At 65.7% G+C, this 56,114-nt stretch carries 55 protein-coding genes (2 of these 55 cut by a window edge); 32 read left to right on the top strand and 23 right to left on the bottom strand.

The features are described from left to right. The 3 genes in view from ACFWCF_RS03990 to ACFWCF_RS03980 are tightly spaced (at most 37 nt apart) and all read left to right on the top strand, a layout consistent with a single transcriptional unit that may run on beyond the window. Positions 1-62, top strand: the 3' end of a protein-coding gene (locus ACFWCF_RS03990) for a nuclear transport factor 2 family protein (protein WP_378557439.1). Its footprint begins 322 nt before the window's first position; the window shows 62 of its 384 coding nt (coding positions 323-384); its start codon lies beyond the left edge, outside the window; the stop codon is at positions 60-62. After that, positions 62-1,039, top strand: a complete 978-nt coding sequence (locus tag ACFWCF_RS03985; RefSeq protein ID WP_378557436.1) for an alpha/beta fold hydrolase — start codon at positions 62-64, stop codon at positions 1,037-1,039. Before ACFWCF_RS03990 ends, ACFWCF_RS03985 begins: the two co-directional genes overlap by 1 nt. Before the next feature lie 37 nt (positions 1,040-1,076). Beyond that, positions 1,077-2,123, top strand: coding sequence for a DUF6777 domain-containing protein (locus tag ACFWCF_RS03980; RefSeq protein WP_378557433.1), 1,047 nt, complete (start codon positions 1,077-1,079; stop codon positions 2,121-2,123). 17 nt (positions 2,124-2,140) lie between these two features. On the opposite strand, the gene ACFWCF_RS03975 is transcribed toward ACFWCF_RS03980, so the two are convergent. Beyond that, positions 2,141-2,821 carry an SDR family oxidoreductase gene (locus ACFWCF_RS03975; RefSeq protein WP_378557430.1) on the bottom strand — a complete coding sequence of 227 codons (681 nt, stop codon included), beginning with the start codon at positions 2,819-2,821 and terminating at the stop codon, positions 2,141-2,143. 32 nt (positions 2,822-2,853) lie between these two features. Next, positions 2,854-3,504 (bottom strand): vancomycin high temperature exclusion protein, encoded by a 651-nt coding sequence (locus tag ACFWCF_RS03970; RefSeq protein WP_378557427.1) that lies wholly within the window; start codon positions 3,502-3,504, stop codon positions 2,854-2,856. A 51-nt stretch (positions 3,505-3,555) separates the two neighbouring features. Between ACFWCF_RS03970 and ACFWCF_RS03965 the strand changes: the two genes are divergently transcribed. Beyond that, positions 3,556-4,566, top strand: coding sequence for a PHP domain-containing protein (locus ACFWCF_RS03965; RefSeq protein WP_378557424.1), 1,011 nt, complete (start codon positions 3,556-3,558; stop codon positions 4,564-4,566). A 44-nt stretch (positions 4,567-4,610) separates the two neighbouring features. Further along, a complete protein-coding gene (locus tag ACFWCF_RS03960; protein WP_378557421.1) occupies positions 4,611-6,050 on the top strand; it encodes a flavin-containing monooxygenase in 1,440 nt (479 codons plus the stop codon). A 17-nt stretch (positions 6,051-6,067) separates the two neighbouring features. Here ACFWCF_RS03960 and ACFWCF_RS03955 read toward each other — a convergent pair whose 3' ends face one another. Together ACFWCF_RS03955 and ACFWCF_RS03950 are read right to left on the bottom strand one after the other, a co-directional pair. Next, on the bottom strand, positions 6,068-7,093 hold the full coding sequence (locus tag ACFWCF_RS03955) for a pirin family protein (RefSeq protein ID WP_378557418.1): 1,026 nt from the start codon (positions 7,091-7,093) through the stop codon (positions 6,068-6,070). Between the two features lie 14 nt (positions 7,094-7,107). Beyond that, positions 7,108-8,004 (bottom strand): spermidine synthase, encoded by an 897-nt coding sequence (locus ACFWCF_RS03950; protein ID WP_378557415.1) that lies wholly within the window; start codon positions 8,002-8,004, stop codon positions 7,108-7,110. 127 nt (positions 8,005-8,131) lie between these two features. Between ACFWCF_RS03950 and ACFWCF_RS03945 the strand changes: the two genes are divergently transcribed. Continuing rightward, positions 8,132-9,469 (top strand): glycogen debranching protein, encoded by a 1,338-nt coding sequence (locus tag ACFWCF_RS03945; RefSeq protein ID WP_378557412.1) that lies wholly within the window; start codon positions 8,132-8,134, stop codon positions 9,467-9,469. A 71-nt stretch (positions 9,470-9,540) separates the two neighbouring features. Here the strand turns inward: ACFWCF_RS03945 and ACFWCF_RS03940 are convergent, their stop codons facing one another. From ACFWCF_RS03940 to ACFWCF_RS03920, 5 genes are all read right to left on the bottom strand, one after another. Beyond that, entirely contained in the window at positions 9,541-11,625 is a 2,085-nt protein-coding gene (locus ACFWCF_RS03940; protein ID WP_378557409.1) for a PhoX family protein, read from the bottom strand. Positions 11,626-11,726: 101 nt separating this feature from the next. Continuing rightward, positions 11,727-12,926, bottom strand: a complete 1,200-nt coding sequence (locus tag ACFWCF_RS03935; RefSeq protein ID WP_378557406.1) for an alpha/beta fold hydrolase — start codon at positions 12,924-12,926, stop codon at positions 11,727-11,729. A 70-nt stretch (positions 12,927-12,996) separates the two neighbouring features. Continuing rightward, positions 12,997-13,152: a hypothetical protein gene (locus tag ACFWCF_RS03930; RefSeq protein WP_378557403.1), complete on the bottom strand. Its 156-nt coding sequence runs from the start codon at positions 13,150-13,152 to the stop codon at positions 12,997-12,999. A gap of 90 nt (positions 13,153-13,242) precedes the next feature. Then, entirely contained in the window at positions 13,243-14,037 is a 795-nt protein-coding gene (locus tag ACFWCF_RS03925; RefSeq protein ID WP_378557400.1) for an LLM class F420-dependent oxidoreductase, read from the bottom strand. After that, a complete protein-coding gene (locus tag ACFWCF_RS03920; RefSeq protein WP_378557397.1) occupies positions 14,034-15,290 on the bottom strand; it encodes a glycosyltransferase 87 family protein in 1,257 nt (418 codons plus the stop codon). Before ACFWCF_RS03920 ends, ACFWCF_RS03925 begins: the two co-directional genes overlap by 4 nt. A 93-nt stretch (positions 15,291-15,383) precedes the next feature. Here ACFWCF_RS03920 and ACFWCF_RS03915 point away from each other — a divergent pair, with 93 nt between their 5' ends. Further along, entirely contained in the window at positions 15,384-15,860 is a 477-nt protein-coding gene (locus ACFWCF_RS03915; RefSeq protein ID WP_378557394.1) for a nitroreductase family deazaflavin-dependent oxidoreductase, read from the top strand. Here the strand turns inward: ACFWCF_RS03915 and ACFWCF_RS03910 are convergent, their stop codons facing one another. Further along, entirely contained in the window at positions 15,861-16,493 is a 633-nt protein-coding gene (locus tag ACFWCF_RS03910) for a TetR/AcrR family transcriptional regulator (protein WP_378557391.1), read from the bottom strand. Between the two features lie 121 nt (positions 16,494-16,614). Here ACFWCF_RS03910 and ACFWCF_RS03905 point away from each other — a divergent pair, with 121 nt between their 5' ends. Further along, the gene (locus tag ACFWCF_RS03905; protein WP_378557388.1) at positions 16,615-17,784 is read left to right on the top strand and encodes an acyl-CoA dehydrogenase family protein; all 1,170 of its coding nucleotides are present in this window, start codon (positions 16,615-16,617) and stop codon (positions 17,782-17,784) included. 10 nt (positions 17,785-17,794) lie between these two features. Then, the gene (locus ACFWCF_RS03900) at positions 17,795-18,931 is read left to right on the top strand and encodes an acyl-CoA dehydrogenase family protein (protein WP_378557385.1); all 1,137 of its coding nucleotides are present in this window, start codon (positions 17,795-17,797) and stop codon (positions 18,929-18,931) included. Positions 18,932-18,938: 7 nt separating this feature from the next. Here the strand turns inward: ACFWCF_RS03900 and ACFWCF_RS03895 are convergent, their stop codons facing one another. Then, positions 18,939-19,454, bottom strand: coding sequence for a TIGR04338 family metallohydrolase (locus tag ACFWCF_RS03895; RefSeq protein WP_378557382.1), 516 nt, complete (start codon positions 19,452-19,454; stop codon positions 18,939-18,941). Then, positions 19,451-20,257, bottom strand: a complete 807-nt coding sequence (locus ACFWCF_RS03890) for a DUF2786 domain-containing protein (protein WP_378557379.1) — start codon at positions 20,255-20,257, stop codon at positions 19,451-19,453. Before ACFWCF_RS03890 ends, ACFWCF_RS03895 begins: the two co-directional genes overlap by 4 nt. Before the next feature lie 95 nt (positions 20,258-20,352). On the opposite strand from ACFWCF_RS03890, the gene ACFWCF_RS03885 reads away from it, so the two are divergent. From ACFWCF_RS03885 to ACFWCF_RS03845, 9 genes are all read left to right on the top strand, one after another. Next, positions 20,353-20,907: a PadR family transcriptional regulator gene (locus ACFWCF_RS03885; protein WP_378557376.1), complete on the top strand. Its 555-nt coding sequence runs from the start codon at positions 20,353-20,355 to the stop codon at positions 20,905-20,907. Continuing rightward, a complete protein-coding gene (locus ACFWCF_RS03880) occupies positions 20,904-22,937 on the top strand; it encodes an FAD-dependent oxidoreductase (protein WP_378557373.1) in 2,034 nt (677 codons plus the stop codon). The genes ACFWCF_RS03885 and ACFWCF_RS03880 overlap by 4 nt, the downstream gene beginning before the upstream one ends. A gap of 57 nt (positions 22,938-22,994) precedes the next feature. Then, on the top strand, positions 22,995-24,455 hold the full coding sequence (locus ACFWCF_RS03875) for an alanine/glycine:cation symporter family protein (protein ID WP_378557370.1): 1,461 nt from the start codon (positions 22,995-22,997) through the stop codon (positions 24,453-24,455). Between the two features lie 44 nt (positions 24,456-24,499). Then, positions 24,500-25,573: an ABC transporter ATP-binding protein gene (locus tag ACFWCF_RS03870; RefSeq protein ID WP_378557367.1), complete on the top strand. Its 1,074-nt coding sequence runs from the start codon at positions 24,500-24,502 to the stop codon at positions 25,571-25,573. 157 nt (positions 25,574-25,730) lie between these two features. Further along, the gene (locus ACFWCF_RS03865; protein ID WP_378557364.1) at positions 25,731-27,011 is read left to right on the top strand and encodes an extracellular solute-binding protein; all 1,281 of its coding nucleotides are present in this window, start codon (positions 25,731-25,733) and stop codon (positions 27,009-27,011) included. 17 nt (positions 27,012-27,028) lie between these two features. Continuing rightward, positions 27,029-28,105, top strand: a complete 1,077-nt coding sequence (locus tag ACFWCF_RS03860; protein ID WP_378557361.1) for a carbohydrate ABC transporter permease — start codon at positions 27,029-27,031, stop codon at positions 28,103-28,105. Then, positions 28,102-29,004, top strand: a complete 903-nt coding sequence (locus tag ACFWCF_RS03855) for a carbohydrate ABC transporter permease (protein ID WP_378557358.1) — start codon at positions 28,102-28,104, stop codon at positions 29,002-29,004. The genes ACFWCF_RS03860 and ACFWCF_RS03855 overlap by 4 nt, the downstream gene beginning before the upstream one ends. Beyond that, positions 29,001-29,201, top strand: a complete 201-nt coding sequence (locus ACFWCF_RS03850) for a hypothetical protein (protein ID WP_378557355.1) — start codon at positions 29,001-29,003, stop codon at positions 29,199-29,201. The genes ACFWCF_RS03855 and ACFWCF_RS03850 overlap by 4 nt, the downstream gene beginning before the upstream one ends. A 93-nt stretch (positions 29,202-29,294) precedes the next feature. Continuing rightward, positions 29,295-31,439 carry a transglycosylase domain-containing protein gene (locus ACFWCF_RS03845; protein ID WP_378557352.1) on the top strand — a complete coding sequence of 715 codons (2,145 nt, stop codon included), beginning with the start codon at positions 29,295-29,297 and terminating at the stop codon, positions 31,437-31,439. On the opposite strand, the gene ACFWCF_RS03840 is transcribed toward ACFWCF_RS03845, so the two are convergent. Next, positions 31,414-32,049, bottom strand: a complete 636-nt coding sequence (locus ACFWCF_RS03840) for a TetR/AcrR family transcriptional regulator (protein WP_378557349.1) — start codon at positions 32,047-32,049, stop codon at positions 31,414-31,416. The two genes, ACFWCF_RS03845 and ACFWCF_RS03840, sit on opposite strands and share 26 nt — an antisense overlap. Positions 32,050-32,094: 45 nt before the next feature. On the opposite strand from ACFWCF_RS03840, the gene ACFWCF_RS03835 reads away from it, so the two are divergent. Genes ACFWCF_RS03835 through ACFWCF_RS03825 form a run of 3 tightly spaced genes read left to right on the top strand, consistent with a single transcriptional unit; the run spans position 32,095 to position 35,165 of the window. Then, positions 32,095-33,321, top strand: coding sequence for an acyl-CoA dehydrogenase family protein (locus tag ACFWCF_RS03835; protein WP_378557346.1), 1,227 nt, complete (start codon positions 32,095-32,097; stop codon positions 33,319-33,321). Between the two features lie 18 nt (positions 33,322-33,339). Next, positions 33,340-34,410, top strand: coding sequence for a phosphotransferase family protein (locus ACFWCF_RS03830; protein ID WP_378557727.1), 1,071 nt, complete (start codon positions 33,340-33,342; stop codon positions 34,408-34,410). After that, entirely contained in the window at positions 34,407-35,165 is a 759-nt protein-coding gene (locus ACFWCF_RS03825) for an SDR family oxidoreductase (RefSeq protein WP_378557343.1), read from the top strand. Before ACFWCF_RS03830 ends, ACFWCF_RS03825 begins: the two co-directional genes overlap by 4 nt. Positions 35,166-35,289: 124 nt before the next feature. Here ACFWCF_RS03825 and ACFWCF_RS03820 read toward each other — a convergent pair whose 3' ends face one another. From ACFWCF_RS03820 to ACFWCF_RS03810, 3 genes are all read right to left on the bottom strand, one after another. Continuing rightward, entirely contained in the window at positions 35,290-36,387 is a 1,098-nt protein-coding gene (locus ACFWCF_RS03820; RefSeq protein ID WP_378557340.1) for an inositol-3-phosphate synthase, read from the bottom strand. Continuing rightward, positions 36,380-36,940 (bottom strand): PadR family transcriptional regulator, encoded by a 561-nt coding sequence (locus tag ACFWCF_RS03815; protein ID WP_169689005.1) that lies wholly within the window; start codon positions 36,938-36,940, stop codon positions 36,380-36,382. The genes ACFWCF_RS03820 and ACFWCF_RS03815 overlap by 8 nt, the downstream gene beginning before the upstream one ends. 277 nt (positions 36,941-37,217) lie before the next feature. Further along, positions 37,218-37,418 carry a DUF1707 domain-containing protein gene (locus tag ACFWCF_RS03810; protein ID WP_378557337.1) on the bottom strand — a complete coding sequence of 67 codons (201 nt, stop codon included), beginning with the start codon at positions 37,416-37,418 and terminating at the stop codon, positions 37,218-37,220. A gap of 96 nt (positions 37,419-37,514) precedes the next feature. Between ACFWCF_RS03810 and ACFWCF_RS03805 the strand changes: the two genes are divergently transcribed. The 4 genes from ACFWCF_RS03805 to ACFWCF_RS03790 all read left to right on the top strand — a co-directional run bounded on the left by ACFWCF_RS03805 (position 37,515) and on the right by ACFWCF_RS03790 (position 43,182). Beyond that, positions 37,515-37,937 carry a DUF5318 domain-containing protein gene (locus ACFWCF_RS03805; protein ID WP_378557334.1) on the top strand — a complete coding sequence of 141 codons (423 nt, stop codon included), beginning with the start codon at positions 37,515-37,517 and terminating at the stop codon, positions 37,935-37,937. Positions 37,938-38,789: 852 nt separating this feature from the next. Then, positions 38,790-41,036, top strand: coding sequence for a transglycosylase domain-containing protein (locus ACFWCF_RS03800; RefSeq protein ID WP_378557331.1), 2,247 nt, complete (start codon positions 38,790-38,792; stop codon positions 41,034-41,036). Positions 41,037-41,045: 9 nt separating this feature from the next. Further along, positions 41,046-42,665 carry a glycosyltransferase family 87 protein gene (locus tag ACFWCF_RS03795; RefSeq protein ID WP_378557328.1) on the top strand — a complete coding sequence of 540 codons (1,620 nt, stop codon included), beginning with the start codon at positions 41,046-41,048 and terminating at the stop codon, positions 42,663-42,665. A gap of 52 nt (positions 42,666-42,717) precedes the next feature. Then, positions 42,718-43,182, top strand: a complete 465-nt coding sequence (locus tag ACFWCF_RS03790; protein WP_378557325.1) for an RNA polymerase subunit sigma-24 — start codon at positions 42,718-42,720, stop codon at positions 43,180-43,182. A 42-nt stretch (positions 43,183-43,224) separates the two neighbouring features. Here the strand turns inward: ACFWCF_RS03790 and ACFWCF_RS03785 are convergent, their stop codons facing one another. Genes ACFWCF_RS03785 through ACFWCF_RS03775 form a run of 3 tightly spaced genes read right to left on the bottom strand, consistent with a single transcriptional unit; the run spans position 43,225 to position 45,370 of the window. Further along, positions 43,225-43,638 (bottom strand): DUF2752 domain-containing protein, encoded by a 414-nt coding sequence (locus tag ACFWCF_RS03785; protein ID WP_378490697.1) that lies wholly within the window; start codon positions 43,636-43,638, stop codon positions 43,225-43,227. 8 nt (positions 43,639-43,646) lie between these two features. After that, complete coding sequence (locus ACFWCF_RS03780) at positions 43,647-43,985, bottom strand: CD225/dispanin family protein (RefSeq protein ID WP_378557322.1); 339 nt, start codon at positions 43,983-43,985, stop codon at positions 43,647-43,649. Continuing rightward, positions 43,982-45,370, bottom strand: coding sequence for a glycosyltransferase 87 family protein (locus tag ACFWCF_RS03775; protein WP_378557319.1), 1,389 nt, complete (start codon positions 45,368-45,370; stop codon positions 43,982-43,984). The genes ACFWCF_RS03780 and ACFWCF_RS03775 overlap by 4 nt, the downstream gene beginning before the upstream one ends. Positions 45,371-45,499: 129 nt before the next feature. On the opposite strand from ACFWCF_RS03775, the gene rpsF reads away from it, so the two are divergent. From rpsF to dnaB, 5 genes are all read left to right on the top strand, one after another. Next, entirely contained in the window at positions 45,500-45,787 is a 288-nt protein-coding gene (gene rpsF, locus ACFWCF_RS03770) for a 30S ribosomal protein S6 (RefSeq protein ID WP_378490700.1), read from the top strand. Positions 45,788-45,851: 64 nt separating this feature from the next. Further along, positions 45,852-46,379 carry a single-stranded DNA-binding protein gene (locus ACFWCF_RS03765; RefSeq protein WP_378490701.1) on the top strand — a complete coding sequence of 176 codons (528 nt, stop codon included), beginning with the start codon at positions 45,852-45,854 and terminating at the stop codon, positions 46,377-46,379. Between the two features lie 40 nt (positions 46,380-46,419). After that, positions 46,420-46,662, top strand: a complete 243-nt coding sequence (rpsR, locus tag ACFWCF_RS03760) for a 30S ribosomal protein S18 (RefSeq protein ID WP_378490702.1) — start codon at positions 46,420-46,422, stop codon at positions 46,660-46,662. 15 nt (positions 46,663-46,677) lie between these two features. Next, the gene (rplI, locus tag ACFWCF_RS03755) at positions 46,678-47,133 is read left to right on the top strand and encodes a 50S ribosomal protein L9 (RefSeq protein WP_378490703.1); all 456 of its coding nucleotides are present in this window, start codon (positions 46,678-46,680) and stop codon (positions 47,131-47,133) included. Positions 47,134-47,631: 498 nt separating this feature from the next. Then, positions 47,632-50,814: a replicative DNA helicase gene (dnaB, locus tag ACFWCF_RS03750; RefSeq protein ID WP_378557316.1), complete on the top strand. Its 3,183-nt coding sequence runs from the start codon at positions 47,632-47,634 to the stop codon at positions 50,812-50,814. A 96-nt stretch (positions 50,815-50,910) separates the two neighbouring features. Here dnaB and ACFWCF_RS03745 read toward each other — a convergent pair whose 3' ends face one another. Further along, positions 50,911-51,105, bottom strand: coding sequence for a ferredoxin (locus ACFWCF_RS03745; protein WP_378557313.1), 195 nt, complete (start codon positions 51,103-51,105; stop codon positions 50,911-50,913). Positions 51,106-51,183: 78 nt separating this feature from the next. Continuing rightward, positions 51,184-52,452 carry a cytochrome P450 gene (locus ACFWCF_RS03740; RefSeq protein ID WP_378557724.1) on the bottom strand — a complete coding sequence of 423 codons (1,269 nt, stop codon included), beginning with the start codon at positions 52,450-52,452 and terminating at the stop codon, positions 51,184-51,186. A gap of 250 nt (positions 52,453-52,702) precedes the next feature. Here ACFWCF_RS03740 and ACFWCF_RS03735 point away from each other — a divergent pair, with 250 nt between their 5' ends. Then, positions 52,703-53,389: a TetR/AcrR family transcriptional regulator gene (locus tag ACFWCF_RS03735; RefSeq protein ID WP_378557310.1), complete on the top strand. Its 687-nt coding sequence runs from the start codon at positions 52,703-52,705 to the stop codon at positions 53,387-53,389. Between the two features lie 103 nt (positions 53,390-53,492). Here the strand turns inward: ACFWCF_RS03735 and ACFWCF_RS03730 are convergent, their stop codons facing one another. Further along, a complete protein-coding gene (locus ACFWCF_RS03730; RefSeq protein ID WP_378490708.1) occupies positions 53,493-54,410 on the bottom strand; it encodes an alpha/beta hydrolase in 918 nt (305 codons plus the stop codon). A gap of 262 nt (positions 54,411-54,672) precedes the next feature. On the opposite strand from ACFWCF_RS03730, the gene ACFWCF_RS03725 reads away from it, so the two are divergent. Next, a complete protein-coding gene (locus ACFWCF_RS03725) occupies positions 54,673-55,848 on the top strand; it encodes a macrolide family glycosyltransferase (protein WP_378557307.1) in 1,176 nt (391 codons plus the stop codon). A gap of 2 nt (positions 55,849-55,850) precedes the next feature. Here ACFWCF_RS03725 and ACFWCF_RS03720 read toward each other — a convergent pair whose 3' ends face one another. After that, positions 55,851-56,114 carry the 3' portion of an SRPBCC family protein gene (locus ACFWCF_RS03720; protein ID WP_378557304.1) on the bottom strand. 144 nt of this gene lie beyond the right edge of the window, so only the last 264 of its 408 coding nucleotides appear in the window; its start codon lies off the right edge, out of view; its stop codon occupies positions 55,851-55,853.

The following is a 56,114-nucleotide window of genomic DNA, read 5'->3' as shown; positions in this document are numbered from 1 at the left end:
AGATCACGAGCATGAGGGCGTACTGGAGCCAGGACGACATGCAGACGGTCCCCGCGCCCTGATGCCGGTCCGCTCGGTCGAAGTCGATGGTTTCACGTGGAACATTCACGACGAGGGCGTCGGACCCTCGGTTGTGCTGTGCCACGGATTCCCTGGCCTCGGGTACAGCTATCGACATCAGAGTGCGGCGCTCGCATCCGCCGGCTACCGGGTAGTGGCCCCCGACATGCCGGGATACGGCGGGACCGACCGGCCCGAGGCTGTCGAGGAATACACCAACGTCGCGGTCGCGGATCGGTTGGCGCGACTCCTCGACGCACTCGAGATCGACGAAGCTGTGTTCGTCGGACACGACTTCGGTGCGCCCGCCGCATGGACCACGGCGCTGCGGCACACCGAGCGGGTCGCGGGCCTCGTTCTGCTCGCGGTGCCGTATGCGCCGAATCGACTGCCTGCGCGACCCACCGAGTTGTACGCCGCGATGGCGCGCAAGCATTTCCTGCACCTGCACTACTTCCAGCAACCGGGTGTGGCCGAAGCCGAACTCGATCCGCGCGCGGCCGAGTTTCTCTGCCGCCTGTTCTTCGCGCTCTCGGGTTCCTACCGGTACCTCGATATCTGGAACCATCCCTCCGACGGACACGGCTATCTCGATGTCTTGCCGACCGCCCCGGATCTGCCGTGGGATTGGCTCACCGCCACCGAACTCCAGCATTACGCCAGCGAGTTCACCCGCACCGGATTCAGCGGCGGACTGTCGTGGTACCGCGCCTACGACGCGAATTGGGAGGCAGCCGCCCAGTACGAGGGTGCGAGCATCACTGTGCCGACGTTGTTCGTCGCGGGCGCATCGGATCCGGTGATCACCATGTCCGGACCACACGCACTCGAGCGGATGCGACAGACCGTCCCGGATCTGCGAGGAATCCATTTGCTCGACGGTGCCGGACATTTCGTGCAAATGGAACGTCGATACGAGGTCGACGAGTTGCTGCTGTCCTTCGTCGCGGACGTGTATTCCCGCAAAGGATCCGAATAACCGGCGCGGCGGGTCCCGTCGTCCTAGGCTGGCGAACGTGGCCACCGACACCGCAGGACGCGGATTCGGAATGGTGCTCGCACTGACCGCGCTTGTGGCAGGTGCGTGTGCGTCCGGTGGTTCCGGTTCTCCGGACCCCGTGCGACTCGACATCGCGACCGCGCAGAGCGACCACCCCTGGACCGGACTGCTGCTGCCGGCCCAGGTTCCCGTCGCGGTCCCACCACCACCGGACGATGCACTCGCCGATTCCGGAGATCCGGTTTCCCCGGACGGGACACCCGCAGTCGCAGGCGACCGTGTCGCGCTCTACGGGGGGAGCCTCGACCGGGAACTGTGCGATCGAAACGAACTGGTCGGCACGCTCACCAGCGACGCGACCAAGGCGGAGGCATGGAAGGCCGAGGTCGGTGCCGACGACATCCTCGAGTACACGAGCGCTCTCACTCCGGTGCTGCTTCGCGCGGATACCCGCGTGACCCGCTACGACTACATCGACGGCGCGGCCCGTCCCGTCCAGGCGGTTCTCGAGACAGGGACGGTGGTGCTCGTCGACGACCACGGGGTGCCGCGGGTGCGATGTGCCCGCGGTAATCCACTGTCGCCGCCCGTGCTGGCAAAGGACAGCGACATCGAAGGCACCGAATGGACGGGGTTCGATCCGGAACGATTGTTCGTCGTGCAATCGTCCGCCGATGCGGTGAACGAGTTGAAGGTCGTCGACATCACGACCGGTGACCTGCTCGAGGTGCCGATCGGTGCCGGCCCGCTCGCCCCGGTTGCACCGCCGCCGCCGTCACCCGAAGTGGCCGCGGCACCCGAAACGATCGAGCAGAATCCGGCCCCCGCACCGCGACCTCGAGTCCAGGCACCGCCGCCCGCACCGGAGCCTCCTCCGCCGCCTCCGGCACCCGCGCCTCCCCCTCCTCCGCCGCCGGAGCCGATGCCGCAGATACCGCCGCCGCCTCCACCCGCGCCGGCACCCGCGCCAGCGCCTGCACCCGCACCCGCTCCCCCGCCGCCCCCGCAGATCAGGATCAACGTGCCGGGTGCGCCCCCGGTGGTGATTCCCCTACCGTTTTGACCGGTTTCGCCTCGCGATCAGGACGGCGACCACGGCCGCAGGATGATCTCGGCAGGATGAGCGTCGGCGGGTGTCTCGACGGCGTTCCGGACGGCGCGCGCGACCGTCGACGCCTTCAGGAAACGGGAGGGGTCGTAGTCGTTGCCCTCGGTCGCGACGATCGCGCGCTGCATGTCGGTGTCGATGCGACCGGGATGCACCGACGTGACCCGCAACGACGGTTCTTCGAGACGCAGTACATCGCCGAATGCGCGCAGTGCGAACTTGCTCGCGGCATACGCCCCCCATCCCGGATTCGCGCGGATACCGGCTCCCGAATTGATCAGCACCACATGCCCGTTCGCGGACCGCAACGCCGGGAGCAGCAACTGCGTCAGTGCGACGACGGTGAGGAGATTCGCGTCCATCATGTGCCGCCACTGCTCGACGTCGCTGTCGGCGACGGCGCCGAGTTCGGCTGCACCCGCATTGTGGACGAGGACGTCGAGCCGCTCGATTCCCGCCGTTGCAGCGGCCAGCGCCTCGTGATCGAGCAGGTCCACGGGCCACGGGGTGGTGCCAGGAAGTTCGTCGATGATCGCGGTGAGCGAGTCGGACCTCCGGGCGCCGAGGCGAAGGTCGTGGGTGGGGGCGAGTTCGCGGGCGATCGCGGCACCGAGGCCACGGCTCGCTCCGGTGATGAGAGCTGAAGGTCGCATCCGATCACACTAGAACCGAATCGACCCGGTGGTCAGCGGACGGCGAGTATCTCGGCGAGTGTGTCGTCGGGCGGTGTCGACACCGCGGGGTCGCGGGGAAAGCGAAGTTCGAGGAACGCCTTCGGACGTGACAACACCCATTCGCGGAGATGACTGCGGATCTGCGACACGGGACGCGCCTGGCCGGGCGCCACGACACCCGTCGCGTCGATTCCCGCGCGCAGACACAACGCGACCGCCCGGGGCAGATGGAACCGCTGTGTCGCGATGTTCGCCTCCCGCACTCCGAACGTGCGCATGGCCCGCTGGGCGGTGTCGAAAGTGTCGAGGCCGTACGGGTCTGCGACGATGCGGTCGCGGTCCACGCCGTTGTCGACGAGGTAGTCGATCATCGCAGTGATCTCGTTGCCGGAGCGACCCGCGGCGTCGCCGGACACGAGAACTGCGTGGGCGCGGCCGTCCCGGACGAGCGACACCGCGACGTCGAGACGCCCGCGCAGGAATGCGCCGGGCCTGCCGTCTCGCACCCGCGCGCCGGGGACGATCACCACGGGAGCCGATGGTGCGTCGGCGAGGCTGTACATCCGGCCCTGCGCAGACGACGCGACCTGCGAGGACACCCACACGAACGCCGACCCGGTCGCGATGCATCCGGTGAGCAGCACTATTCGACGTCTCGACATGGTGCCCACATTACGGAGCGCAACCTGTGGGCACGCGTCCACAATGGTGAGATGGACCCGATGGCCGCGCTTCGCGAGATCGCGTTCTGGCTCGAGCGTCAGCACGCGTCGACCTATCGTGTGCAGGCGTACCGGAATGCCGCCGACGTGGTCGCGGGTCTCTCCGACATCGCTCGAGCAAAGCACCGTCGCGCCGACGACTGGACCGAACTCGCCGGGATCGGCCCGAAGACCGCAACCGTGATCCGGCAAGCGTTCGACGGTGTCCCCGACTACCTGCAGAGTGTGCGCGACGAAGCCGAGCCGATCGGTCGCGGCGGTCGCGAACTCCTCGAGGCGTTGAGGGGCGATCTGCACACGCATTCCGACTGGTCCGACGGTGGCAGCCCCATCGACGAGATGCAACGGACCGCCACGACGATGATCGGGCACGAGTACATGGCCCTGACCGACCACTCCCCTCGGTTGACGGTGGCGAACGGGCTGAGCGCCGAACGCCTCCGCACGCAGTTGTCCGTCGTGGCGGAGCTGAACGAGCGCGCGCAGGGCTCCAGGATCCTCACGGGCATCGAGGTCGACATCCTCGACGACGGGTCGCTGGACCAGGACGAAGGGATCCTTGCCGACCTCGACATCGTCGTTGCGAGCGTGCACTCGAAGCTGCGCGACGATCGGTCGACGATGACGAAGCGGATGCTGCGGGCCGTCGAGAATCCGAATGTGGACGTCCTCGGGCACTGCACCGGCAGGCTCGTCACCGGTGGTCGCGGGCAGCGCCCCGAGTCGACGTTCGACGCGGAGGCAGTGTTCACGGCGTGTCGCGACTACGACACCGCGGTAGAGATCAATTCGCGTCCCGAACGTCGTGATCCACCGTCGCGACTGATCGATCTCGCGCTGGATATCGGGTGCCTGTTCTCGATCGACACCGACGCGCATGCCCCGGGGCAGCTCGACTGGCTCGGGTTCGGGTGCGAGCGTGCGGCCGAGCGGGGTGTCGAACCCGACCGGGTGATCAACGCGTGGCCGGTGGATGATCTGTTGGCCTGGACGAGTCGGTAGGGACGAGTCGGTAGGGACGAGTCGGTAGGGACGAGGAGTCGGAAGTGGGCGTGGAACATGTCGATGTGCTGGTCGTCGGTGCCGGACTGTCCGGGATCGGTGCCGGATACCGGCTGCAGACACAGTGTCCCGACCGCACCTACGCGATCCTCGAGGCGCGCGACAGTATCGGTGGCACATGGGATCTGTTCCGCTACCCAGGAATTCGGTCGGACAGTGACATGTACACGCTCGGATACCCGTTCCGGCCGTGGCGCGGGGAGAAATCCATCTCCGACGGCGCGAGCATTCTGCAGTACGTGCGCGACACCGCTGCGGAGTACGGTATCGACTCCAAGATCCGATTCGGGCACCGAGTCGTTTCGGCGTCGTGGTCGAGCATTGACGCGACATGGACCGTCCGAGTGCTCGCGCACGGTATGGAGACCGAACTGAGCTGCTCGTTCCTGTACCTGTGCAGTGGGTACTACAGCTACGAATCCGCCTATCTGCCCGATATTGCCGGGCTCGGAGACTTCTCCGGCCCGGTCGTGCATCCCCAGTTCTGGCCCGACGACCTCGACTACGAAGGTAAGAAGGTGGTGGTGATCGGTAGCGGTGCCACCGCGGTGACCCTCGTGCCCTCACTCGCGGAGAAGGCCGAACACGTGACGATGCTGCAACGCTCCCCGTCGTACGTCATGTCGTTGCCGTCCCGCGATCTGATCGCGACACGTATTCGGAAGCACCTGCCCGACAGGATGTCCCATCGCGTGATCCGCGTGAAGAACACGGTGACGAGTCTCGGTTTCTACCAGCTGTGTCAGCGTCTTCCGAGGCTTGCGAAACCTGTACTGCGCCGACTGACGAAACACCATCTGCGTGACGGGTCGACGGTGGATCCGCATTTCACCCCGAGGTACCGGCCCTGGGATCAGCGCATGTGCCTGGTACCCGATGCCGACCTGTTCAAGGCGCTCAACTCGGGTGTCGCCGAGATCGTGACCGACCACATCGACACCGTCACCGAGAAAGGCGTGCAACTGAAGTCGGGCGACCACCTCGATGCCGACATCCTCGTGACCGCGACGGGGTTGCGTCTCGTTCCCGCAGGTGGCGTCGAATTCATGGTCGACGGCGAGACCGTAGACCTCGCTCGTCACTACACCTATCGCGGGATGATGCTCAGCGGCGTACCCAATCTCGCGTTGTGTCTCGGTTACACGAACGCGTCGTGGACGCTGCGCGCCGACCTCGCGTCGCTGTACGTGTGCAGACTGCTCAATCACATGAGGAGGGGTGGCTATCGCGTCGCCAGGCCGCAGGTGCACCATGACGCGTCGCCGCAGCCGTTGCTCGGACTGACATCGGGGTACGTCGCGCGTTCGGAAAGCATTCTCCCGAAACAGGGTTCACGAAGCCCGTGGCTGATGCGACAGAACTACCTGCTCGATCTGCCCACTATGCGGTTCGGCCGGATCGGCGAGGCCATGGAATTCGACTGAGTTGGAAGACTCTCGAGTCACCGCTTCTCGACAGTGCCGTCGGGATACTGTGCGAATCGCCCGGCGTCGGGAGCATGTACCGGATCGTTGCTCTCCCACGGCCAGCCGCCGAAACCTGTGCGACGGTAGTCGTCGAAGGCCTGCCGGATACCGGCCTCGTCATTGAGGACGAACGGGCCGTACGACGCAACGGGTTCACCGATCGGACGCCCCTGCAGCAGCAGGATCTGGGTGGTGTCGTCGCCACCGACGAGCGTGATGGGCGCAGAGGCATCGACGACGGCGCCGTGCCCCGAGCTCACCTGCTGATCGCCGATCTGCACCGGAGAACCGTTGTACACGTAGAGAACACGCTGTGTTCCCGCGCCTGCTGCCGCAGGCAGCATCCACTGCGCGCCTGCGGACAGGTCGATGTTCCAGATTGCCACGTCGGTGTCGGAGCGCGACGCCCACGAGTGCGGCGGCGGCGCGGGCGCTGTCACGTCGTCCAGTTTTCCAGCGAGCACCCGGACGGCGACAGCTCGGTCGGCGTCGTCGGTGAACGTCACCGTCGGTGTGTCCTCGTTCCACAGCATCGAGAAGTGCGGGTCGGCGGTCTTCGACTCGGCAGGCAGGTTCAGCCAGATCTGGAACAGTTCGACGGGGTTGTCGGCGTCCTGGTTCAGTAGCGGAAACATCTCGCTGTGCACGACGCCGTTGCCGGCGGTGAGCCACTGCGTGTCGCCTTCCCCGAATCGGGCGGAGGCGCCGACGGAGTCGGAGTGGTCGATGAACCCCGATCGCACGAACGTCACCGTTTCGAATCCGCGGTGCGGGTGACCAGGGAATCCCGGGACGGTGGTGCCGTGGTACATGTTCCACCCCGCAGGATTGCCGAAGTCCTGACCGAGCGCGCGTCCGTCGAGCGATGCATCCGGCCCGAGATCGGCATTGCCTGCGGGATATGCGTCGACGTGGTGTGCGACGAACAGGAACGGATCGATCGTCTGCCAGGGCGAACCCAGCGTGAATACCTGCAGGACGGGCGAATGTGTCGAGGTCATGCAGGCTTCAACAATCAGGAGGGTTCGGGTGTTCCCCGCTGTGCAGCCGGCATGCTCCGCTGGGGAGCTTCGCTGTCGTCGAGAACCTTCGAACCCGCCGCGAACTTGTGGGTCTCCGCAGTGTGCCTGATCTGCGCGGGAACGGCACCACCGAGTAGGTCGCGGGCCAGGGCATCGGACTCTCCGAGTGGCCGGTCGCTGCCCGCGATGATGAGATTGCCGTAGCGCCTGCCCTTGAGCATGGCCGGATCCGCGATCATCGCGGAGTGTTCGAACACCGAGCCGATGGTTGCGGCCTCACGTCGGGCAGTGGTCAGGTCGCGGGTATCGCCGCAGTTCACGACGTAGAGGCCACCGGGAGCCAGGACTCGCTGCACATGTCGGGTGAACTCGAGCGTCGTCAACGCGACCGGTGTCTTGTTGATCGCGAACACGTCGCGGATGATGACGTCTCGCGTCGCATCGGTGAGCGAGGTGAGGACCGCTCGGCCCTCCCCCACCCGGATCCGCAGCATCGGTGCGCGCGGCAGGTCGAACCATTCGCGCACCAGCTCGGCGAGGCGACCGTCGATCTCGACGACGACCTGGCGGGCGTCGGGATAGGTCGCCGCGAGGTACCGCGCCATGGTGCACGCACCGCCGCCGAGGTGCAGGGCGCGCAGCCGGGTGTCGCGGGAGAACTGGCCGTGCACGAGCATCGTGATCCAGCGCATGTATTCGAACTCGAGCAGCGTCGGGTCGTCCGGATCGATGTGGGAACTGGGCACACCGTTGACCTCGAGAATCCATCCCGAGTCGCGGTACGGGTCTTTGACCAGCTCACATGTGCCTGTGTCCGTGTCGTACAACCCCGCGACCGGTTCATGGCTCGACCCAGTCGGCTTCTCCCGGCCAGTCCTGCGTCTGCCCATGCGACGAGCCTAACGCCTGAGCTTCCGGCGGGTTGCGCGAGCCGCATCCAGAGGTGCTGGTCCTTCTCTCCGATGAGCGATGTGGGCGTGGGCGTGCATCTTCGCCAGGAGGCCTCAGAATGGGACGATGGCGGACCGCGGCTTCACCCCCACCCAGCTCGCAGCGCGCGCAGCGTATCTTCTTCGCGGCAACGACCTGGGCACCATGACCAGCGCCGCACCCAAGCTGTACCCGCACATGTGGAGCTGGGATGCGGCGTTCGTGTCGATCGGATTGGCCCCGCTGAGCGTAGAGCGCGCCATCGTCGAACTCGACACCCTCCTGTCGGCGCAATGGATCAACGGGATGATCCCGCACATCGTGTTCGCGAACGGTGTCGACGGATACTTCCCGGGGCCTTCGCGGTGGGAGGTGAACCGCCTCGCAGCCCATGCCCCGCAGGGGGTGCAGACGTCGGGTATCACCCAGCCACCGGTGCACGCGATCGCGGTCCAGCGCATCCTTGATCACGCACACAGGCACGGTCGCAGCACCCGGGCGGTCGCCGACGAGTTCCTGGACCGACGCTGGACCGATCTGATGCGCTGGCATCGGTGGCTGGCGGAGGCCAGGGACGTGGGCGGCCACGGGCGCATTGCGGTGTATCACGGCTGGGAATCCGGCATGGACAACTCGCCCCGGTGGGATACCGCCTACGCGAACGTCGTCGTCGATGCACTCCCGGATTTCCGTCGTGAAGATCTCGCCCATGTCGCAGATCCGGGTGAGCGACCCAGCGACATCGAGTACGCCCGCTATCTGTGGCTGCTCGAGGAGATGAAGACCGCACGGTACGAAGACGATGTACTCGCCACGACAATGAGTTTCGCGGTCGAGGATGTCTTCGTGAGCGCCGTGTTCGCGTTGTCGTGTGAGGTGCTCGCAGACATCGGTGAGGAGCATTCGCGCCCGAACGCCGACGTACGCGAACTGCACGAGTGGGCCGACAGATTCCGTCGCGGCGTGGTCGACTCGACGGATGCCCGGACGGGTGCGGCGAAGGACTTCGACCTGCGGACCGGAAAGTGGGTGACCACCGATACTCTCGCGATGTTCGCGCCGCTGCTGTGCGGAGGGCTGGATCGGAAGGCGGAACGCGCACTGCTGCGCACCTTCGAAGGTCCGAAGTTCTGCGGGCACCCCGACCTGCGATACGCGGTGCCGCCGTCCACGTCGCCGGTGTCGGTGGACTTCCGGTCACGGGAGTATTGGCGGGGCCCGGTGTGGCCCGTCATGACGTGGTTGTTCTCGTGGGTGTTCGCGCGTCGCGGTTGGGTCGAACGCGCGAACACCCTGCGAGCAGAAGGGTTACGGCAGGCCGCCGGCGGCTCGTTCGCTGAGTATTACGAGCCGTTCACCGGAGAACCCTTGGGCAGCATGCAGCAATCCTGGACCGCCGCCGCGGTGTTGGACTGGCTTGGCTGACGCCCCCCGAATCGGCCGAATGTCACCTTCATCCAATTGAACTGTATAAAGGTGACATTCGGCCATAAGGGTCAGACTCCGATCTGCCCGCCGCCGGTCTTCCATGCCACGATCACGGACGGGCGCGGCTGCGAGGTGCCGCCATCGGGCCAGTGCGACCCCGGGCTGTCCCACGATGCGTCGTCGGTCTCGCCCGGATGCTGGACGCACACGACGACGCGGCTGTCTTCGATGATCGGACCACACGTTTCGGCGCCGATCGGCACGGTGAGGAACTGCTTCGTCTCGCCGCGGCGCGGTCCGTCGAGCACCACCGCGAACAGGCCGTCGTTGGAGCCGAGCGCATTGCCGTCGGTGGAGATCCACAGGTTGCCGTGTGGATCGAACGCGAGGTTGTCTGGGCACGAGATCGGGCTGACCTGCGACTTGTCGAATCCACCGAAGTAGGTATCGGCGGTAGCCGGATCTCCGCACACCAGCAGCACGTTCCACGTGAACGACATACCGGCGTGGTCATCGTCGATCTCGAGGACCTGACCGTTCTTGTTGTTGTTGCGCGGGTTCGCTTCGTCGGCGGCGGGATTGCCGTCGACACCGCGGTTGGTGTTGTTGGTCAGCGCGATGTAGACCTTGCCCGTGACCGGGTTGGGCTCGAAGTCCTCGGGCCGATCCATCTTCGTTGCACCGACCTTGTCGCCGGCGAGGCGGGTGAACACCGCGACCTCTTCGGCACTCATGCCGTCGACGAGAGATTCGCCGGTTCCGTCTTCGCCTGTGCGCAGCAGCGGAATCCACGTGCCGCGGCCGGTGAACGCGCCGCCCTCGGGCAGGGCGCCGGAGCCGTCGACGGCATCGGGATTGTCGCCCTCGAGCGCCGCGACGTAAAGGATGCCTGCGTCGAGCAGAGTCATGTTGTGCGCTGTCGCCGCGCGAGAGTTGCCGTCCTGCATCCTGCGGGACGAGACGAACTTGTACATGTAGTCGAAGCGCTCGTCGTCGCCGCTGTATGCAACCACTGTGCCGTCATCGGTGACGTAGATGGTTGCGGCCTCGTGCTTGAAACGGCCGAGCGCCGAGTGCTTGACGGGAGTCGAGGTGGCGTCGAACGGATCGATTTCGACGACCCAGCCGAACCGGTTGACCTCATTGGGCTCCACGGCAATGTCGAAGCGGGGGTCGAAGCGCTCCCATTTGCGGTCGGTCGCTGCACCTTCGAGGCCGTACCGGGCGAGGCGTTCGGCGGTCGCGGGGTCGGTGACGGTCTCTGCGTTGGCGAAGTACTGGTTGAAGTTCTCCTCGCCGGACAGCACAGTGCCCCACGGGGTAACGCCGCCCGCGCAGTTGTTGAGTGTGCCTGCGACCTTCGTTCCGGTGGGGTCCGCGGTGGTCTTCAGCAGGTCGCTGCCCGCTGCCGGTCCGGTGACGAGGAACTCGGTGGTACCGGTGATGCGACGGTTGTACTCACCGAATTCCGGTGTGAGACGGCCGGACCCGGATTCACCCTTGACCTGCACAACCGACAGGCCGTGGTTCGCGATACCGATGCGCACCTGCTCCTCGGTCGGGTTCTCCTCGTCGTATCCCGCGAACATGAACGGCTCGGTGCTGTATTCGTGATTGACCACGAGTAGGTAGGTGTTCGGGGCACCGTCGACCGGGAGCAGTCCGGCGAAGTCGTTGTTGAATCCGAACTGCTTCTCCTGCGCGGCGGCAGTCTGGTTGTCGATGTTGAACTCGGGAGCATCCGGGAGAACCTTGTCACCCCAGCGGATCACGACTTCCTGCTCGTAGCCCTCGGGTACGGTCACCGCATCATCGGTGTTGGGGGCGACGGCGGCGAAGTCGGTTCCGGCCGGGCTCGGTCCGAGGTCGACGGCACCTTCTGCGGCGCCGCCTCCGACGGGTGCGGCCGCGGAGTCGTCGGAGCACGCGACCAGTGCTCCGCCTGCGCCCACGGCGAGAACGGCCATTGCGCCGCCGCGCAGCACTCCTCGACGCGACATCGCGTGACGCACGATGTCGCCGAAGTAGGCGCCACCGGAGGTGTTGGGCACGTCGTGCGAGCAGGCGTCGCCGCACTTGTACTTGCAGGTGATATTCGAGCGCGACGACTTGCCGTCGTGCATGACGATCAGGGGTAGTTCTTTGCGGGCCACGGGGCTGTCTCCCTCATTTCTAGGTACAAGCGAGGAACCGTAGAAGCCCGAAGCGAGTCGAAGGCAACGAGAAGGTGAACGTGGGATGAGTGTTCGGGGCGTCACGGCCCAACGGTGGGGCCGGTTGTCGTGTCGGGGCCGTCGTCGTTGTCGGGGTCGTCCTCGAGGTTCTCGCCGGGACGCTGGTCGATGAACGATTCGATCCTCTTGGTGATGGCGTCGTCGTAGGCTTGGGGTGCCTGGATCGGATTGGCGTGGCCGGTGTGATCGATCTTCGCGACCAGCAGGGTGCCATCGATACCGCCGGAGTGCTCGACGAGGGCCCGTTGCGTGTACTCGACGTCCACGACATGGTCGTTCGACGCGTTCCGGGGACGCACGAACACGATCGCGGGACGTACCTTGTCGTCCTTCTCGGCGGCGAGCGCCCGCAGGCTGTTGTTGGCGCCGGATGCGACGATCGCCCGGAACTGCGACTCGATAAGACCGTTGCTCGCGGCGTTCGTCGACAGGATCTTGTCCTTCAGGACTTCGTCGACGACGTCGATGAACTCGGATCCGTCGATGCGCCTGTACCAACGATCGGATAGGAGGACGAACCTGTCCTGGCGTGCCGCGATCTCGACGATCATCCGCAGGATCCGACTTTCCCGGGCACCGGGTATCCAGCCGACCCAGCGCAGCAATTCCTCGCCCGCATCGCGGCTGTCGGCGCGCACGGCGTGCAGGTCGATCGGTGTGCAGTCGAGGATCACCCCGAGTACCTCGAGGGGTGTGTCGCGATACAGGTGCTGGGCGACTTCGAGTGCGATGATCCCGCCCATACTGTGGCCGGTGAGGATCACCGAGTCGATGCCCAGGGTCTCGGCGCGTGCGGCGACGAGTCGGCTCACGACGGCGGTGTCGATACCCGAGTTGTCGTATTCGACCGCCCACACGTCCCCGAGACCGCTCAGCGCGGGCAGAGCTGTCGCGGTGGCGGTGGCATCGAGGTTGCCGAGGCCGACGAGATCGACGACGGCGGTGTCACGGTCGGCGGGATCCTGCGCGTCGTAGACCGGGTGGATGAGTGGCTGTGTCTCGGCGAGTTGTTCCCGCATCGGTGCGACGTCGTAATGCCAGTACTGCGTGTAGAGCGCGATGAGCGGCACCGTCGCGATCGCAGCGCGCGCCAGGAATCGGCGGAGTCGCCCGAATCGGCGCCAGCTGTGACCGGTTCTGGTGTCGCGCAGGCGTCGCCTCCGGCGAGCGTTGTCCCAATCGCCGACGGTGCACGGTGGAAGCGTAGGTACATAGGGCATGCACCATCGATCGTAGAGACGAGTCAGCAATGCTGCGGGGACGCGCTACGACCTCCCGCCCGGAAGCACCTCAGTGTTCCGGGCGGTGGTCGTCGTCCGATCTCTGCACCACCTCGGGTGCGTTCTCCCGCGTGGCCATGCCACCGTCGCGCCCGTGGTCGGCCGGGCCGGGTGGGTCGGTGCGTGCGTCGTCCTCGTCGGAACTACGGTCCTTCGGGCGGTTCATCCTGGCCTCCACAGTGCGCGGTTGAGTCGTGTCGTGGATCAGGTATACCCCTACGTGCCGCGCCGCACACGTGGTCGCTCGAGAGCGTGGTCAGGCGAGGCCTGACAGCGACGGCGGCGAGTTCTCGTCGCGCCACCCGATCGCCTCCACCAGCGGCGCGAGGTCGTAATCCGGTCCACCGATACCGACGGTGAACAGCGTGAAACCGGCCTCGGCGTACGCCGCTGCGTGCTCGAGCCCCGGCCACGACGTCGACCGCTCGATCTCCTGCGGCGACCGCCCCACATCTGCGCAGCGCGCCTCGAAGATCTTCGACTTCTCGGTGTGCGTGTCGAATTCGCCGAAGCTGTGCCAGATATCGGCGTACTTCGCTACCAGCGGTAGCGTCTTCTTCGGGCCGCCGCCACCGATGAGCAGCGGAATGTGCCGGGTGGGTTGCGGGTTGAGCTTGTCGAGCCGCGAGGTGATGCGCGGCAGGTACTCGGCGAGCAGATCGAGTCGAGACCCTTTGGTGCCGAAGTCATAGCCGTATTCGTCGTAGTCCTTCTCGAACCAGCCGGAACCGATGCCGAGAATGAGGCGGCCACTGCTGATGTGGTCGACGGTGCGGGCCATGTCGGCGAGCAGTTCGGGATTGCGGTAGCCGCCGCCGGTGACGAGCGCGCCGATCTCGACACGTTCGGTCTGCTCGGCCCACGCGCCGAGCATTGTCCAACATTCGAAATGTGCACCGTCGGGATCGCCGTAGAGGGGATAGAAATGATCCCAGTTGAAGACGATGTCGGCGCCCGCTTCTTCGGCGCGGAGCACCGTGTCGCGGATGACCCGGTAGTCGGGCTGCTGCTGGGGCTGGAGTTGGAGACCGATGCGAATGGGACGAGTCATGTATCAACCGTATTCGGATCGCGGTCGCGCCGCAGCCGGATTCCGCTGGGACGGTTTGCTACAAGCACGACGACGAGCAACACCGAGTAGACGATCGGGTAGGTGGCCTGCAGCAGCGACTGCACGAGCGGGGAGGCCGGCGTCATGAAGATTCCGATCGCCACCACGCCGTCGGGATACGACCGGTACCAGGCCAGTAGCGGAATCGCTGCGGCGAACGGCAGGAGGTATCCCCACCACCACCGCCAGCGCAGAGCCTGATCCAGGCACAGGACGAGCAGTGGGATGACCCATACCCAGTGGTGTCCCCACGAGAACGGCGCCACCATCGGGGCAGTGAGTCCCGCGACGGTCAAGCTCAGTAGCCGTCTACCGTTGCGATACGCAAGAGATGCGGCCCACAGCCCGAGGAGTCCGACGATTCCGGCGCACAGCAGCCACAGCCACATCGGGGGATCTTCGGTGTGCAGGGTGCGTGCGAGGATTCCGCGGATCGACTGGTTGGCGGGTGAGGAGATCAGCCCGATCCGTTCCGACCGGACGATGGTTCTGGTCCAGAATCGCCAGGAGTCCGAGAAGATCACGGCGAAACCGAGGAGCACGGTCGTGAGGAAGGTCGCGGTGGCCACGATCGTGGCGCGCCACTGCCGCAGGGTTGCGAGATAGGCGATGAAGAAGAGTGGGGTGAGTTTGAGACCTGCGGCGATCCCGACTCCGATTCCCCGCAGCCGGGAATGTTCGGGTCTTCCCAGATCCCACAGGACCAGCACGAGCAGCACGAGGTTGATCTGTCCGAGCCAGATCGTCATGCGCGCGGGTTCGATCCAGGTGAACAGTACCGCGAGGAAGATGCTGACCAGCCTGGTCCGGCCCGAATCCCGGTAGCCGAGCTGCCGCCAGCACAACCACACCGCGAGGTACACGAGCACGAGATTGGCCAGATTGAGCGCTATTTCCGTCCCGTGGATCGACAGCACCGACAGCGGCACGAATGTCAGGGCGGCGAACGGCGGATACGTGAACGGTAGTGCGCCGTGCAGGACGAAGTCGTACAGCGGCTCGGCGGTCCGGACGGTCGTTCCGCCGTACCGGTAGACCTCGGCGTCGACAGTGTTGCCGAACAATCCGTAGAAGGTGTCGAAGCCGAGCAGTCGATCGTGCGCGACGAACGCCACGGCCGCTGCGAGACCCAGCACGGCAAGCAACCACCGGGGGTGGTTGCGTACCCGAGGAATTGCGCTGGTCTGTGGCATCCCACCGAAACTATGTGGGATCACGCCCTACCCGCGCGTAGGGTGCGGTCGGCGTGTCGACAGGCGAGGTCAGGAAGGTGCATCGTGGAAGGCATGCGCGTCACGGAGCCTGCTGCCCCGCCCACTGGTGTTCGGCGCCGATTGATGCGCCTCCCGATTCTTCTGTATCGGTGGCATCTCGGGTTTCTGCTCGGTCACCGCTTCCTGCTTCTCGAACACCGGGGACGCAAGAGCGGGCAAAGCCGGTACGTCGTGCTCGAAGTCGTCAATCATGTCGACACGAGCGACGGGTTCGTGGTCGCGGTCGGACACGGAGCGAGAACGGACTGGTATCGGAACCTGAAGGCGGACCCGCACGCGCGCGTCGAATCGGGACGCGAGCAGGTCGCGGTCACTGCGATATTCCTCGATCCCGATGCAGGTGCGGACGCACTCGCGAGGTACGCGCGCGAACATCCGAAGACGGCCGTCCGGTTGTGCGCGGTCATGGGATTCGAGGTCGACGGTAGCGACGCCGACTTCCGTGAAACCGGGAGCCGGATTCGATTCGTGCGCCTGCGACGCTCCTGATCACCGGGCGTCGAGCGCTGTGTACTGCAGGGCGAGTCCCGTCAGGAAAGTCTCGAGGACCAGTTCGAAACTGTCCTCATCGATCTCGGCGGCGTAGTCGCGGAGCCGATGCGCCTGCGACAGGTGCGGATAGCGTTCGTTGTAGGTGTCGATGTCGTCGATGAACCCACCGGCGAACGACGTGATCGCCGAGCCGACGACGATGTACTTGATCGATGCCCCGATCATCGTCGCGGTCCGCGGCGGCCATCCGGCGCGCGTGAGTCCGCCGTGGACGGCGTCGGCGCGGTCGAGGGCGACGGGACGGTCGCTCGGGCCGTAGGCGAGGAACGGCACCATGTTGGGATGCGCGGCAAGGGCGCTGCGGTACGAGCGCGCCCAACTGCGCAAGGCGCCCTGCCAGTCGTCGTCCTCGAAGCCGCTCACGTCGACGTTCTCGGCAACGGTGCGGGCGATGTCGTCGAGCAGTTCGTCCTTGTTGGCGTAGTGGCTGTACAGCGAGGGTGCGCGGACGCCGAGTTCGTTCGCGATCTTGCGCATCGATACGGCGTCGAGGCCGTGTTCGTCGACGAGGCGCAATGTCGTCTCACGGATCAACTCCCGGCTCAATATCGGGGTGCGTGGCCGCGCCATGTGCGTCTCCTCTCGGTCGTCGTACTGGACAACCTTACAGTGTCAGGTTACGGTTTTGGAGTGTAGATCAGCCGCCTTTCCGCTGGTCTCCCCACCGCACAACCGCGACAGAGGGCCACCCATGAATCTGAAACTCACCGCCGAGGAGCGCGCGTTCCGCGACGAATTGCGCACCTTCTACACCACCGAATTCCCCGCCGAGCTGCGCGAGAAGGTCGCGGCCGGTAAGTCTCTGGGCAAAGACGAATTCGTCCGAGCCCAGCAGATCCTCAACGCGCACGAACTGGCGGTCCCTAACTGGCCCGTGGAGTGGGGAGGCAAGGACTGGACCCCGGTACAGCGCAACATCTGGCTCACCGAGATGCAGCTCGCGTCGGTGCCCGAGCCGCTTCCGTTCAATGCGTCGATGATCGGCCCGGTTCTCGCGCAGTTCGCGTCGCAGGAAATGAAGGAACGCTTCCTGCCTGCCACAGCGAACCTCGACATCTGGTGGTGTCAGGGATTCTCCGAGCCCGAAGCCGGCTCCGACCTCGCTTCACTCAAGACCCGCGCTGTGCGCGACGGCGCCGACTACATCGTCAACGGCCAGAAGACGTGGACGACGCTGGGTCAGCACGCCGACTGGATCTTCTGCCTCGTCCGCACCAATCCCGATGTCAAGAAGCAGGCAGGCATCTCGATGCTCCTGATCGACATGAACACCCCCGGCATCACCGTCCGTCCGATCAAGCTCATCGACGGCAGCTACGAGGTCAACGAGGTCTTCTTCGAAGACGTGCGGGTGCCCGCCGAGAACCTGGTCGGTGAGGAGAACTCAGGCTGGACGCAGGCGAAGTTCTTGCTCGGCAACGAACGAATCGGCATCACCCGCGTCGGAGCCACCAAGGTCAAGCTGGCGCGCGCCAAGAGCTTCGCCGCGCAGACCCGGCTCGGCGAGAGCACGCTTCTCGAAGACCCGTTGTTCGCGGCTCGGCTCGCCGAACTCGAGAACGAGCTGATCGCTCTCGAGCTGACCCAGCTGCGCGTCGTCGCAGGATCGGCCGACGGCAAGCCGAACCCCGCATCGTCGCTACTCAAGATGCGCGGCTCCGAACTTCAGCAGGCCGCCACCGAACTGCTCGTCGACATCGCAGGCCCGGATTCGCTCCCCACCGCTTCGGACGACATCGACTCGCCGGAGTGGGCGCAGCTCGCTACGGGGACCTACCTCAACAACCGCAAGGTGACCATCTACGGCGGGTCGAGCGAAGTGCAACGTTCGATCATCGCTTCCTCGATTCTCGGACTGTGAGGCCCAGGACATGAATTTCGATCTCGATACCGAGCAGGATCTTCTCCGCAAGACCGTCCGCGATCTGCTTGCCGACGCCTACGACGTGGAATCCCGTAACAACGCCGCCGAGAGCGAACTCGGCTGGAGCCGCGGGGTGTGGAAGCAACTCGCCGAACTCGGCGTCCTCGGGCTCCCCTTCCCGGAGAAGCATGGCGGCATGGGCGCCGGACCCGTCGAGGTCATGGCCGTGATGACCGAAATCGGTGCGGCCCTCGCGCCCGAGCCGGTGCTCAGCGCCGTGTACCTGCCGGGCGGACTCGTTGCCGACGTCGGTAGCGACGACCAGCGCGACGAGTTCCTGCCGCGCCTGTCCGAAGGCGCGTTGCTGATGGCATTCGCACACGACGAACCCGGTATCCGATGGCCGTCGAAGGCAGTGACCACCACCGCCGCACGCGACGGCGACCAGTGGCGGCTCACCGGCCGCAAGAACCCTGTGCTCCACGGTGAGTGCGCGCAGACCCTGATCGTGTCGGCCGAGCTGCCCGACGGGGGCGTGGGCCTGTTCGTCGTCTCCGCCGAGGCCGACGGTCTCACCCGCACTTCGTACCGGACGAACGACGAACGACGCGGCGCGCAGATCGTGCTCGACGGCGTCAGCGCTGTCCCGCTCGGTGAGGCCGCCGACGCGTCGACCGCAATCGTCGCGGCGCAGGTCAGGGCGCAGGCGGTGTTGTGCGCCGAGGCGACCGGTGCGATCGACCGGTCGGTGCGCTCCACTGCGGACTATCTGAAGCAGCGCAAGCAGTTCGGCGTCCCGCTTTCGACGTTCCAGGCCCTGACGCACCGCGCCGCCGACATGTACGTGCAGTACGAATTGGCAGCCAGTATGAGTCTGTACGCGACCATGGCACTGGCCGATGGAATCATCGATCCGGTGATCGCTTCGCGCGCAAAGCTGCAGGTCGGACGGTCGGCACGCGCGATCGGCCAGGAAGCCGTCCAGATGCACGGCGGTATCGGCGTCACCGCCGAACACTCTATCGGGCACTACCTGAGCCGGCTCACCGCAATCGAGCACACCCTCGGCACGATGGACGACCACCTGCGGGTGCTCGCCGCAGGCGTGGGCGACTACGGCCGGGTCGAGGTCGCCGGTATGTGAGGCGAACTCACTCGCGTACTGCGATCCCCGACGCACGCAACACGAACGCCGCCTCGGGCCCGATGATCTCGTCGACCAGGATCAGGAACCGGTCGACGAACGCGGGCCCGTGGGCGGGTTCGGTCGGATCGTCGGGGTCCTGCGGGTCGAGATGGTGGGCCAGCTCGTGCAGCACCACGAGTTCGCGGAACGCCCAGGCCCGATTGTCGCGATGCACCGGAAGGGCGATGGTCGCGCAGTCGCTTTCGTAGTGCGCCGCGGTATTTCCCGACCGGGCGCGGACTCGCACGTGTAGCGCAGCGCGCGGCCAGCGCTCACGCACCCAATTCAGTGCCAGCACCTTGTCGACGTACTGCTGCGCCGACTCGAGCGACGCGAAACGCCGTTCGACGGGCAGGGTGACGTGGGAACCGGCCACTTCGACGGTACGCAGACCGCGCTCATCCGCCAGATCGAACATGCGCCGCACGAGCGACTCCGCCTCGTACACAGACGTTTTCTGCGTGTCGCGCACTCTCGTCACCGCTCCAGCCTCCTCGCGGCAGGTGGCAGCTCGGGTGAGCTGCCGAGGCGGGCCGTGCGTCCGGCACGGTCTCCGGCGCGTTGAGCGTCGGTGGATCGCGTCGCCATCCGGTTCCCTCGCCAGCTTCCTCGTGCCTGCGAGGTCGTGCGGTAGAAATCGCGCAACTCGAGTTCCTTGCCGCGCAGGACGAGGGCGGTCCCGGGTGTCGACTGCTCCGCTTCGCGCTCGGTGTCCTGCTTCGCTTCGGCGAGGCGTGCGCCGATCCGCGCGGCGAACGCCGACTGGAAATTCAGGCGGGCTGTGACTCCCGCGACCGGCTTCCGCACCCTCGTGCGGATCTGCCTGCCCCCGCGGCGCTCGACCACCGTCTGCACCGTCGTCTCGTCCTTGTAAGTACCGGAGCGCAGGTAGGCATCGGATGCGCGCACCATCTGCACCAGCAGCGACGAGTAGAGGGCCTCGCACACGTCGATGTCGTCGGTGAAGCCGTACGCGTAGATGACCGTCGACGTGGCCGTGATGTCGCATTGCACGTCGTTGGCGGCTGCGATCGCCAGGAACAGCTGCGCGTACGTGCGCAGCCCTTTCTTACCGGTCTCTCCGATGGTGATGAGCCGCTGGACCGGTGTCGCGCGGCGTTCCTTGACGGTGGCATGAGCGCGGGCCACCGCGAGGTCGACCGAGGCAGAGGTCGCGAGCCGCTGGGCTGCGGCGAGGAAGGCATCGGCCTCGTGCGGATTGTCGGTCGACTCCGCCTGGCGCAACAGGCCGCCGATGCGGGTCAGCATCTTGTCCGAACTCACGGACCGAGCGTAGAGGGTCGCACCTCGGGAATCGCGAGGCGCCGACCCAGGGTGCTGCACTTGTGTGCATATGCACCTCGTTGCATACTGTGGTCATGGCACTCGAACACGCGCTGCTCGTCTCACTCGACGAGCGCGCCGGATCCGGCTACGAGCTGGCACGTCGCTTCGACAAATCCATCGGGTTCTTCCACAGCGCGACCCACCAGCAGATCTATCGGGTTCTGCGACGCATGGAAGAGCGCAGCTGGGTGACCTGCGAGACCGTGTCGCAGGACGGCCGCCCCGACAAGAAGATCTACCGTGTGGCCGCCGCAGGCCATGTCGAACTCGACCGCTGGATCGCCGAGCCGTCGGAGCCCGACCACCTGCGCAGCGAACTGGCCGTCAAGATCCGCGCTGCCCGCCCCGGCACCATGCCCGAGTTGCTCGCGGAGATCACCCGCCACCGCGACGCTCATGACGCCCGCCTCGACGTCTATCGACTCATCGAGAAGCGTGACTTCCCCGCGGCGGCCTCCCTCACCGGTTCAGCGCTGCATCAATATCTGGTGTTGCGCGGTGGCATCCGCGTCGAGGAAGGGTTCCGCGACTGGTGCCAGGACATGCTCGACGCCCTCACACCACCTTCCGAACAGGACCAACCGTGACAACAAGAGACTCCTATCCGACCCTGCTGTCGCCGCTCGACCTCGGGTCGGTCACCCTGCCGAACCGCGTGATCATGGGCTCGATGCACACGGGGCTCGAGGACCGCGCCAAGAACACCGGCCGACTCGCCGCCTACTTCGCCGAACGCGCCCGCGGGGGTGTCTCGCTCATCGTGACCGGAGGCTATGCACCGACCCGGACCGGATGGCTGCTGCCGTTCGGAGCCAAGCTCACCAACCGGATCGAGGCCCGGCGGCACCGCACCATCACCGACGCCGTGCACGCCGAGGGCGGCCGCATCGTGTTGCAAATCCTGCACGCGGGCAGATACAGCTACTGGCCGCTGAGCGTGTCCGCATCGTCGATCAAAGCACCCATCAATCCGTTCCGGCCCAGGCGACTCACGTCGTGGGGTGTGCGCAGGCAGATCCGCGCGTTCGTCCGCTGTGCCCGGCTCGCGCAGCAGGCCGGCTACGACGGAGTCGAAATCATGGGTGGTGAAGGATATTTCATCAACCAGTTCCTTGCGGAACGCACCAACCGGCGCACCGACGAGTGGGGCGGCACCCCGGAGAAGCGTCGCCGCCTGGCCGTCGAGATCGTCCGCGGCGTCCGCGAGGCCGTCGGCCCCGATTTCGTGATCTCCTTCCGACTGTCGATGGCAGATCTCGTCGACCGCGGCCAGAGCTGGGACGAGATCGTCGCGGTCGCGCAGGACGTCGAGGCAGCAGGCGCCACGCTGCTGAACACCGACATCGGTTGGCACGAATCGCGGGTACCGACGATCGTCACCTCCGTGCCCCGCGCCGCGTTCGTGGATTTCACCGCAAGACTCGCGAAGCACGTGAGCATTCCGGTTGCGGCATCGAACCGCATCAACATGCCCGAGACCGCGGAAGAAATCCTCGCCGACGGTCGCGCCGACCTGGTGTCACTCGCGCGGCCGATGCTCGCCGACCCGGACTGGGTGCGCAAAGCCGCCGCGGGTGCCTCCGACGAGATCAACACCTGTATCGCCTGCAATCAGGCGTGCCTCGATCACGCCTTCGTGAACAAGCACGTCTCGTGCCTGCTCAACCCGCGCGCCGGACGCGAAACCGAGCTGCTCCTCTCACCCACGCGCCGCAGCAAGTCCGTCGCGGTGGTCGGCGCAGGCCCTGCCGGTCTGTCGGCGGCGGTGAACCTCGCGCGCCGCGGACATCGCGTCAGCCTGTTCGAAGCGGACGCGCAGATCGGAGGCCAGTTCGGTATTGCGCGGCTCATCCCGGGCAAGGAGGAATTCGCCGAGACCTTGCGGTATTACACGCGCCAACTCGAGCTGACCGGTGTCGACGTCCGGTTGAACACGCGCGCCACCGTCGCAGACCTGACCGACGGATTCGACGAGGTCGTCGTCGCGACCGGTGTCACGCCGCGAGTTCCGGTCATCGACGGCATCGACCATCCCAGTGTGCTGACCTATGCGCAGGCAGTGCGCGGCGGGGCGCCGATCGGTGAGCGGGTCGCGGTGATCGGCGCGGGTGGCATCGGCGTGGATGTCGCCGAGTTCCTCACACACACCACTTCTCCGGCGATGAACCTCGCCGAATGGAAACGGGAGTGGGGTGTCACCGACGCCGAGGACGCGCCCGGCGCGTTGACCGCCCCGCAGCCGTCCCCGTCACCGCGCGAGGTCTATCTCCTGCAGCGCACCGCAGGCCGGATCGGAGCGAAGCTGGGCAAGACCAGTGGCTGGGTGCATCGGGCGGCACTGAAACACAAGGGCGTCCATGAGTTTTCGGGCGTGGGCTACGAACGCATCGACGACGACGGTCTGCACATCAGTCTCGGCAAGGACGGCAGCGAACGCCGGGTGCTCGCGGTCGACACGATCATCGTGTGCGCGGGGCAGGAATCGGTGCGTGATCTCGTCGACGGACTCACCGTCGCCGGGGTGGTGACGCACGTGATCGGCGGCGCCGACGTCGCGGCGGAACTGGATGCCAAACGTGCGATCGAGCAGGGCACTCGGCTCGCCGACCGGATCTGAGGGGATTCCGGGCCGAAACCGGTGCGGAACCGTTCCGCGACCGACAGGATCGGTGGAATGGACACCGCCGTCGAATTCGTCACCGACATCAACGACTGGTACTGGTACGCGGTCATCGCCCTTCTCGTCGGGTCAGGTCTGTACTACTCGTTCCGCTCCCGGTTCATCCAGCTCCGACTGATCCCCGACATGTTGCGGTCGATCGTGGAGAAGCCCGAGGAATTCCCGGACGGGGAGAAGGGGATCTCGGCGTTCCGGGCGTTCTCCATCTCGGCGGCGTCACGGGTGGGAACGGGCAACATCGCGGGTGTGGCGATCGCGATCAGCATCGGCGGCCCCGGCGCCTTGTTCTGGATGTGGGCGATGGCGCTGATCGGTGCATCCACCGCCTTCGTCGAGTCGACTCTCGCCCAGCTGTACAAGGTGCGCGACAATGGCGCATTCAGAGGCGGGCCGGCCTACTACATGCAGTACGGGCTCGGGAAACGCTGGATGGGCATGATCTTCGCGGTGATCATCACGATCACCTACGGCTTCGTGTTCAACGCCGTGCAGTCCAACTCGATCGTCGACGCCGTGTCGAGCTCGGCGGGCGAGAAGACGACGGGTCTGCAGATCGGTGTCGGTGTGGGCGTGGCGGTTCTCGTCGCCGCGGTCATCTTCGGCGGCGTGCGGCGGATTTCGAGTGTGTCGCAGGTGGTGGTGCCGGTCATGGCTATCGCGTACCTGATCATCGGGATCATCGTGGTGATCCTCAACATCGGTGAGGTCCCCGGAATGTTCCGTTTGGTGTTCGAGAACGCCTTCGGCCTCCGTGAGGTGGCGGGCGGCGGGTTCGCCGCAGCATTCATGCACGGCATCCGACGCGGCCTGTTCTCCAACGAGGCCGGCATGGGCTCGGCGCCGAATGCGGGCGCGACCGCGTCGGTGTCGCACCCCGTCAAGCAGGGCCTCGTACAGAGTCTCGGCGTCTACTTCGACACGTGGCTGGTCTGCTCGCTCACCGGGTTCATCATCCTGCTGTCCGACCCGGAATTCGGGTCAGGTCTCGAAGGTGCCGCGCTCACCCAGAACGCGATGGCCCTGCAGCTCGGCGACTGGACCGTCCACTTCCTCGCCGTCCTCATCTTCTTCCTCGCGTTCACCTCGGTCATCGGCAACTACTACTACAGCGAATCGAACATCGAATTCCTCACCGGTTCGCGGAAGGCCCTGCCGTATCTGCGTTCGGCCGTGGTGGTGTGCGTGTTCCTCGGCGCGATCGGTTCGGTGCCGCTCGTGTGGGCGCTCGCCGACCTGGCGATGGGTGTGATGGCAACGGTCAACCTCATCGCGTTGATCCCGTTGTCGGGCATTGCGTACGCGCTGTTCCACAACTACAGCGCGCAGCGCAAGCAAGGACGCGATCCGGTGTTCCATCGCGGAGACGTTCCCGGAGTGCGAGGAATCCAGGTGTGGGGCGACGAATCGCCGGTCGCCGACACGTCGGTGGCTGTGGACCCACACGATGCACGGTAGATTCCCGTAGCGCACGAGCGTGTCCGCTTCGGAAAGGATCTGCGATGGCCTCGGTGACCTTCGACAAGACGACGTGTCTGTTCCCCGGCTCGAATACACCTGCGGTCGATGCGCTGGATCTCGAGATCGAGGACGGCGAGTTCCTTGTCCTGGTCGGGCCCTCGGGCTGCGGTAAGTCGACGTCGCTGCGGATGCTCGCGGGGCTCGAAGAGGTTTACAGCGGCCGCATCCTCATCGGAGACAACGACGTCACCGCGCAGGACCCCAAGGAACGCGACATCGCGATGGTGTTCCAGAACTACGCCCTGTACCCGCACATGTCGGTGGCCGAGAACATGGGATTCGCGCTCAAGCTCGCGAAGATCCCGAAAACCGAGATCCGTGAACGGGTGACCGAGGTCGCGAAGATGCTCGACCTCGAGCAATACCTCGACCGCAAGCCCAAGGCGCTGTCCGGTGGTCAACGGCAGCGTGTCGCCATGGGCCGCGCGATCGTGCGGGAACCGCAGGTGTTCCTGATGGATGAGCCGCTGTCCAACCTCGATGCGAAGTTGCGCGTGCAGACCCGCACGCAGATCGCGCAGCTGCAGCGGCGGCTCAATACGACCACGGTGTATGTCACCCACGATCAGGTGGAAGCCATGACGATGGGTGATCGCGTCGCGGTGCTCGACAAGGGCATCCTGCAGCAGTGTGCGTCGCCGCGCGCGCTCTACAACCGGCCTGCCAACGTCTTCGTCGCCGGATTCATGGGCTCACCCGCAATGAACCTGTTCACTCTTCCCGTCGTCGACCGCGGAGTCATGGTGGGCGATGTCCACGTCCAGGTGCCACGCGACATCCTCGGCCAGGTCACCGAAGCCGAGGTGACGCTCGGCATCCGGCCCGAACATCTCGAGATCGCCGATGACGGGCTGGCCGTCGACGTGGATGTCGTCGAGGAACTCGGGTCGGATGCGTATGTGTACGGCAACGCCACGGTCGGTGGAATCCGCCAGGAGATCGTGGCGCGGAGCGACTGGCGAACCCCGCCGCAGAAGGGCGACCGTCTCCACCTGCGGTTCGATCCGAATCAGGTGCATGTGTTCAAGACGTCGGACGGGCTGCGCATCGGTTGATCGGGCCTGCTCGGGGACTGCGGTGCCCGACACAGAACCGATCAAGGATGGGCGGAATGCCGACTTTTCGGGGTGGCCCGTGCCACAGTAGTGGCCGGTGTCGGTGGCCGAGGGGTTACCGGCGAGTTGATTTTCCGAACTCACACGGGAGATGTTCATGGTTTCGAAGAAGAAAGCGATGCGCAGAGCCGTCATCGCCGCCTCCTCGGCGGCGCTGCTGGTCCTGACGGCGTGCGGCTCCGACGACGGTGGCAGCGACACCGGCTCCGATACGGGCACCGCCGCATCCGGCGAGGGCCGCGGCCCGATCACCATCGTCGAGGGGCAGGACCCCTTGAACGCGGCACTCGAGAACATCATCGCCGACTGGAACGCCGAGAACCCCGACGAGCAGGTCACCTTCAAGCCGCTCGCGCGCGAGGCCAACGACCAGTACGCCGATATCGCGCAGCGGATGCAGGCGCAGAGCGACGAGTACGACCTCGTCGCCGTCGACGTCACGAACACCGCCGAGTTCGCTGCCAACGGCTGGCTGCTGCCGCTCGAGGGCGACAACGCGATCGACACCGAGGGCCTGCTGCCCGCGACCGTCGAGTCGGGTACCTACAACGGCACGCTGTACGCCGCGCCGAAGAACACCAACGGTGCGTTCCTGTACTACCGCACCGACCTCGTCGACCAGGCTCCTGCGACGTGGGACGACCTGAAGGCGGAATGCCCGAAGGCCGAAGAAGCGGGTATCGCCTGCTACATCGGTCAGTTCAGCAACTACGAGGGTCTTACGGTCAACGTGACCGAGATCGTCAACGGCTTCGGCGGCAGCTTCGTCGCCGAGGACGGCCTCACCCCGGCGATCGACGAGCAGACCGCCGAGGGCCTGCAGTTCATCGTCGATTCCTTCGAGGACGGCACGATCCCGGCTGCTGCGCAGACCTACACCGAGGGCGAGTCGCAGACTGCCTTCGGCAACGGCGAAGCCATGTTCATGCGCACGTGGCCCGGCTTCTACACCGACGGTGAAGAGTCGTCGGTGGCCGGAAACTACGGCATCGCCGTGCTCCCGGGCGTCGACGGTCCGGGCGTGTCCACGCTCGGTGGCTACAACGTCGGCATCAGCGCGTACACGGATGCTCCGGCAACCGCCCGCGACTTCCTCGAGTTCATGCAGACGCGTCAGTCGCAGGAGTACTACGCCGAGGTCGGTGGCGCACCGGTCCTCGCCGAGGTCTACGACGACCCGGCGATCCTCGAGCAGTACCCGTACTTCTCGACGCTGAAGGAGGCCCTCGAGAACGCGGCGCCGCGTCCGTCGTCGCCGTACTACTCGGCCGTGTCGAAGGCGATCTCCGACAACGCCTACGCTGCGATCCGGGGCGAGAAGCCCGTCCAGCAGGCCCTGGACGACACTCAGGCCGGCATCGAAACCGCCGGCAACTGATCCACTAGGAGCAGTAGATGGCAGAACCGCAGGCCGGGAAACCCGCGGATCCGCCACACACCGCGGTCGGGACCGATGGTCCCGACCGCGGACGTGTGGCCGGACGACACCGCACGCCCGCGCCACCGCCGCTGACCGCGCCTCCGGCGAAGTCCCGGCGGAAGGTGCCGGTGTGGATGTTCATCGCGCCGTCGATGATCGTCCTCGCGGTGATCATCCTGTACCCGCTGGGCAGAGCAGTGTGGATGTCGCTGCACGGCGACGCGAAGACACTCGACCCCGACACCGGCCGGTTCGTCACAGGCGGGTTCGTCGGTATCGAGAACTACACCCGCTGGATCACCCAGACCTGCGGTACTGCCACCGGATCGATCTCCTGCCCGCCCGGCACTCTCGGTTCCCAGTTCTGGCAGTCGATCTTCAACACGTTCTTCTTCACGGGCGTGACGGTGTCGATCGAGACCGTGGTCGGTTTCGCCATGGCGCTGGTGATGGCCAAGTCGTTCCGCGGCCGCGGTCTGCTGCGCGCCTCGGTCCTCATACCGTGGGCCATCCCCACCGCCGTCACCGCCAAGCTGTGGTTCTTCATCTTCGCCAACGACGGTATCGCCAACAAGATGCTCGGCACCGACATCCTGTGGACCGCAGATCCGTGGCCCGCCCGTTTCGCCATCATCGTCGCCGACGTGTGGAAGACCGCACCGTTCATGGCGCTGCTCATCCTCGCGGGTCTGCAGATGATTCCGTCGGATGTGTACGAGGCGGCGAAGGTCGACGGCGCGAACGCCTGGCAACGCTTCACTCAGATCACGTTGCCGCTGGTCAAGCCCGCGCTCATGGTGGCAATCCTGTTCCGCACGATGGATGCGCTGCGCATGTACGACCTGCCCGCCATCATGATGGGCTCCAATCCTGCGACCTCGACGATCTCCGTGCTCGTCGTCGACCAGATGCGCCAGGGCGCCAACTCGGCGTCCGCGCTGTCGACGATCACGTTCCTCATCATCTTCGCGGTGGCCTTCGTCCTGGTGCGGTTCCTCGGCGCCAACGCGGTCAGTACGCAGGAGAAGCAGCGGAAGGGAGACGCGGTATGACCGGCACGATCACCGCCACCGAGACGCCTGCCGACGAGACGCCACGCCCCGGTCCGAAGCGTGCGCGCAGGTTCCGGCCGAGATCGATCGGCACCTACCTCGGGGTGGCGCTCATCATCGTCTGGGGGCTCGCCCCGTGCTATTGGATGATCGTCACGGCTCTGCGCGATCCGGCCGATACGTTCAGCACGAGTCTGTGGCCGACGAACCCGACCCTCCAGAACTTCGCCGACGCCCTCGACCCCGATGCGAAGGTCAACTTCTCCCGCGCGCTGCTCAACAGCGTCATCATCGCCGGCGCCACCACCGCGATCGCGTTGCTGATCGGTGTGTTCACCGCGTATGCGCTGTCGCGTTTCGAGTTCCGGGGAAAGTATTTCGTCACCGGCATCATCCTCGGCGCGTCGATGTTCCCGGTCGTCGCGCTCGTGACGCCGCTGTTCCAGCTGTTCACCGATATCGGCTGGATCGGGAGCTACCAGGCGTTGATCATCCCGAACATCTCGTTCGTACTGCCGCTGACGGTGTACACGCTCACCTCGTTCTTTTCCGAGTTGCCGTGGGAACTCGAGGAGGCCGCGCGCATCGACGGCGCGACCCGAGGGCAGGCGTTCCGTCTGGTGATGCTGCCGCTCGCGGCCCCGGCGTTGTTCACCACCGCGATCCTGGCGTTCATCGCGACGGTGAACGAGTACTTGCTCATGTCGCAGCTCTCGAGTGAACGGACGGCCCCGGTGACTGTGGCGATGGCCCGGTTCACGGGCACGGACCCGTTTGTGACGCCGTATGCGTCGATCATGGCGGGTGGCACGCTCGTGATGGTGCCGCTGGTCGTGATGGTGCTGGTCTTCCAGCGCCGGATCATCTCGGGTCTGACGGCGGGTGGCGTGAAGTCGTGAGACGTCGTCTCCCCCGCCGCCAGCGGCTCGAGATGATGCTCGGTGTCATCACGGTCTTCGCCGTGATGGCGGCGGTGGGGGCGGTCGCAGAAATGGTGTCACCGGAGCCCGGTATCGTGCCGTCATTGGTGCTGGCAGCATTCGCGCTCGCGTGGTGGTTCACATACCGCGCGTGGCGTCGCACGGATTCGTCCTAGTGCCGTGTGCGTCACTTCTGCGCGTGACTTCGTACCATACGGTCGGCAGGATGGAAGAATCTGCCGAGTCCCATCCCGGAGAAAGTGGTACGTGTGAGCTCCCCGAATCCGTCGACGTCCAACCGCGGACGGTCTTCCGCTGATTCGAAGCCGCGATTGTGGCGAATAGTCCGATATGTCGTGTTCGCGGTGGTGGCGCTGCTGATACTCGTCCCGCTGGGCGTGTTCGCCGGCGCGTACATGTCGGCAGAGGTTCCCCGCCCGTCCGACATGACCACCAACCAGATCTCCCGGATCTACGCGGCCGACGACACCACCGAGATCACGCGGATCGTGCCTCCGGAGGGCAACCGCGTCGAAGTCGGCATCGACGAGGTCCCGGTGCATGTCCGCAACGCAGTGCTCTCCGCAGAGGATCGCGACTTCTACAGCAACCCCGGCTTCTCGGTGTCCGGATTCGCTCGCGCGGCCCGCGACAACGTCATGGGTAAGGACACCGCCGGGGGCGGCTCCACGGTCACCCAGCAGTACGTCAAGAATGTGCTCGTCGGCGCCGACCGCACCCTCACTCGCAAGATGAAGGAACTGGTCATCTCCTCGAAGATGGCCCGCGAGTGGTCGAAGGACGAGATCCTCGAGGCGTACCTGAACACCATCTACTTCGGCCGGGGCGCGTACGGCATCGCCGCGGCCTCGCAGGCGTACTTCGGCAAGCCGGTCGGCGATCTGTCGGTCTCCGAGGGCGCGGTCCTCGCAGGCGTGATCCAGACACCGTCGTCGCTGGATCCCGAGTTCAACCGCCCCGCGATCGAAGCACGCTGGAACTATGTCCTCGACGGCATGGTCGAGACGGGCGTGCTGGAGTCCGGAGAGCGCGCGGAAGCGGTCTTCCCGGAAACCGTCCCGTCCGACCAGCTGGCGCGCGCAAACGAGGCCCCCGGCCCGGAGGGTTTGATCCGGTCGCAGGTGCTGCGTGAACTCGGCGCGGCCGGCATCAGCGAGCAGCAACTCAACACGGAGGGCCTGCGCATCGTCACGACGATCGACCCCGTGGCCCAGCAGGCCGCTGTCGACGCGGCGCGGGGCAACCTCGAGGGCGAACCCGAGGACCTGCGGACCGCTGTGGTGTCCGTCGACCCGAACTCGGGGGCGGTGCGGGCGTACTACGGCGGCGAGGACGGTGCCGGGTACGACTACGCACAGGCGCCGCTGCAGACCGGTTCGTCGTTCAAAGTGTTCGGACTCGTCGCGGCTCTGCGAGAGGGCATCGGTCTCGGTGCCCGCTACGACAGCACCCCGCTGACGATCGGCAACCTCGAGATCAACAACGTCGAAGGTGAATCGTGCGGTAGGTGCACGATCGCGGAGGCGACGAAGCGGTCGCTGAACACCAGCTTCTACCGGCTGATGATGTCGATGAAGAACGGTCCGCAGAAGATCGCCGACGCGGCGCACGACGCGGGCATCCCCATGGAGATCCCCGGAGTCGAGGGGACCTCGCTCACCGAGGCCAACGGCATCCCCGAGGGCGGCATCGTGCTCGGCCAGTATCAGGCGCGCGTGATCGACATGGCGTCGGCGAATGCGACCCTGGCGGCGTCGGGCACGTTCCACGAACCGTACTTCGTGCAGAAGGTCGTCACTGCCGACGGCGATGTGCTGCTCGACCGGCCCGCGTCTCCCGGCGAGGAGCGCATCGAAGCGGCGGTCGCCGACAACGTCAGCCAGGCATTGCTGCCGGTCGCGGCGTACTCGCGTGGTCACGCGTTGGCAGGAGGGCGGCCGTCGGCGTCGAAGACGGGTACCACCCAGCTCGGTGAGACCGGGATGAACAAGGACGCGTGGATGGTCGGGTACACGCCGTCGCTGTCGACCGCGGTGTGGATCGGCACGTCGGACGCGGGCCCCATCACCAACCTGTGGGGTGGCTCCATCTACGGCTCGAGCCTGCCGGCGGACATCTGGAAGGACACGATGGACGGCGCGCTCGCGGGCACCGACGTGGAGAGCTTCCCGTGGCCCGACCCGATCGGCGGGCAGGCGGGCGTGCCTGCCGACGCCGGTATCAGTGCTCCGACGACGACCGGTCGGCCGACACCCTCATTGGGCCTTCCCGGCCTGGGTGATCTGCCGCCGATCACGATCCCGGCACCCCCGATCGAGGTTCCGCCGCAGGTCCAGTTGCCGCCGCAGATCGAGGTGTTCCCCGGCGTCACGATCCAGCTTCCGGGGATGTGACGTCGCGTGTCGGGTGTGCGTCGAGGGTGTCGACGAGCACGACGGTTCGCAGCACGGTGATGCTGTAGTCGACCACATCGTCGACCGATGTTGCGGGGACGGCGGTGCGATCCACGGCAAGGGACTCGACCATCGACCACCAGCCGCGCAGTCTCATGGTGGTGAGCGGATCCGGGGTCGTTCCCGTCGCGGCGAGGATTCGTTCGACCATCGTCTTCCTGACCTGGTCGTAGATCTCGCGGATTTGAGGGTCGGTGCCGAACCCGCCGTGGAAGAACGCTTGATAGTTGTCGCAGTGGCGGTCGACGAACGAGACGAACGCGTTCAGGCCCGCGCGAAGCGGATCGGGATCGCCGGGGTTCGGTGCGGCCGCGCGCAGCATACGGCGGGACGCGGCACCTACGACCGCTACGTAGAAGTCCTGTTTCGTGGGGAAATACCGGAAGAGCAGGCCGCGTGAGATGCCCGCGATCTCGGCGACACGGTCGATCGACAGTGCATGGATCGGGCGGATCGACAGTTCCTGAAGGCCCACTGCGACGAGTTGGCGTCGACGTTCCTCGGGCGGCATGCGGCGTCTGACGCCTGGAGCTTGTCGGGAAGTACTCATCCCGTTAGCCTAACTGAGCATTGCTCAATTGAGGATGGAGCCTTCATGGATTTCGGACAGTCCGAACGGAGCCGCGACTATCTCGACCGGCTGCGAAACTTCATCGCCGCCGAGGTCGAACCCGTCGAACAGCGCGTCCGTGCCGTACGGAGCCAGGCGCGTGCCCAGCGCCATGACGACGCCGGCAGCTGGTCCGTCTCGCCGGAATTCCGCGAACTACAGCGCAAGGCACGCGAGGCCGGCCTGTGGAACCTCTTCCTCCCCGACCCGGATCTGGGCGCGGGCCTGTCCAATGTCGAGTACGCACCGCTCGCCGAGGAGATGGGCCGGTCGATGTTCGCGTCGGCCGTGTTCAACTGCGATGCACCCGACACCGGGAACATGGAGGTGCTCTACCACTACGGCAGTGCCGAACAGAAGGACCGGTGGCTGCGCCCGCTGCTCGACGGCGAGATCCGGTCGGCGTTCTGCATGACCGAACCCGACGTCGCGTCGTCGGATGCCACCAATATGGCTGCGACCGCCGTCGTCGACGGCGACGAGGTGATTCTGAACGGACGCAAGTGGTGGAGCACCGGTATCGGGCACCCCGACTGCAAGGTCCTGATATTCATGGGCCTGACCGATCCGAACGCTCACAAGTACCAGCGGCACTCGATGGTCCTCGTCCCGATCGACACCCGAGGGGTGACGATCGAGCGCATGCTTCCGGCAATGGGATACTTCGACGAACCCGGTGGGCACGGCGAGGTGTCGTTCATCGATGTCAGGCTTCCCCTGGATGCGATGATCGCCGGAGCGGGCCGGGGTTTCGAAATCGCCCAGGGCCGTCTCGGACCGGGGCGGATCCATCACTGCATGCGCCTGGTCGGGCTCGCCGAGCACACGCTCGAACTTGCATGCCGCCGCGGCCTCGACCGGACGGCCTTCGGTAAACCGATCGTCAACCTCGGCGGCAATCGCGAACGCATCGCCGACGCCCGCATCGCCATCAATCAGCTTCGGCTGCTCGTCCTGCACGCTGCGTGGCTGCTCGACACGCAGGGCCTGGCCGGTGCCCGATCCTCGGTCTCCGAGATCAAGGTCGCCGCGCCTCGGGTCGCACAGCAGATCATCGATTTCGCAATCCAGATCCACGGCGGCGCAGGCCTGTCCGACGACTTCCCGCTCGCCGGCGCCTGGACGGCAGCGCGGGCACTGCGCCTTGCAGACGGCCCCGACGAGGTCCATCAAGGCCTCGTGGCACGATTCGAACTCGGCAAATACAACTGAGATGGGGATACAGGAGTGATCGAACTTCCTGACAACGCGCGAGCAGTCCGCGACGAGGACACGTTCGACATCCAGGCCGTCGCGGCATGGCTGGGCGAACACGCAGGTATCGCAGGGATTCCGGAGGTGCGCCAATTCGCCGGTGGCGCATCCAATCTGACCTACCTGTTGCGCTATCCGGACCGCGACCTCGTGCTGCGCCGCCCGCCGACCGGGGCGAAGCCGTCCTCCGGGCACGACATGGCGCGTGAATACCGCATCCAGGCGCTGCTCGCACCGGCCTACCCGCACGTGCCTGCGATGGTCGGCCTGTGCACCGACCACAGTGTGCTCGGCAGCGACTTCTACGTCATGGAACACGTGCCCGGCACGATCCTGCGGACCAACCCGCCCACCACCCTGGACCTGACGCCGGAACAGACCCGAGCCCTGTGCCTGCGGATCGTCGATCTGCTCGTCGAACTGCACGGCGTCGATCCCGAGACCACCGGGCTCGACGAATTCAGCCGTGGCACCGGATACGTTGCGCGACAGGTCGCGGGCTGGACCAAGCGCTACGAGAAGGCCCGGACCGACAACGTCCCCGATTTCGCACGTGTCACCCGCTGGCTCGACGAGGCCCGGCCCGCCGATGTCGCGTCGACGGTCGTGCACGGAGATTTCCGGCTCGACAACGTCGTCCTCGACGAGAACGATCCGTTGCGGCCGGTCGCGGTGCTCGACTGGGAACTGGCGACGATCGGCGACCCACTCATGGATCTGGGGTCGTCGCTCGCATACTGGGTGCAGGCCGACGACGACCCGATGATGCTTGCCACCAAGCGGCAGCCGTCGGATCTTCCCGGTATGCTCACCCGCCGCGAGATCGTCGAGTACTACTCCGAGAAAACCGGCCTGCGGGTGGACAACTGGGGGTTCTACGAGGTCTTCGGGTTGTTCCGACTCGCCGTGATCGCCCAGCAGATCTACTACCGCTACCATCACGGACACACCACCAACCCCGCGTTCAAGGATTTCTGGGTCGTTGTCGGCTACCTCGACTCCCGGTGCAACGCGCTCATCGACCAACACGAGAAGGAGAGCCGATGAGTCGGCCGCAGCGACGCAATATCCTCATCACCGGAGCCAGCTCCGGTCTCGGGGCCGGAATGGCGCGCGAATTCGCCGCGCGCGGACGCAATCTCGCACTCGCGGCACGCCGTGTCGATCGTCTCGACGCACTGCGGTCGGAACTGCTCGCGGAGCACCCGCACATCACGGTCGCGGTGCGGTCGCTCGACGTCAACCGGCACGATGACGTCTTCACCGTCTTCCGTGAGTTCGACGAGGAGCTCGACGGTCTCGACCGTGTGATCGTCAACGCCGGCCTCGGCAAGGGGCAGCCGTTGGGCACCGGCTACTTCCACGCGAACGCGCAGACCGCGCAAACCAACTTCCTCGGTGCGCTCGCCCAGAGCGAGGCGGCGCTCGAACTCATGCGCCCGCGGGACGCCGGGCACGTCGTCCTGATCTCGTCTATGAGTGCACTGCGCGGGATGCCGCGCAATATGACGACCTACGGTGCGTCGAAGGCCGCTGTCGCGGCGCTCGGTGAGGGGATGCGATCGGACCTCGCGGGCACCGGCATCGATGTCAGCACCATCTTCCCCGGTTACATCCGTTCGGAGATCAACGAGAAGGTGAAGAAGGTCCCCTTGATCGTCGACACCGAAACCGGCTGTCGCGCACTGGCTGCGGCGATCGAGAAGGAGCCGGCCAAGGCGTATGTGCCGGGATGGCCGTGGATCCCGCTCGCGTACGCGATGAAGGTGCTGCCGTTATCGGTGGTACGGCGTATGACGTGACGATGGCCGGAAAGAAGCGTGACATCGGCACGAGATTCCGTGAGCACCTGACCGCGTAGAACAGCTGTGGCGGTGGGTGAGTCCGAAGACTCACCCACCGCCACAGTGCGTTCGGAGTACCGAGCTACTCGGCGCCGATGATGAAGGCCTCGAGCTCGGTGCGAGCCTTGTCGTCGGCCATCTGAACCGGCGGGGACTTCATCAGGTATGCGGAAGCCGGGAGGATCGGGCCGCCGATGCCGCGGTCCTTGGCGATCTTCGCGGCGCGGATCGCGTCGATGATGATGCCTGCGGAGTTCGGCGAGTCCCAGACCTCGAGCTTGTACTCGAGGTTCAGCGGGGCGTCACCGAAGGCACGACCCTCGAGGCGGACGTACGCCCACTTGCGGTCGTCGAGCCACTGCACGTAGTCGGACGGGCCGATGTGGACGTCGCGGTCGTGGACCTTGCCGGCCAGCGGGCCGTTGAGGTTCGACGTGACGGCCTGGGTCTTGGAGACCTTCTTGGACTCGAGACGCTCACGCTCGAGCATGTTCTTGAAGTCCATGTTGCCGCCGACGTTGAGCTGGTACGTGCGGTCGAGCACGACGCCGCGATCCTCGAACAGCTTCGCCATCACGCGGTGGGTGATGGTGGCGCCGACCTGCGACTTGATGTCGTCGCCGACGATCGCGACACCGGCGTCGGTGAACTTCTTGGCCCACACCGGATCGGAGGCGATGAACACCGGGAGTGCGTTGACGAAGGCCACGCCGGCGTCGATGCAGCACTGGGCGTAGAACTTGTCGGCCTCGTCGGATCCGACGGGCAGGTACGACACGAGGACGTCGACCTCGGCGTCCTTCAGTGCCTGGACGATGTCGACGGGCTCGGCGTCGGAGAGTTCGATGGTCTCGGCGTAGTACTTGCCGATGCCGTCGAGCGTGTGGCCGCGCTGGACGGTGATGCCTGTCGGCGCCACGTCCGCGATCTTGATGGTGTTGTTCTCACTGGCGTTGATCGCCTCGGAGAGATCGAACCCGACCTTCTTGGCATCGACGTCGAACGCGGCGACGAACTTGACGTCGCGCACGTGGTAGCGGCCGAATTCGACGTGCATCAGACCGGGGACGGTCGTGGTGGCGTCGGCGTCCTTGTAGTACTCGACGCCCTGAACCAGAGACGAGGCACAGTTCCCCACGCCCACAATGGCCACGCGCACCGAGGTGCTGTTCTCACCCATGGTCGGGTTCTCCTTCTTTTCTGCTTGCTGCTGACGACTGCTCGGCGGCGATGAGTTCGTTGAGCCAGCGGACTTCGCGTTCGCTGGACTCGAGGCCGAGTTGGTGTAGCTGACGGGTGTAGCGATCCAAAGTGCCGCTCGCCCGTCCGATGGCGTCGCGGAGCCCTTCTCGGCGCTCCTCGACCTGGCGCCGCCTGCCTTCCAGAATCCGCATCCGCGCTTCCGCGGGCGTGCGGCTGAAAAAGGCGAGATGAACGCCGAATCCGTCATCGGTGTAGTTCTGTGGGCCTGTGTCGGCCACCAATTCGGTGAACCGCTCTCGGCCTACCGGGGTGAGCTGGTAGACGCGACGAGCGCGCCGCTTCACCGGCCCGGGAACTCCGGCATCCTGCTCGGCGATGAGGCCGTCGGCCTGCATTCGCCGCAACGTCGGATACAGCGATCCGTACGAGAAGGCGCGGAAGGCGCCCAATAGCCCGGTCAATCGCTTGCGGAGCTCGTAACCGTGCATGGGCGATTCGAGAAGCAGCCCGAGGATTGCCAGCTCGAGCAAGGTGGGCCACCTCCTTCGTCCGTTCGAACCCAACCGAGTGATGCGATGCAAAACTATATCGCACCGATATATAAAACCATACGCGTGTGCCGATAGGTGCACGAGGAAGAGTTCGAGCGGTGACCAGCAGAACTCCTGCGGAACACAGGGATCCCCACGGCAAACAGGATTTCCCACAGCAATAGGATTTCCCACAGCAATGCGGCGACAGCGACGTCGGCCACACCCACGATCACCGGCATCGACCGGCCGTGCGGGCTCGGGCAGGTTTTTCGATTCAGGCCTCGGCCGGGGGCCTCAGGTCACGCACGAGACTCGCGAGTTCCGGCAGCGTTGTCGCTGTTTCTGCACGTGCGACGAGGTCATGCCACTCTTCCTCGGTGAGCCGGCCGTCGGCATGCGCAGCGTCGAGATGCGTGCGTGCGTGGGCGCGATCGCTGTCGCGGACGCGGGTCGGCGAGGAGTGTCGGCGGGCCACGGCAGAAGCGTAGTCGGCCCCGAATGCGTGTGCCGTGGCCAGTGCCGAGCGCCCTCCGCGCCCACTTGTGCAGGGGCCGCACGTACTCTGGATCCCGTGCAAACTCAGCGGCAGGTGGTGGACTACGCGTTGCAGCGACGGTCGCTGCTGGCCCAGGTCTACTCGGGGAAACGCGGCGTTGCGGAGGTCTGCGACGCGGGCTCCTACCTGCTGCGAGCCGCAAAGTTCCACGGCAGGGGCAGCGACGTGGTGTGCCCGATCTGCCGCAGGGAGCAGCTGACTATTGTTTCGTGGGTCTTCGGCGACAAACTCGGGCCGGTTTCCGGTTCCGCGCGCACTCCCGAAGAGCTGACCCGCCTGGCATCCAGCCAGGAGGAATTCTCTGTCCACGTGGTCGAGGTGTGCCGAACCTGCAGCTGGAACCACCTCGTGCAGTCGTACGTTCTCGGTGCGCAACCCGCACCGCAGCGGCCCCGTCGCCGATCGACGGGTGCGAATCGACGCACCGCGAGCGAGTGAACGGACACCGGACGACGTGACATCGACGTACCCGACGGTGTACACAGCTGCACAAGACCGAACGACCGAGTCGTCGACCACCTGTCCGAGGACGGAATCGAGGATGCGGCGTAACGCGTCGCGCCGACATTTGGAGAAACGTACGTGAGTTCCACCGACAACGAACCCGAGGACAACCGGGCGGTTCCGCCCCAGCCGAACGGCCCTGCCGGCGTCCCGCCGCAGCGGCCGACACCGGATGGTGCACCCGCTGCGGGGCGTCCGCTGCCGCCTCCGCCGCGTCAGCAGGGGTCGGGACAACCACCGGGTCCGGGTGCACGGCCGCCGCTTCCGCCTCAGGGACATCCGCAGCAGCCCCCCGGACGTGGCGGGCTCCCCCCGCAACAGCCGGGGCCTCGGCAGCCGGGGCCTCAGCAACCGGGTCCGCCGCCACAGGGTCCTGCGCCCCAGGGCCGCGGTAGACCGCCGCAGCAGGGCAGGCGCCTGCCTCCTCCTGGGCCGGGCCAGCCGATGCGACCCGGCACGGGACCGGTTCCCCAGCAGCAGCGTCCACCCCAGATGTTCCCCGGTGCACCCACGGATCGCGCACCGGGCGGACCTGCCGGCCCCCACGGTCCGTCGAACCCCGCCGATCGCCGTGCGCCGGGTGCCGATCCCACACGACGAATGCAGTCCGGCGCACCGAACAGTCAGGAGCAGGCGGCAGTGCGGCAGCCTCTGCCGCGGACCACTGCCTCTGCTTCCGGTCCGGCCGGTGGCCCTCCCGCGGGCGGGCCGCCCACGGCACCTCCCTCGGGAAGGCGCGGTGGCGGAGCCGGCGGTAACGGTGGAGGGTCGAGGATCCCGTGGCGCATGATCCGACGTATCGGATATGCGGTGGTCGCGGCGGGCATTCTCGTCCCCGTCCTCACCTTCATGCTCGCGTACGTCGCGCAGGATGTGCCGCGCCCCGGTGAACTCGTGACCAACCAGGTGTCGACGATCTACAACGCTGACGGATCGAGCGTCATCACCAAGATCATTCCACCTGAAGGCAACCGCAACGAGGTGGAGCTGCAACAGATCCCCGAGCACGTCCGCAACGCCGTGCTCGCGGCCGAGGACCGCGATTTCTACAGCAACGCAGGATTCTCGGTCACGGGCTTCGCCAGAGCCGCGCGCGACAATATCCTCGGCCGCGATAGTGCGGGTGGTGGCTCGACGATCACCCAGCAGTACGTCAAGAAGGCACTCGTCGGTGACGAGCGCAGTCTGACTCGTAAGGCCAAGGAACTCGTCCTCTCGGTGAAGATGGCGAACCAGTGGCCGAAGGACGAGATCCTCTCCGCCTACCTCAACACCATCTACTTCGGACGCGGCGCGTACGGCATCTCGGCGGCCGCGAACGCCTACTTCGGTAAGCCGGTCAACGACCTGACCGTCGAGGAGGGCGCAGTCCTCGCATCATCGATTCAGCTGCCGTCGCTGCTCGACCCGGAACAGAATCCGGAGGGAGCCGAGGCCCGCTGGAACTACGTGCTCGACGGCATGGTGTCCGCGGGCACCCTCAACGAAGCAGACCGTGCGACGAAGCAGTACCCGGCGTACGTCCCTCTCGCCGAGCTCGACTTCGGCGACCAGACGATGGGCCCGGAGGGTCTGATCAAGAACCAGGTGCTGGCGGAACTGTCCGCCGAAGGCATCGACGAGAACCTTCTCAACACCGCGGGGCTCGAGATCACCACGACGATCGATGCCACGGCGCAGGCCGCCGCGGTCGACGCCGCACAGTCCAACCTCGAGGGTGAGGACGAGAACCTGCGTACCGCGGTGGTTTCCGTCGACCCGGCCAGCGGTGCGGTGCGTGCGTACTACGGCGGTGACAGCGGTGTCGGATACGACTTCGCGCAGGCAGGGCTGCAGACAGGCTCGTCGTTCAAGGTGTTCGGCCTGGCTGCGAACCTCGACCAGGGCAAACCGTTGTCTACGACCTACGACAGCGGTCCGCTCACCATCAACGGCATCGAGATCAGCAACGTCGAAGGTGAACAGTGTGGCGAGTGCACGATCGCCGAAGCACTCAAGCGCTCCCTGAACACGAGCTTCTACCGGATGATGCTCGATATGGACAACGGCCCGCAGGCCATCGCCGACATGGCGCACACGCTCGGTGTCGCGAAGGAACTGCCGGGCGTCGGCGAGACCCTCACCGAATCCGGCGGCGTGGGACCGAACTACGGCGTCGTCCTCGGTCAGTACCAGTCGCGGGTTCTCGACATGGCGTCGGCCTATGCGACGCTCGCCGCGTCGGGCATGCATTACGACCCGCACTTCGTGCAGAAGGTTGTCACCTCCGACGGTGAGGTGTTGCTCGACCGCGGCTCGCCGAGCGGCGAACAGGTGGTCGACGATGCCGTGGCCGACAACACCACCGCGGCCATGATGCCGATCGCTGCACACTCGAACGGGCACGCTCTCGCCGGTGGTCGTCCGTCCGCCTCGAAGACCGGAACCGCCCAGCTCGGCGACACCGGGTCGAACAAGGACGCATGGATGGTCGGGTACACCCCGTCGCTGTCCACCGCGGTGTGGGTCGGAACCGAGCAGGGTCTGCCACTGGAGAACAGCTGGGGCGGCATGATCTACGGATCCGGTCTGCCGTCGGACATCTGGAAGGACACGATGGACGGGGCCCTTCAGGGCACCGACGTCGAGTCGTTCCCCAAGCCGGGGAAGATCGCCGGTGAGTCCGGTGTGCCGACCTGGTCGGCCAAGTCGACAGCGCCGCCCACTACCAGTGGCAATCCGTCGGCGTCGCGAACGATCCCGACGTTGCCGGAGCTCCCCGAGATCACCGACATCACGACGCAGAACGTGGAAATCTTCCCGGGCGTGACGATTCCGATTCCGGGTGTGGCGCAAGCACCCGCCACCACGACGCCGCCTCGGGGGCCGTCGAGCAACGATTCGACTTCGGAGGAAGCCGAGACCGAGGACTCGGGTGGCAGTGACCAGACCGTGCCGTCGGCCCCCACCACCACGAATCGAGTCCCCCAGTTCAACCAGGCTCCGGGCGCGGCGAACGGCCAGGGATCCGACGTACTCCAGCCCGCCGGGTAGCCTCTCGGCGTGACCGTCAACGAGGAGGCCGAGCACAGGGGACACGTCTCTCCTGAGCCTCTCACCGACGATCGTCGTTCCGTGGATTGGCGCGACACCCCGGGCCGAACCGACCCGATGGTGTCGCGCCTTTCTGCACTCGTAGGGGGCCCGGTCGGCAGGCACGCCGTGCTGGGTCGTACCCGTTTCTTCACGCCGTTGCGGGCAATGCTGTTGCTCGCGGTGGTGTTCTTGGCCTTGGGCTGGTTCGGGAAGGCCGCGTGCATCCAGCAGGCGCCGCTCGGTCCCGACGGGGTGCTCGGGCTGGACTGGAGTGACAACCGCCAGTACGTCGCGATGTGCTATTCCGACGTCGTTCCGCTCTACGGCGCGGAACGTCTCAACGAGGGTGCGTTCCCGTATGCGACGTCGTGGGAGGAACCGGGCGCGGACGGGCAGACACAGACCCGCTACATGGAGTATCCCGTCGTGTCGGGGCTCTACCAGTACGTATCGATGCGCGTCGCGAAGGCATGGGACTCGGTGTCGTGGCTGCCCGGCGGCCTCCAGGTGGCGATCTACTTCAATGTCGTCGCGTTGGGGCTGGCGTTCGCGTGGCTTGCGACGGTGTGGGCCACCGCCATGTCTGCGGGCCGGCGCGTCTGGGATGCCGCGCTCGTCGCTGCCTCACCGCTCGTGATGGTCCATGCGTTCACGAACTTCGACGCTCTGGCCACGGCATTCGCTGCGGGCGGTCTACTCGCGTGGGCCCGCCGCCGCCCCGTCCTCGCGGGTGTATTGCTCGGCATCGGTGCCGCGACGAAGTTGTATCCGCTGCTGCTGCTCGGACCTCTGCTGGTGTTGTGTCTGCGCACCGGGAAGATGCGAGCCTTCTTCCGGACGCTCGGTGCCGCAGCGGGCACGTGGCTCGTGGTGAACCTGCCGATCCTGCTGCTGTATCCGCACGGATGGTACGAGTTCTTCCGCTTGAATTCCGATCGCGGAGCCGACCCCGACTCGATCTACAACGTGTTGAGGTCGTTCGTCGGATGGCCCGATTGGTCACCGTCGACCCTGAACCTCGTGTCGCTGGTGTTGTTCGCATGCGCATGCGTCGCGATCGGGTGGTTGGCGCTGACCGCGGCCCGGCGCCCGCGACTGGCCCAGCTGTGTTTCCTGCTCGTAGCGGCATTCTTGTTCACCAACAAGGTGTGGAGCCCGCAATATTCACTGTGGCTCGTTCCGCTGGCGGTGCTCGCGATCCCGCATCGCAGGGTGCTGCTCGCATGGATGACGGTCGATGCGCTCGTATGGGTGCCGCGCATGTTCTATTATCTCGGCCCCGAGAACAAGGGAGTGCCGGAGCAGTGGTTCACCGCGACGGTGCTGATCCGGGACATCGCGGTCCTGGCGTTGTGCGCGGTGGTGGTGTGGCAGATCCGTCGCCCGGTCGAAGATCCCGTCCGGTACGGATTCATCGACGACCCACTCGGTGGTGCTCTCGACCAGGCGCCGGATGCTCACCCGCGGTGGTTGCCGGGGTGGTTGAAACCGGCGCACCAGCGCGCGGCGCCGATTGCGTCCCGGCCCGTTCCTTTCGATTCGGTTTCGTCCGATCAGGGGACAGCGGACACGCAGGTATCGTCCTAACCTTGTATGGGGTGGCCTGTAGGGGGGCCGGTTCGTAGTGAAGGGAGGGGACATGAACACTGTGCGCGGCGACGGAGTGCTCGGACATTTCACGATGTGCGAACTCGCGTGGTCGGTGGCTTCCGGCGATGCTGCTGCGATGCCTGCCCTCCTGCGACAGCTGTATCCCCAGGTTTCTGCGTATTGCCGCGCACGCGCTCGCGACACCGATGATTCGTTCACCGACGCAGATCGCCTCGCCCTCGACGTGTGCCACACGATCCTCGCCGCGGTGTCGTCGGCAGCGGGTGCCCAGCAGCCGTTTGCACACCTTGCCTATGCGACCGCGGTCGACGCGGCCGACGCCCGGTTCACTCGACCCGTGGGCGGTCTCAGAACCCGCATCCAGCGGGAAATTCTCATTCTGCGCACGATCGTCGGTCTGGACCTCGAGCTGACCGCGATTGCGTTGGGTGTCAGCCCCAGGCGGGTACGTGCCGAGCAGCACGCCGCGTTGAAGTCGTTCCGCGCAGCCTGAATCGGGCGATCGATCGGCCAACTGTTCGGGTTCGAAGCCTGTTCAGATTCGCAGTGACGTGAACGGCGCGACCGGAATGTTGCGCACCACGAACCACACCGCGACCACTGCGAGCACGATGTGCGGGGCCCACCGATATCGCTCCCACCGGGGCATCGGCGTGTTCCGCACACGGCTCACGGTCCACACAGTGAACATGACGAGCAACCCCACCGTCGCGGCGACACCCAGTGCATTGAAATGCAGAGCCGACGAAAAATCAAGGTGCACAAGCGAATACAACATTCGGGACGCGCCGCACCCGGGGCAGAGGATTCCGAAGAGCGTGTACGTGGGGCACGCCGGGATGATCCCGCCCGGGGTGGTCGGGTCGGCCCACGCCACGAATGCGCACGCGCTCACCGCACCTGCCGCGACGGCGACGGGTGCTTTCAGACGTGCGAGGGTGCGCTCCATGCGGGTCCTCAGTGCGTCGTAGCCACGACTGCGGCCCAGAACGCGAAATAGCCGACGACGAGGGCGATCAACCCGAGAACCCACACCACCGCCGACCAGATCGCCCACCTCTTCGCCGAGCGCGCTGCCCTGTGCGCGTCGTCGAAACGTCCCTGCGCCCAGAGGGTGTTGACCCGCGACGACATCACCAACGACACGATGCCCATCGGCATGCAGAACACCACGGTCGCGACGATGCCCCAGACGAGGTTGTTCTCCGGTGGTCGACCGTAGGGGTGGAAAGGTAGGGCGTAGCCGGGCGGATGTCCACCCGGCCCGGACTGCGGGAACTGTTGGTACGCATTCATGTGCCGGTGCGCTCCTCGGTTCGCATGTGTGGGGTGTGTTCGTCGACTGTCACTGTGCGTCCACCGTGGTGTGTGTGCCTCTCGGAGGCGCGGCGCTCGGACGAGTTGAGGAAGACGAAGAACAACACGATCAACAGTAGTGCGCGTCCCCACACTCCGATGTGGACGAGCGTGAGCGGCAGCGCCGGGTCGCTGTTGCCTGCGGTCGAATCGAACCAGAGGAAGATCCCGATCCCGATCGACAGGTCGGCGAGAAGGTACGTCGCGATGAGTTGCCACGGGATTTTCAGCAGCACGAGCAGGGGTAGCAGCCACAGCGTGTACTGCGGGGAATGCACCTTGTGGAGCAGCAGGAATCCGCACAGAATCGCGGCGGCCACCGGCAGCCACGGGTAGGTGCCGTCGCGGAGGTAGCGGCGCCATCCGAGCCACATCGCGACCGCGAATGCCGTGAGCATCAACGCCGGCGACGCGAGAGCGACCACGTCGTTGTATTCGGAGGTGACGTCGTGCCCCTGGTAGCCGCCCATCAGCGGGCGCAGTCCCCAGTACCAGATCGAGTTGCTGGTCGCGTCCGCCTCGCGGTTCTGCTGGAACGTGAACGAGGCGCGCCACCCTTCGAAACCGAGGATCGCGAAAGGAAGATTCATTGCGACGACGGTCGCGACAGCGGTGCCTGCGACCGCGAGCGCGCCACGGGTATCGCGGCTGCGGTTCTGCTCGGTCGGGCCGCCGGAGGTGGCGCCGCGCGTGAAGACATACGCGATGAGCGGCAGCACGAAGAGCCCGGGATAGAGCTTGAGGCCGAACCCGATGGCGAGAAGAGCCGCGGCGATCACCCCGCGGGTGCGTAGCGGCCAGCGCTCGATGCCCACGATCGCGATGGCCGCGACGGTCACCGCGACCACCGGAAGATCCCAGTTCAAGAACGCGTACAGCACCAGCGGTGGGGTGGCCGACCACCACAGTGCGTGCCACCCTGCGACCCGTCCGAGAATCCATGCGGTGAGCAACCCGAACGGCGCGAGCAGCAGCGCGGTGTGCAACAGGAAATCGGCGTCGGTCTCCGCGAACAGTGCTCCCACCCACATGAGGACGCCGCCGAGCACCGGGTACTCGACGGTGCCGCCTGTGAGGTTTCCCGCAGTGGTGATGCCGCCGTCGACGAACGGGAACTGGTGGAGATTGATTCCGCGTCCGAGCCACAGTTGCTGGATGTCGGAATAGCAGACGGTTGCGTCCTTGACCTCGTCGAATCGCATCGAGCGGCCGAAGAGATCGAAGGGAGGGCCTGCGCAGCGGGCCTTGTTCAGGTAACCGAGGAACAGCATCAGCGCACACATTGCGACCGCGACGAGCGTGGCAAGGGATCGGCTCGTGCGCATGTCCTCACCCTAAGTCAATTTCCCTGGTCAAGCTGGGGTCATGTACCCTTCTTGGGTTGCTGACGCAACGACCCTCCTGTCACGGATCGTCCGTGACCGTTCACAGTCCATGGGAGGTGATGAGGTCTTATGCGTCATTACGAATTGATGATCATCCTGGACCCCAGCCTGGATGAGCGCACTGTCGCTCCCTCGCTGGAGACGTTCCTCAACGTGATCCGTCAAGAAGGCGGCACTGTCGACAAGGTCGAGGTGTGGGGTAAGCGTCGTCTCGCGTACGAGATCGCCAAGAATGCCGAAGGCATCTACGCGGTGGTCGACATCAGCGCGACGCCCGCTGCGGTTGCAGAGCTGGATCGTCAGCTCGGCCTGAACGAATCGGTGCTTCGCACCAAGGTTCTGCGCCTCGGAAAGTGAGCCTGTCGGCGCTTGGCCGTAGGCTCTGGCGCATCAGGACTCCACACACTGCAGGAGGAACCACATGGCAGGCGATACCGTCATCACCGTGGTCGGCAATCTGACCGCCGACCCAGAACTGCGTTTCACCCCGTCGGGTGCCGCGGTCGCGAACTTCACTGTCGCGTCCACGCCCCGGATGTTCGACCGTCAGTCCAATGAATGGAAGGACGGCGAGGCTCTCTTCCTGCGCTGCAACATCTGGCGTGAGGCAGCCGAGAACGTGGCCGAGAGCTTGACTCGAGGCTCCCGCGTGATCGTGCAGGGCCGGCTCAAGCAGCGCAGCTACGAAACACGTGAAGGCGAGAAGCGCACTGTCGTGGAGCTCGAGGTCGATGAGATCGGCCCTTCGCTCCGTTACGCCACGGCCAAGGTCACCAAGGCCGCTCGCGGCGGTGGCGGTGGCGGAGGCGGCTTCGGTGGTTCCTCCGGTGGATCGGGCGGTGGGCGCCCCAGTTCCAATGCCAACGTCGGTGGAGACGACCCGTGGAGCAACGCTCCGCAGGGCGGTTCCTTCGGTGGCGGCGGCGGGGACGACGAGCCCCCGTTCTGATCCGACCTTCGATCGGAACATCTAAGTACGGAGAAAGACCATGCCTAAGTCGCCCGCGCGCGAGAAGGTTTTGAAGAAGAAGGTCTGCACTTTCTGCAAGGAAAAGAACATGCAGATCAACTACAAGGACACGACGCTGCTGCGTAAGTACGTCAGCGATCGCGGTAAGATCCGCGCTCGCCGTGTCACCGGCAACTGCGTGCAGCACCAGCGCGACGTCGCTGTTGCTGTGAAGAACTCCCGTGAGGTGGCACTGCTTCCTTACGTCTCGACGACTCGCTAAGGAAGGGGAAACACGATGAAGCTCATCCTCACCGCCGACGTGGACAACCTCGGTGCGCCTGGCGACACCGTTGAGGTCAAGGACGGTTACGGCCGCAACTACCTGCTGCCTCGCGGACTGGCGATTGTCGCCACCCGTGGTGCAGAGAAGCAGGTCGCGGGCATCCGTCGTGCACAGGAGGCTCGTGCAGTCCGCGGCCTCGAGCACGCACAGGAGCTCAAGGCCGCCATCGAGGGCCTCGACGGCGTCTCGCTGACAGTCAAGACCGCTGCAGACTCGGGCAAGCTGTTCGGCTCGGTCACTGCTGCCGATGTTGCCGGCGCGCTCAAGGCTGCCGGTGGCCCGGTTGTCGACAAGCGCATTGTCGCGCTGCCCAAGGCGCACATCAAGGCGACGGGCAAGCACGAGGTCGCTGTGAAGCTGCACCCGGACGTCACTGCGAAGTTCACGCTGAACGTCGTCGCTGCCTGATCCGGTTTTCGAAGAGCCCCGCGCACCTCGCGCGGGGCTCTTCGTCGTCTGTGTACAACCTGTGGATCAACCCTGTGGGATTCGTTCGGTGTGTGATGCGCAACATATCGTTTCTGGAACGAAACGACGGACACGCCCGACTGCCGATGTGACCACGACACGCCGAAATACTTTTACTCCACAGCTGTGAAGAGCAATTTTTACGCTCTGAACTGGATAGATGCGCGGTGTGACATGTGTTCTCCCCAGGTTGTCCACAGAGGGTGCACAACATTGTCCACGCGTTTCCACAGTTCATCCACAGATGTGTGCACAACCCGATTTGGTGAGTGGCTTTTTCGTCCCTAACGTCGTGCACACGACTCCCACGGATATGTCGGTGGGGACGGGTAGAACGTGAATCATAGATCTGGCCGCAGGGCTTCGGACCTACTCACGGAAAGCCCGTCGGCCGGGCATGACCGTGCTTGGTTCGGGATTCGGAAGGGCGGTATCGCGTTGGCAGTTGTGGACGATCGAGGCCATTCCGAGTACTCCGGACCGCCCGACGAACCGGAAACCGATTTCGGGCGCCAGCCTCCCCACGACTATGTGGCAGAGCAATCCGTGCTCGGCGGCATGCTGCTGAGCAAGGACGCCATCGCCGACGTCCTCGAGGTGCTCCACCCGGGCGACTTCTACAAGCCCGCGCATCAGTTCGTCTACGACTCGATCCTCGACCTCTACAGCCGCGGCGAGCCCGCCGACCCCGTCACGGTGTCCGCCGAACTCGATCGCAAGGGCGAGCTCAAACGCATCGGCGGCCCCGCCTACCTGGTCACGCTCACCCAGACGGTTCCCACCGCCGCGAATGCCGGCTACTACGCCGAGATCGTCTCCGAGAAGGCGATCCTGCGTCGCCTCGTCGAGGCAGGTACACGGATCGTCCAGTACGGGTACGCAGGCTCGGAAGGGCAGGATGTCGCCGAGGTCGTCGACCGGGCCCAGGCCGAGATCTTCGACGTCTCCGAACGCCGCACCAGCGAAGATTTCGTTGCCCTCGAAGAACTGCTGCAGCCCACGATGGACGAGATCGACTCCATCGCCAGCCGTGGCGGCATCTCCGTCGGCGTCCCCACCGGGTTCGCGGAACTCGACGAACTCACCAATGGCCTGCACGCCGGGCAGATGATCATCATCGCCGCACGCCCCGGTGTCGGTAAGGCACTCGCACTCGACACTCCCCTACCCACCCCCGGCGGGTGGACCACCATGGGCGAGGTCGCGGTCGGCGGCGAACTGCTCGACGCCGACGGCAGGCCCACCCGCGTCGTCGCGGCCACCGAAGTGATGCACGGACGGCCGTGCTTCGACGTCGTGTTCTCCGACGGCACCGTGCTCGTCGCCGACGCACAGCACCAGTGGCGCACTTCGGACGGTGCTGTCCGCACCACAGTGGAGCTCGCCGCCACTGTCGACGACGAACACGTCGTCTCCAACACCGCTCCCCTCCGGACGCCCGCAGCGGACTTACCCATTCCGCCGTTCACGCTCGGTGCATGGCTGGGCGGCCCGTCGTCCGATCCGCACATCCACATGCGCGTCGAAGGCGAAGGCGGGTGCACCGAGGCCCTGATGACGCTCGGTGCGCACATCCCCGCCGCATATCTGCGGGCATCGCCGGAACAGCGCCGCGATCTGCTGGCCGGACTCCTCGACGCCGGCGGCGCCATCGACGGCGACGGCACCATCCGATTTGCTTCGGACTGTGCCCGCCTCGTCGAGGACGTCGCCGAACTGATCGCCGGACTGGGCCACACCTGCATCGTCGACAGCGGTGAAGTGGCGTTCGAGACCGGCGACGACATCTTCGTTCTCCCCAGCAAGGCCCTCCTGCACAAGGAATGTCGCGTCCCGGTGCCGTGTGAGCGTCGTATCGTCGCGGTGCGGCCGGTGGAGTCGGTGCCGGTTCGATGCGTCGAGGTCGACGGCGAGCACATGTATCTTGCGGGTCGGGCGATGGTGCCCACACACAACTCGACGCTCAGCATGGACTTCATGCGGTCGTGCTCGATCAAGCACGGTATGGCTTCCGTCATCTTCTCCCTGGAAATGGGACGAACCGAGATCGTCATGCGACTGCTCTCCGCGGAAGCGAAGATCAAGCTCGGCGACATGCGGTCCGGTCGTATGACCGACGACGACTGGACCCGGCTCGCGCGGCGTATGAGCGAGATCAGCGAAGCGCCGCTGTACATCGACGACTCACCGAACCTGACCATGATGGAGATCCGCGCAAAAGCGCGGCGGCTGAAGCAGAAGCACGACATCAAACTGATCGTCATCGACTACCTGCAGCTCATGACATCCGGTAAGAAGGTCGAGTCGCGGCAGCAGGAAGTCTCCGAATTCTCGCGTAGCCTCAAGCTGCTCGCGAAGGAACTCGAAGTTCCCGTCATCGCGGTCTGCCAGCTCAACCGTGGTCCCGAGCAGCGAACCGACAAGAAGCCGCAGGTGTCCGACCTTCGTGAGTCGGGTTGCCTGCCTGCATCCACCCGGATCATGCGTGCGGACACTGGCGTGGAGGTCACCCTCGGGGAGCTTCTCGAGACCGGCGAACAACCGCTCGTGTGGTCGTTGGACGAGCGGATGCGCATGGTTGCCCGGCCGATGGTGAAGGTCTTCCCCAGCGGCCGTAAGGAAGTGTTCAGGCTTCGGCTCGCGTCCGGCCGCCAGGTGGACGCAACGGCGAACCATCCGTTCCTCACCGTCGACGGCTGGATGCCCCTCGGCGAGTTGATGGTCGGCGGTCGTGTCGCGGTGCCGCGGGCTCTGCCCGCGCCGATCGAGATGGTCACCTCTTCCGACGACGAGATCGTCGCCCTCGCCCTCCGTGCCGTCGCCGAGGCCGCAGTGCCGTCGCGTGCGTTCGCGTTGCCGAAGGAGCAGGTTGCTGCGCTGCTCTGCCACGTGTGGGAAGACAGCGGTTTCCTCGCCTGGGACATGGACGCAGAGCAGGCGATGATCCGGTACTCGACCACCGACCGGCGCCTCGTCGACGACCTGGCCGTCCTGTTGCTGCGGATCGGTGTGTTCGCGCAGATCACCGACACCGCATCGGGCTACGAGCTGCGCGTGACCGACCCGGACGGGCAGGCGGTGTTCCTCCACGACGTGGGCGCCCACGGTACTGCTGCGCAATGGGTGCTGACGCAGCTCGGCCCGAAGTTGATGCGTCGCAACACCGATACAGTGTCATCCGAACTGGAGGAGTCGCTGGGCCGGCTCCTTGCCGTCGAGCGGTTCACGCCGACCGAACTCGTCGGTGCAGCGGCGTCGCGCTCCAACCTGGCCAAGGTGGCCGGTGCGCTCGACGAAGCCGACATCGACATGGTTGCCACGAACAACGTGTACTGGGACGAGATCGTCTCCATCACCAGCCTCGGTGAACAGGATGTCTTCGACGGAACCGTCCCGGGCACACACAATTTCGTGGCCGACGGCATCGCGGTCCACAACAGCCTCGAGCAGGACGCCGACATGGTCATCCTCCTGCATCGCCCCGACGCCTTCGAACGCGACGACCCGCGCGGCGGCGAAGCGGACCTGATCGTCGGTAAGCACCGTAACGGACCTACCGCGACCATCACGGTGGCGCACCAGCTGCACCTGTCGCGGTTCGTGGATATGGCGCGCGGCTGAACTTTCCTCCGTTTGTGCGGGTTTCCGTGGGTCGTGAGGCAACGGGAACCCGTGGTACCGGAGGAAAGTTCACATGGCCGAGCGAGAGATTCGGCGTCAGTCCTCCACGATCTGGATGGCGATCCGGGGACAACTCCCTGCAGCCCTGCGCGCAGCGTCCTGAAGTTCCGGTGCGGGGTTGTCGTCGAGGATCGTCACGATGTCCTCGTCGCCGAGCTGAAACAATTCCGGGGCACTCGCTTCGCACAGGCCGTGTGCTTCACAGAGATCCGTATCCAGTGTGACCTTCATCTGCTCTCCCAGGGGCTGGTGTCGAGCCCGGCGCAGCCCCCGAGGGCTGCTGCGCCGGGTATTCATACGTTGCGGTGATCAGCCGATCGGGTCGTACTTCAGGTGCAGATTGTTCAACCCGCGCAGGAGGTAGGTGGGTTCCCAGGTGAACTTCCGGTCCGACTCGGGGCCGTGCTCCGCGTCGTCGATCTTGATGTCGCCCATTCGGTCGAGGAACCGCTCGATGCTGACCTTTGCCTCGACACGTGCCAGTGGACCGCCCGGGCAGGAGTGCACGCCGCGTCCGAAAGCAATATGCTCACGCAGGTTTTCGCGGTCGACGCGGAATTCCGCAGGACATTCGAAGCGGTCCGGGTCCCGGTTGATCGCGCCGGGCAGAATGGCCACCGGAGTGCCCGCGGGGAGTTCGATGCCGCGCAGCGTGGTCTTCTTCAACACCAGCCGGAAGTCGGTCTTCACCGGGCTTTCCATGCGGAGGGTTTCCTCGATGAACGCCGGGATGAGATCGCGATCGTCGCGCAGTTGCTTCTGGATGTCGGGTCGCTCGGCGAGGACCTGGATGGACGAACTGAGCAGGCGGGCTGTGGTTTCCTGGCCCGCGGCGAACAGGAAGGTCGCCAGACGCACCACGTCGATGACCTCGGGCAGGGTGCCGTCGGGGAAGGTGGCGGTCGCGAGGTCGGTCAGGACGTCTGCCCGGGGATTCTTGCGGCGGTCCTCGATGTAGCCGCTGAACTGCGCGTCGAGCCACTCGAGGGGGTTGACCTGGAGTTCTTCGTTCTCGTCGAGAGTGCGGGCGGTCGCGGTGAGCAGTTTGTCGCGGAACTGGTCGTGGTCCTCTTCCGGAACACCGAGCAGATCGGCGACCACGATCAACGCGAACGGTTTCGCGTAGTCGTTGAGCAGTTCCATCCGGCCGCTGCCGAAGAAGGTGTCGATCTGCTTGTCCGCCAGTCGCCACATGAACTCTTCGTTCTCCTTGAGCCGCTTCGGCGTCAGGAGTCGTTTGAGGAGAGCGCGCTGGGCCGTGTGTTCAGGCGGATCCATCGTGACCATGTGCTCGTTCAACGGCAGTTGGTCGCGGTGCGCGGCGAGTTGAGCGGTGATGTCATCGCCCTCGGGGGTGAACGGCAGCGGTGGGAACGGTCCGAGGAAGGCATTGGCCGAGGAGTACACCTCATGGTCGCGATACACCTCGAGGGCCTCGTCGTAGCCGGTCACGGCGACCACCCCGTGATGTGGCATGTGGGTCACGGGGCACTTCGAACGAAGGTGCTCGAAATACGGGTAGGGGTCTCCCACCAGGGATGCGTCGGTGAAGAAATCGATCTCGTCGAAGCCGGTCAAGTCTGCCTCCTCTTCGGGGTGCGCAACGGCGTCGTCGCACACGGGATCTTCAAGCACGGCCTGGGCGAACGGCTGGGCTGTGCCGTGCGGAAACCGGATATCCGATTGCGAGAATACGTGATTAATTCCCGAAGGGGAAGAATCATTTGAGCATTGAGGGTTCGACGGCAGACGACCAGGTCAGAGGGCCCGACCGGATTGGGGCAGGAGGGAAGCTCTCCGTCGGAGTTGGAGATCGTAGGCTTGGCGGGTGAGCAGCGAGGAGATTGTCGGCAGCGCGGGCACGCGACGACGCCGCGGCCGGCCCAGCAAGATCAGCCGCGAGCGGATCGTCGCCGCGGCACGATCCCTGGCCCCCGACACGCTCACGATGCAGGCCGTGGCAGACGAACTGGGTGTCGACCGCAAGGCCCTCAACTACTACGTCAGTGACCGGCAGGGTCTGCTCGAACTGGTGGCGTTGGATGTCTTCGAATCTGCGATCCGCGGCGTCGACACACCGGAAAGTCAGGATTGGCGCCAGGTGCTGCGGTCCTGCGCTCGAGCGATGAAAGAGGCGCTGACGGCGGCGGGCGTCCTCATCGTCTACATCCGATTCGACGGAATGACCGACCTCGGCGCACTCGCGACGGTGGAGCGAATCATGGAACGGTTGGTGCGCGCAGGATTCGACGCAGAGGAGGCGGGGCGCGTGATCACGCTCCTCGCCGTGATCGCTCACGCGGCGGCGCGGGAGGACATCGCCGCAGCGTCGGGGGCTGCAGATCCGCAGGTCGACGATGTCGTGCGAACGGTGGAAGCCGGCGACCTTCCACTGCTGCACGGGTTTGCATTGAGTCGTGAAGCGCAGTCCCGCGCGGTCGAGCAGTTCGAGTTCGAACTGGACCTGATCATCGACGGGTTGGACAGGCGCCTCGAGCACCGTCCCGCGGGTTGAAGGATCGTCGCTGGTCGGCGGGTGTCGTGAGCGACGCCGAATGGTGGTGGGTGCACGGGTATTCGCATACACCTACCGCCATTTCGGGTACTTACTCGTGAGATCACTCCGCGTCGGCGATTCCGATCCGTTCGAGCATCCACGAATCGATATCGTTGCGCGCTGTCCGGGCCAGTGCAGTCGGGTGGCCCGTGAACCCGTGCGGCGCCTCGGGATAGATTCGGAGCGTGACATCGTTGCCGGCCGCAGACAGGCGAGCGGCCATCGCGAGGTTGTCTTCCAACAGCACGTCGTCGCTCCCGACGGTCATCAGTACCGGAGGAAGGCCGTGCAGGTCGGCGTAGATCGGGGAGATGTCCGGGACGGTGCGGTCCACGACGTGTCCGGCATAGGCACGGATGAAGTATTCGTCCGCGATCCGCCGTCCGGCAGGCGTCTGTGCGCTCATGTCATAGGTGCCGAACTGGAGTGTGGAAGCGGCGAACCTGCCGGCAGCACCCCGGCTCTTCAGACGGAGCAGTGTGGTCAGAGCGAGTGACGCTCCAGCAGATCTGCCCCCGATGAGCAGTCGGGACGAGCCGAAGCGTGCAGCGGCATGCACGACGAGCCACAGCGCCGCCGCTTCGCAGTCGTCGGCTGCCGCCGGCCATGGGTTCTCGGGTGCCAGCAGGTAGTCGATGCCGACCACAGCAACGTTGAGACCATCCGCAAGGTCACGATTCGACACGTCGTCTCGGGCCGCAGAGCCCATGTAGAAGCCGCCGCCGTGGATGTTCAGATACACACCGCGAATCCGGCCGTCGGCGGGGAGTGTGATCCGGATGGGGACGCGGCCGTCGACCATGTCCTCGATCGCTGGCGGCTCGGCTACGGGTGGAATGGGCATCGCCGCTCGGACGGCCGTCAGCTCCTCGATGTCGGCGGGACCGCGCCCGGCGGGCCTCGAGGCATAGAAACTTCGGGCCTCGTCCACCTGCTTGGCCGGAACGTCGACCATCAGCGCATTCAGCGCGAACAGCACAGGCACTCCTCACACTCAGGCGATCGGGACACGGCGAGCGTATCTCTGATCGCCGATAAATCGGATGCGTGGGCAGACGCCGCGGATTACATTCGCGGCCATGGAATTACTTCAGATCTACAGCTGACACCGACGCGAGCGTCGCCTGTAACACCGACGCGAGCGTCGCCTGTAACACCGACGCGAGCGTCGCCTGTAACACCGACGCACCTGTCGCCTGCTCGATGCCCTTCCGCCGTAGACCCGAAATGAGTGGTATTCCATGTCCCTTCGTCGCGCCCACATCGCGATGGTCGGTGTCCCTGCCGTCAGCCACGTCCTGCCGAGCCTCGAGATCATCCGCGAACTGGTTGCTCGTGGCCACCGGCTGACCTACGCCAACGACCCTGCGGTCGCCGAGCTGATCGAAGGCTCGGGTGCCGAGCTCATACCATGCTCGTCGGAACTTCCAGTGGCCGATAATGATTGGCCTGACGACCCAATCGCTGCGATGAGCTTGTTCCTCGACGATGCGATCCAGGCACTCCCCCAGCTGCACGCTGCCTACGACAACGATCCGGCAGACCTGTACCTGTACGACATCGGTGCATACGCCGCGCGTGCCCTCGCCGAATCGCAGGACAGACCCCTCATGCAGCTGTCGCCGACATTCGTCGCCTGGGAGGGATACAGCGAGGAAGTCGCGGCACAGTTGTGGGAACTCCCGGGGGCCGACGCATACAGGGCGAAGTTCTCACACTGGCTCGCGCAGTGCGGGGCGACCACCACCGACGTGGATACTTTCCCGGACCGTCCCGCGCATGCACTTGCGTTGATCACGCGAGCGATGCAGCCGCAGGCCGACCGGGTCGACACCGGCACTGTGACTTTCGTGGGACCCTGCTTCGACGCTCGAGCAGACGCCGACCATTGGATTCGCCCGGCCGACGCGGCGAACGTGCTGCTGATCTCCCTCGGTTCGGCATACACCCGGCAGCCGGAATTCTACCGGCAGTGCCTGGCGGCATACGGCGATCTGCCCGGCTGGCACGTCGTACTGCAGATCGGCAAGTACACCGATCCACGGGAACTCGGCGACATCCCACCCAACGTCGAGGTGCACTCCTGGGCTCCGCAACGAGCGATTCTCGAGCAAGCCGACGCTTTCGTCACTCACGCCGGCATGGGTGGCTGCAGCGAAGGACTGCTGGCGGGCGTGCCCATGATCGCGGTGCCGCAGGCCGCCGAGCAGTTCATGAATGCCGATCGTCTCGTGGAATTGGGTGTGGCTCGGCGCATCGACACCGAAGAAGCGACAGCCGAGACGTTGGGGTCGGCACTCGCGAGCCTGGTCTCCGACCCGGAGGTCGCCCGGCGGTCGGCGCAGCTGCGCGCCGACGCGCGGGCTGAAGGCGGCACGTCGCGCGCCGCCGACCTCATCGAGGACATGCTGCCCTGATACTACGGTTCCAAGAGGGCGCGCAAGCGTTCGAGATCCTCCGCGACCGTCGCGGTGTCCCGATCGAATTCTTCGTCCGATAGATCGATCTGGCGAACGGTGAAGAGGATCTCGGATCCGTTGGGATGTGCGAGTACACGAACGGGATTGTTGGTCGTCGCACCCGACGGCAACGTGACATCGTGGTCGAGTACGCCCAGGTCGTTGCGCGCCGCGAACCGCACGGTGACACGACCCATGGAAGAGTCCACCACGAGGGTGTCGCC

It is taken from the genome of Rhodococcus sp. NPDC060090 (assembly GCF_042729855.1).
GTDB lineage: Bacteria > Actinomycetota > Actinomycetes > Mycobacteriales > Mycobacteriaceae > Rhodococcus.
The sequence above is the reverse complement of the archived record's forward strand: the minus strand, read 5'-3'. Positions and strand labels throughout refer to the sequence as shown.

Excerpts from the sequence above, each read along its gene's own strand:
- ACFWCF_RS03885 (WP_378557376.1), top strand. The coding sequence starts at position 20,353 with ATGGCACTCGAACACGCGCTGCTCGTCTCACTCGACGAGCGCGCCGGA.
- rplI (WP_378490703.1), top strand. The coding sequence starts at position 46,678 with ATGAAGCTCATCCTCACCGCCGACGTGGACAACCTCGGTGCGCCTGGC.
- ACFWCF_RS03920 (WP_378557397.1), bottom strand. The coding sequence starts at position 15,290 with ATGCCACAGACCAGCGCAATTCCTCGGGTACGCAACCACCCCCGGTGG.
- ACFWCF_RS03970 (WP_378557427.1), bottom strand. The coding sequence starts at position 3,504 with ATGTCGAGACGTCGAATAGTGCTGCTCACCGGATGCATCGCGACCGGG.
- ACFWCF_RS03855 (WP_378557358.1), top strand. The coding sequence starts at position 28,102 with ATGACCGGCACGATCACCGCCACCGAGACGCCTGCCGACGAGACGCCA.
- ACFWCF_RS03785 (WP_378490697.1), bottom strand. The coding sequence starts at position 43,638 with ATGGAGCGCACCCTCGCACGTCTGAAAGCACCCGTCGCCGTCGCGGCA.
- ACFWCF_RS03875 (WP_378557370.1), top strand. The coding sequence starts at position 22,995 with ATGGACACCGCCGTCGAATTCGTCACCGACATCAACGACTGGTACTGG.
- ACFWCF_RS03725 (WP_378557307.1), top strand. The coding sequence starts at position 54,673 with ATGTCCCTTCGTCGCGCCCACATCGCGATGGTCGGTGTCCCTGCCGTC.
- ACFWCF_RS03930 (WP_378557403.1), bottom strand. The coding sequence starts at position 13,152 with ATGAACCGCCCGAAGGACCGTAGTTCCGACGAGGACGACGCACGCACC.
- ACFWCF_RS03745 (WP_378557313.1), bottom strand. The coding sequence starts at position 51,105 with ATGAAGGTCACACTGGATACGGATCTCTGTGAAGCACACGGCCTGTGC.
- ACFWCF_RS03955 (WP_378557418.1), bottom strand. The coding sequence starts at position 7,093 with ATGACCTCGACACATTCGCCCGTCCTGCAGGTATTCACGCTGGGTTCG.
- ACFWCF_RS03835 (WP_378557346.1), top strand. The coding sequence starts at position 32,095 with ATGGATTTCGGACAGTCCGAACGGAGCCGCGACTATCTCGACCGGCTG.
- ACFWCF_RS03780 (WP_378557322.1), bottom strand. The coding sequence starts at position 43,985 with ATGAATGCGTACCAACAGTTCCCGCAGTCCGGGCCGGGTGGACATCCG.
- ACFWCF_RS03925 (WP_378557400.1), bottom strand. The coding sequence starts at position 14,037 with ATGACTCGTCCCATTCGCATCGGTCTCCAACTCCAGCCCCAGCAGCAG.
- ACFWCF_RS03790 (WP_378557325.1), top strand. The coding sequence starts at position 42,718 with ATGAACACTGTGCGCGGCGACGGAGTGCTCGGACATTTCACGATGTGC.
- ACFWCF_RS03775 (WP_378557319.1), bottom strand. The coding sequence starts at position 45,370 with ATGCGCACGAGCCGATCCCTTGCCACGCTCGTCGCGGTCGCAATGTGT.
- ACFWCF_RS03975 (WP_378557430.1), bottom strand. The coding sequence starts at position 2,821 with ATGCGACCTTCAGCTCTCATCACCGGAGCGAGCCGTGGCCTCGGTGCC.
- ACFWCF_RS03870 (WP_378557367.1), top strand. The coding sequence starts at position 24,500 with ATGGCCTCGGTGACCTTCGACAAGACGACGTGTCTGTTCCCCGGCTCG.
- rpsR (WP_378490702.1), top strand. The coding sequence starts at position 46,420 with ATGCCTAAGTCGCCCGCGCGCGAGAAGGTTTTGAAGAAGAAGGTCTGC.
- ACFWCF_RS03945 (WP_378557412.1), top strand. The coding sequence starts at position 8,132 with ATGGCGGACCGCGGCTTCACCCCCACCCAGCTCGCAGCGCGCGCAGCG.
- ACFWCF_RS03910 (WP_378557391.1), bottom strand. The coding sequence starts at position 16,493 with ATGGCGCGGCCACGCACCCCGATATTGAGCCGGGAGTTGATCCGTGAG.
- ACFWCF_RS03840 (WP_378557349.1), bottom strand. The coding sequence starts at position 32,049 with ATGAGTACTTCCCGACAAGCTCCAGGCGTCAGACGCCGCATGCCGCCC.
- ACFWCF_RS03825 (WP_378557343.1), top strand. The coding sequence starts at position 34,407 with ATGAGTCGGCCGCAGCGACGCAATATCCTCATCACCGGAGCCAGCTCC.
- ACFWCF_RS03915 (WP_378557394.1), top strand. The coding sequence starts at position 15,384 with ATGCGCGTCACGGAGCCTGCTGCCCCGCCCACTGGTGTTCGGCGCCGA.
- ACFWCF_RS03900 (WP_378557385.1), top strand. The coding sequence starts at position 17,795 with ATGAATTTCGATCTCGATACCGAGCAGGATCTTCTCCGCAAGACCGTC.
- rpsF (WP_378490700.1), top strand. The coding sequence starts at position 45,500 with ATGCGTCATTACGAATTGATGATCATCCTGGACCCCAGCCTGGATGAG.
- ACFWCF_RS03765 (WP_378490701.1), top strand. The coding sequence starts at position 45,852 with ATGGCAGGCGATACCGTCATCACCGTGGTCGGCAATCTGACCGCCGAC.
- ACFWCF_RS03860 (WP_378557361.1), top strand. The coding sequence starts at position 27,029 with ATGGCAGAACCGCAGGCCGGGAAACCCGCGGATCCGCCACACACCGCG.
- ACFWCF_RS03950 (WP_378557415.1), bottom strand. The coding sequence starts at position 8,004 with ATGGGCAGACGCAGGACTGGCCGGGAGAAGCCGACTGGGTCGAGCCAT.
- ACFWCF_RS03820 (WP_378557340.1), bottom strand. The coding sequence starts at position 36,387 with ATGGGTGAGAACAGCACCTCGGTGCGCGTGGCCATTGTGGGCGTGGGG.
- ACFWCF_RS03905 (WP_378557388.1), top strand. The coding sequence starts at position 16,615 with ATGAATCTGAAACTCACCGCCGAGGAGCGCGCGTTCCGCGACGAATTG.
- ACFWCF_RS03985 (WP_378557436.1), top strand. The coding sequence starts at position 62 with ATGCCGGTCCGCTCGGTCGAAGTCGATGGTTTCACGTGGAACATTCAC.
- ACFWCF_RS03865 (WP_378557364.1), top strand. The coding sequence starts at position 25,731 with ATGGTTTCGAAGAAGAAAGCGATGCGCAGAGCCGTCATCGCCGCCTCC.
- ACFWCF_RS03935 (WP_378557406.1), bottom strand. The coding sequence starts at position 12,926 with ATGCCCTATGTACCTACGCTTCCACCGTGCACCGTCGGCGATTGGGAC.
- ACFWCF_RS03800 (WP_378557331.1), top strand. The coding sequence starts at position 38,790 with ATGATCCGACGTATCGGATATGCGGTGGTCGCGGCGGGCATTCTCGTC.
- ACFWCF_RS03965 (WP_378557424.1), top strand. The coding sequence starts at position 3,556 with ATGGACCCGATGGCCGCGCTTCGCGAGATCGCGTTCTGGCTCGAGCGT.